We start from the raw sequence: 57,671 nt of genomic DNA, 5'->3' as shown, positions 1-57,671 counted from the left end.
ACATCAAGTACTCTTCCTTGAATAACACGAACAAGTTTTGTTTGTGCTGCAGGATGGAGTTGGTAGTGCAAACCACGAAGGACACCTCTTGAACTTTTACTTTCATTGTCCTGACAGAAGTCTATTTTATACCCTAAAAACTCTTCTAGTTTATCTGCGCGAAAAGTTTCTACAAAATAGCCGCGCTCATCTCCATGAACTTTTGGATCTATGATAATTACATTTTCTATTGCTGTTCTTGTGAATTGCATTATTTTACATCCTGATTAGCCCGGTTGATCAAATATTGACCATATTGATTCTTTTTAAGTGGTTGAGCCAGTTCTAAGAGCTTCTCTTTTGAGATGTAACCCATTTCGTAAGCTATCTCTTCTATACAAGCCACTTTAAGACCTTGACGATTTTCAATAGTTTGTATGAACATACTAGCTTCTAAGAGTGACTCATGAGTTCCTGTGTCCAACCACGCATAACCTCTACCCATAAGTTCAACTTTGAGTCTTTGCTCGTGTAAGTAGTCTTGATTGAGTGTTGTTATCTCTAACTCTCCTCTTTCACTTGGTTTTACATTTTTTGCTTTTTGTACGACATCATTAGGGTAAAAGTAAAGACCAACTACCGCATAATTACTTTTAGGCTTTGTTGGTTTTTCTTCGATGGAAATTACATTGCCCTCTTTATCAAATTCAGCAACACCGTAGCGCTCTGCATCTCTTACATAGTATCCATATACTGTAGCTTTATGCTCATCTTGTACATTTTTTACAGACTGTGCAAGAAGTTCTGTTAGTCCGTGACCATAAAAGATATTGTCACCTAAGACAAGACAAACATCATCATCACCTATAAACTCTTCTCCAAGTATAAAAGCTTGAGCCAATCCATCTGGAGAGGGTTGCACTACATATGAAAATTGCATCCCAATTTCACTTCCATCACCAAGAAGCTGTTCAAATCTTGGTAAGTCAGTGGAAGTTGAAATAATAAGCACCTCTTTTATGCCTGACAACATAAGCACAGAGAGTGGATAATAGATCATCGGTTTATCATAGATAGGCACAAGCTGTTTGCTTACACCTTTTGTGATGGGGTAGAGGCGTGTTCCGCTACCTCCGGCTAGTATTATGCCTTTCACAATGCTATTCCTTTCTTTTTAAAAATTTATTTATTCCCAAGATTCTTCTTTAAAATAATCTTCCCACTCTCAACACCTGGCTGGTCATACGTATTTATATACATAAATTTTCCAACTAAAGATGTGAGCAGTTCATACTCATACATCAAACTAGCAATAGAACTCTCACATACTCCATCTATGCTTATTACATCACATGGAATATCACCCACTGCGTTTATGGACTCTATTGTCGCATCTGCTTGAGATTTTATGAGTGAAGAGAACTCTAAATTGTTCAGGTAGTCAAGTTCTTCTAATCCATCGAGTGTTATCGCTGGAATTTTGAGGTCATTATCAAAGTTCTCTACTTTTATCACCGTTACAGTTTTATCTCGTCGTCCTTGAATAATGAGCTGTAAAAATGAGTGCTGGTCTATTGGCCCTATAATTCCCACAGGAGTAAGCCCTTGATGTGTGTTGTTTATGTCAATCTTTCCAAGGCTCTCACCCCAAAGTTGAATATACCACTTGTTAAAGCCTTCAAGTCTTGAAGAGTAGGAAAATACAACATTTATGTTAAAACTGTTCTTATACTCTACTAAAAATCTCGCTTTTTTCAGCAGTCTCTCGTTCGTTTCAAGCTTTTTACTCTCACTCCACATTCCACCAAAGAAGTCATTGTGCGTCTCTTGTGCACCTCGTAGTAGTTCATCAATATCTATGCCAACAATAGCTAAAGGAAGCAGCCCGACAGCTGAGAAAACAGAAAAACGACCACCCACATTCTTAGGAATCTCAAAACGCTTCATTCTATGTATTTTTGCATAGGCATTGAGTTTTGAATCATACTCTGTGATGACCACGGTATTTGAAGAATCACAGGTCACAAGCGAGTTGATATATTTAAAAATAGAGACCGTCTCGACCGTTGTTCCTGACTTTGAGATGACAATGAAGAGTGTATCTTCTAGATCAATATTCTCTAACTTCGATTTAATGTCAATAGGGTCAGTCGTCTCAAGAAAAAAGAGCTTTTTACTCAAATCTCGTGAGTGCTTGAGGTATTTATATATTGCATATGTCCCCAAACTACTCCCGCCAATTCCGATTACAACGACATTTGTCTGCTTCACCTCTTTAGCATACTCTTTAAACGCAGTGGTATCTTGAAAAGGAAGGTTATAGTAACCTATATCCTCTTTTTCTTTTACTATTTGTGTAAAAACATCTTTATCTGAAATCGTAGGGTTAAAATTGTGTTCATAGGTCATTGTAAGTTCTCAACTCTTTTTTCATAAAATTTAATATCTGCCATTTTATCATATTTTCGGGCACCTTTAAGTAAAAGCGCATACTTTTTAAGTAACTCCTGACGTACCCATTCACACTTCTCTTCTTCTTGGCAGTTTTTCAAAAGTTTTTCTAATGCCTGCGTGCGAAATCTATCCATACCCCAGTGTTTAAAGCTCAACTGCCCAGAATGTCCTGCATATTTTGTGATGAGTTTCTTATTTACAAGCCCGATTTTTTCGCTAAACGCAGTGCGAAGCCACAGGTCATAATCTTCACACACCTCCAACTCTTCATCAAAAGTGCCATATTTCTCAAAAAGAGATTTGTGTATAAGCACAGCAGAAGGAGCAATGATGCAGTGAGAGAGACACGCCTGAAATATCTCCCCACCTACTTTTGCATACTTTTTAGGAATTTTCACCTCTTTACCATCTCGAATCCAGCACTCATCAGTATAACTCATCAAAATATCGCTATTGTTTTTATGAAACTGCGTTTGCTCTTCAATCTTTTGAGGATGCCATGCATCATCTGAATCCAAAAATGCTATCCACTCATTTTTTGCTTTTTTGATGCCTGCATTTCTTGCAGCTGAAACGCCACGATTTTCTTGATAAATGTAAGTAATGGAGGGGAAATCTTTTGCAATTTGTGCACTGTTGTCAGTCGAGCCATCATCAACAACGATAATTTCATCGACTTGCTGCGTTTGAGCAAATACCGAAGCAAGTGCCCGCTTTAAAAATTCATAACGATTATAGGTCGGGATAACAACAGTTATCTCCAACTACCAGACCTTTATCTCATTGTAAAGGCTGTCACGCTCTACTGGAATAAAGCCGCTGTTACGAATAAGTGCCGTAAAATCTTCAAGCTGCACACCATTGGCACTTTTTGCACCAGCAGCGGAGTTGATAGACTCTTTTTCTATCGTTCCATCAAGGTCATTTGCACCGAACTCTTGAGCGACAAGGGCAAGGTTTACAGTAGAAGTTACCCAGTAAGCTTTTAAGTTTGGTACATTATCAAGCACAAGTCGTGAAATTGCCATTGTTTTTAAAATCTCATTTGCAGTGACAGGTTTGTCGATTTTGAGGTAGTTATTTTCTGTCTGATAGACAAGCGGTATGAAACAGTTAAACCCGCCTGTTTTATCTTGCAAATCACGGATACGCATCATATGGTCTATGCGATTCTCACGTGATTCGATGTGACCAAAGAGCATTGTAACATTTGATTTTTTTCCGCGTTCATGCCATTTTCTATGTATTTCAAACCACTGATCAGAAGTCACTTTTCCTTTACATATAAAGTCACGTACCTTCTCATCAAATATCTCAGCACCACCACCAGGCATAGAGTCTACACCATTTTCCACCATCAAGTCAAGTACCTCATCATAAGTGAGCCCATGATGACGCGAAAGAAAATCAACCTCAGCAGCGGTCAGCGCTTTTATATGCAGATGAGGGTATGCATCTTTTATCTTCTTAAATATTCCAAGATACCACTCAATGGGTACATTAGGATTGTGCGCAGAGACGATGTGTATCTCTTTTGCACCGTGAGAGTCCACCTCTTTTACAATTTCTAAAATCTCTTCATGACTCATCGTGTAGGGATTTGGATTTTTCCTATTTGCCGAGTAAGCACAAAATTTACATACATCCGCACAAATATTCGTAGGATTAATGTGACGATTGATGTTAAAGTAGGTCTTTTTACCGTGAAGTTCTTGACGCTTTGCATCAGCTAAAGTGCCAAGTTCAAATATATCTTTTTCATAAAGTTTTAGCGCATCTTCAAAATTTATTCTATTTTTCATTTTTTACCTTATAGTCCGGGAGCTTTCCACATTGAAGTCGTGATATTATCATCAACCAACTTTAATTGTGCTTCATAAGCCTTTTGCCACTTAATTTTTAATCTGTCATATATCTTTTTATTCTCCATATTTGGCTTGTATGTTTTCTCCCACACCACAAGCTCTTTGGCTGCGTTTACGAGATTATCATAAACGCCACACCCTACTCCAGCAGCCATTGCAGCACCAAGTGCCGTTGCTTCACGTACTTTTGGAATTTTCACACTGTATCCGCTTACATCACTAAGTATCTGTGACCACAAAGCACCTTTACTCGCTCCACCGGCGAATACTATACTCTCTATCTTTACATTGCTAAAGGCTTCTATTTTTTCTAAGTTAAGGCTTGAGACTATTGCTGCGTTTTCTTCTAAACTGCGAAACATTGAAGCACGGTTACACTCTGCTGCGTTTAGAGAGAGGTTTAAAAAGCTAGGTGCCGCGTGGTACCATTTTGAGTAACGCATCACATCTGAAAATATCGGAAGTATTTCGTACGAACCCACAGGAACTTTTGCTGCTTTTTCTTCCAGTATCTCATAGACATCACAGCTGCGTTTGGCAGCTTCTTCTTTTTCAAGTTCACAAAAAGCATCACGAAACCAGCGCATCACAAGTCCGCTAAAAAAGGTAATACCCTCAGCCTGAGAGAGTCCTGCAATGACATGAGGATTGACCCTCACGCTCATATCTTTGGGTGGCTGTGTTTGGGAGGGAATATTTACCACCTGCTGCCAAAAAGAGCCGCCAAGTACAGCCACCTGCCCTGCTTCAACTACACCAAGTCCTGCAGAACCAAGCTGTACATCACCGCCACCCATTACAACAAGTGTTTCTGATGAGAGTCCACTCTCTTGTGCAGATTTTTGGCTTACCTTTGCCATAGGTGTGCCTACCTCTAACACTTCAGGAAAAATATCATCTTTGAGTCCGACTTCTCTTGCCATCTCACTTACCCATCTGCGTTTAGAGAGAGAAAACACGCCTGTCGTTCCGCCATTACTCGGGTCACTCGCTATCACGCCACACAGTTTAGCAAGTATCCAGTCACCTATCATAGATATTCTTGCTACTTTTTCATAAATGTCTGGTCGGTTATTTTTTAACCATAGCAGTCGCGGCAGTGCACCAAGTGCAAAGGTCTGTCCTGAGAGTGCATAAAATTCCTCTTCCAAACCATCAAAATGCTCTTTTAAATACTTCACTTCCTCTGAAGCTCTTGCATCTACATTTGCAACTGCCCACAGCTCTTTGCCCTCACGGTCATAAAGGACGATTCCCTCACGCATACTCGTAGCGCTGAGTGCCAAAATATCTGCTGCGTTTACATTTGCTGCGTTTATGGCTGAGTGAATTGCATCACACACAAGCAGCCAATTTTGCTCATAATCAAAACGCATAGAGTTTGCAACACCCTCTTCTTCAAGATGTGTCCACTCATTTTGTCCTACGGCAATTTGATTGCCCTTTGTATCGAAAATCACAGCACGCACGCTGCCAGTGCCTGCATCTATTGCCAGTAGGTACTCTTTTTTTCCCATTACTTTTTCAATTTCGCCTGCTCTAGCTCCCAGTACTCCATTGCAAAACTCTCTTTCTCACTTATACTTTTATAACCACCAAGTTTATCTGCACGAAGTACCGCCAACATTGTATGCTCAACAATGTCATAAATCACCTTCGCCTCCTCACGAGAACGCCCAAAACAAACCACTGCAAGATTTTTAATAATCATATAGTTGGGTGCAGGATTGAGCATCACCTCATCAGTTGCATACTTATTAAAGTACTCTTTATACTCTGCTACATATCTATCAAGTCCACCTATGAGATCTGTATCTTCCATAATAAGCGGTACTCTTTTTGTTCTAATGATATGCTCCGGTGTCAAAACACCGCGAGAGGCGAACTCTCTTAAATTTTCATGAGAAGCATAAAAAGCTGCTAAAGGCGTCTGATTTATTGCAATGTGCACATCATGTCCCTTATACTCACTCAAAGTCTTGACAACACGCCCGATGTCACAATCACTGTGCACATATTTATGCACTATTTCCACTGTTGCATTCTCATCCAAAAACTGCTCCGCTTTTGTTACTGCATCTATCATTTTTGTGTAAGACTCTTTTGCATCATTTGCAAAGGTAAAAATACCGTGATTATGCAAAATTATGCCCTCGATCTCATCCCAGTTCTTCTCTTTCGTAAGTTCATACACTCTGTGCGCCAAATCAAAGCCCGGCATCACATAATCTACTATTAAAAAGTTAGGATAAAGCTTTGCAATATTTCCTTTGCCACTTACTGCGTTGGAGATGGTAACAATAGCATCAGCATGTGTATGATCCACAAATTTGTAAGGAATAATAGCGTGAAGTATTGCTTCTACTGAAGGATTTGGCGCAGATGTTCTCATCATCGCCTCTTTTTGTCCTTGCACCATTTCAGTATCACGCAGAGACTCTTGCTTTGCCATCTCTAAAAGCGCATCCAAACGCACAGGAGCAAAGCCCTCAGCCTTGATGTCGGCAAGATTCCATCCGCTCCCCTTCACATGTAAAATATCAATACCATCTATATCCCCTTTTACAGATGTATTGCCTCCCCCATGAAGCACCAACTCATCATTTGCCCCCAAAAGATTTGATGTATAGACTCTCAAGTCCAAATTACTCTTACATTTCCCCGCTTCTTTATTACTCCATAAATTATCCATTACTCCCCCAATACTTCTAGTTCATCTGTATATTTCTCTTCACAGTATGGCTCATAAAATGATTTATACACAGCGTAATGTGCAGAGTTTTTATGCCCATTGAGTGCCGCTTCATCTTCCCAAGTCTCTACTGCCATAAATCTTCTTCTCTCATTTTCATACTGAAAAATCTCATAAAAAAGACACCCACGTTCTGCCTTACTTGGTGCTACCATTGCACTAAGCAACTCTTTCATTTTTTCTTCATGCCCCTCTTTTGCTATAAAGGTTACACTCTTTGTTATTGTCATTATAAATCCATCTTATAAAATCATTTTAATAGTTCGAGCCTGCGATTATATCAAATTTATGTTACTACTGTATAATAAACAAAAAAATAAGATAAAAACTATGAATTTATTACTAGAGATAGAAAATATTATAGAAAAAAATGGCTCTGATTTTGAACTCTCAAAACTTTTTAAACAGTATATAAAAGAGTACAAAGACTCCCTTCCTCAACTTTTTGAAAAAAATCAAGGCAAAGATTTTTTAGTGCGTCATACAAAAAAACTCGACTCTATCATCAGTTTAATGTACAAAACAGTCTTGCGTAGAACTTTTGGTAACTTTTTACCTATGCGTAGTTCTATTCCCATAGCCATTGTTGCGCTTGGCAGCTATGGACGTGAACAGTTGAGTGTTCATAGTGACATTGACCTGCTCATCGTTTATGAAGAGGTAGATGGCTATAACACGCAACTAATCATAGAAAAGCTCTTCTATCTTGCGCTTGATGCGGGTATGAAACTAGGACATCGTGTTCATGAAGTAAGCGATTTATTTAAGGCAAGCACAGAAGATATAACCATCAAAACATCCCTTATGGAATCACGCTTGATTACGGGTTCTCCTTTTGTTTGGCACGCTACACAAAATATACTCAACAAAATAAGACTTCACAATCAAAAAAAGTTTTTAATAGCTAAAATTGAAGAGGCACAGGTAAGACGTAAAAAGTATCCTAGCTCTATGCAGCCAAACATTAAAGAGAGTGTCGGAGGACTTCGAGATTCTCACCTCATTTTTTGGGTGGCAAAAACTATTTATGGAATTGACAGCACAAAAGAGCTCAGTGGTACTGTTTTTTCAGATGAAGAGTATAAAGAGTATCGTATGGCACTAGAACTACTCTACAGAGTCAGAAGTGCTCTGCATCTCATCACAGGAAAACAAGAGGACAGACTCCTACTACAATACATTCCGGAAGTCAGTACTCTTTTAGGATTTAAAGAGCAGACAAAACTTGCTACAAAAGTATTAGAAGCACAGTGGCAAATAAATAACTTTGTGCAAATATTTGTCAAAAAAATGGTACGCCCTTACATATATGATGCTCAACACATCGCTGCGTTTAGAAAGAGTAGAATACAAAAAGGCTTTTATGAGTACAATGCAAGACTCTATGCTTCTTTTCATCTTCCTATACAAAACATCAACTCCTTACTAAAACTTCTTATTAAAATAGAAGATAAAAAGTACAAATTTGATGCTGGTTTTTTATACCAATTTTCCCGTGCAAAAATATCACATCCTCTTCAGGCAGACACATATATACTTATAAAACAACTCTTTACAAAACGCAATATTGCACCCTTTTTAAAACTATTTTATGATGCAGGGGTACTTGCTGAACTATTTCCAAATTTCAAAAAAGTGATGCACCTTCCACAATTTGATGGTTACCACCACTATCCTGTAGATGTACACTCTATCAAGTGTGTTGAAGCACTAGAAAATATAAAAGAGAAACAACTCCAAACACTCTTTGATGAACTAAACGCAGATGAAAAACTGCTCATCAAAATCGTTGTTTTTTTCCATGACACTGGAAAAGGAAGGAAACAAGACCATAGTGAAGTAGGTGCAAAACTACTACTACAGTTTATTAAACACATTAAACTTAGTGAAGAACTCACTAAGCGTGCTATAACCTTAGTAAAACACCATATTTTAATGAGCAATGTCGCCTTTAAAGAAAATATACATAATGAAAAAACACTCTATAAATTTATGTCTAAAATAGAAGATGCAAAAAATCTACAACTCCTCTATTTACTCACATATGCTGACATCAGTGGTGTTGGTGGCGATGTTTACAACTCTTTTAACTCCAAACTTCTTTTTGACCTTTATACAAATGCACTAGAAATTGCACAGAACAAAAATAGAATAACGGATGCGAGAAAAAGGGTTATTATTGAGTCTCGTGTTAAAAATGCACAAGAGTTCAAAGAGCTTCCATCTCTCCTGCAAAAGAAGCTACTCTCAATAGAGTCAAACCTCTTCTTCTTTAAACACACACCTCAAGATATTATACACATCGCTAAGCTGGCAAGAGAGACAAAAGAGTACAGTTTTAGTCTCAAAAATGAAGGCTCTTTAAGCATAGAAATTTTACGAAAAATTCCGCTTAACATTGGCTATTTACTAGCAACCCTTGCGCATTTACAAGTCGCTTCTATGGAAATTTTCACCCTTTTTGACGGGGTAAAATATTTCAAAATTGAATTTATTCAAAATGTTGATAAGAATGTTTTAGTGGAAGTTCAAGACATTATAGACAATGCTTTTGATATGCAAAAAGATGTACCACTAAAATCAGTAAACATTAAAAAAGAGGAGATTACACTTGATTGCGAACACTCCCTTACACATGCTGAACTCAACATTAACACCTCTAATCAGACAGGGCTACTAGCCTATATTATGCATCAGCTCGAAGAGTTACAAATTAATGTTATTACTGCAAAAATTCATTCCAGTAAATATAAGGTACGCGATAGTTTTTTAATAGAAAAACAAAACAAAATATGCAATAATGTCGAAAACATTTACAAATCATTATATAACAGTAAAAAATAAGGAAATTATATGTGCGGCATCGTAGGATATTTAGGACAAAAAAATACAAAAGAGATTTTACTTGAAGGCTTAAAAGAGCTTGAATATAGAGGCTATGATTCAGCGGGAATCGCAGTGCTTAGTGATGGAGAATTTTCCAGTTTTAAAGCTGTTGGAAAGCTTGTAAATCTTGAAGAAAAAACAAAAGATTTTGTAACAGATGCATTTGCTGCAGGAATTGGGCATACACGTTGGGCAACACATGGCAAGCCAACAGAATTAAATGCACATCCTCATGTTGGAGCAAACTCTGCTGTCGTTCATAATGGAATTATTGAAAATTATGCCCCACTCAAAAAAGAGCTACAAAATGAAGGTGTCACCTTTTTAAGCCAAACAGATACCGAAGTAATAGTACATCAATTTGAAAAAAATCAAAAAAACAGCGTAAATAGTTTTGAAGCTTTTAAAAAGACCATTAGCGAATTAGAGGGTGCCTATGCTATTTTACTTGTAACAAAAAGCGAAGATGACACTATCTTTTTTGCAAAAAATGGTTCACCTATGCTTATGGGAATAAACGCAGAAAATGAAAAATACTTTGCATCTTCAGACACTCCACTCATTGGGCAGTGTTCAGATGTAAACTACTTTGAAGATGGTGATTATGGCTATGTGAATGCAAATGAAATTGCTATCTTTGATAAAAAAGGCAACAAAAAAGAGCCACACTTTACAAAACTTGCAACCAATAAACTCTCTGCACAAAAAGACGGCTACCGCTTCTTTATGGAAAAAGAGATTTATGAACAAAGTAGTGTAATATCAGATACGCTTCTTGGACGATTAAGTGAAGATGCAATAGTTCTTGATGAAATTGACACCTCTCTTTTTGATGGCATTAATGAAATTAAACTTTGTGCCTGTGGTACATCTTACCACTCTGCACTTTGTGCTTCATATATGTTTGAGAGACATGCAAAAATAAAAACATCAGTAGAAGTGGCATCTGAACTGCGTTATCGTGAGCCTGTGCTCACACAAGATACACTTTTTGTTGCAATTTCACAAAGTGGAGAGACTGCAGATACACTAGAAACACTTAAAATGGCAAAAGCCGCAGGTCTCAAGACATTGGTTATTTGTAATGTTGATAACTCTTCAATGGTTAGAATTGCAGATGCAAGCATTTTAACCCGTGCGGGTGTTGAAAAGGGTGTTGCTTCTACAAAAGCATTTGCAACGCAAGTTGTCGTTTTTTGGATGCTTTCACTTTATGTTGCTAGACGCAACAATAGTATGCAAACAGAGGAAATAGCAGAACAAATCAGTGTCTTACGAGAAATTCCAAAAAGTGTTATTGTTGAAGATAGTATGCATGAACGCATCAAACGTCTCTCAAAAAGATACCTGCATGGTCACGGATTTTTCTTTATTGGACGTGATCTGTTCTATCCATTAGCGCTTGAGGGTGCCTTAAAACTTAAAGAGATTTCATATCTGCACGCAGAGGGGTATCCCAGTGGAGAGATGAAACATGGTCCTATTGCACTTGCAGACCCTGAACTTTTTACTATAGCCCTACTTCCAAAGCATCTTTTATATGAAAAATCAAAGAGTAATGCAGAGGAGTTAAGTGCAAGAGACTCTACTATTTGTGCCATCTCTCCAATAGAGTTTGACAAAGCAGATGACTTTATAAAAACAAAAGAACAGGGACATTATATGTTAGAATTTTTTGAAATGATGGTTGTTGTACAGCTTCTTTCATTAGAAATTTCTATACGTCTTGGAAATGATGTAGATATGCCGAGAAATCTTGCAAAAAGTGTTACTGTAGAGTAAAGTGTAAAAGTTACACCTCAAGAAAGAGGTGTAAGAAGACCAATGGAGGAGATATGGCTAACTACAGCCACATCCACCGCCACTGCTTTGTGCAGACCCAGCAGAACTTCCGCCAGTAGAACATGCACTTACACCTGGAGGTGTTGTTGGTTGAACAGATTGATTATCTACTCCACCATTTGCATTAATCTCTTCAATAGTTGCCCAAATAGATTCAGCAGCTTGCATATAGCGTTTTGCTGATTCACTTGTTGGTGCTACAAAAGTGATAGGTTTTCCATCATCTCCACCTGTTCTAATAGCAGGTTCAATTGGCACTTCAGCAATTACTTTAGTATCGAACTCTTTCGCCATAGGCTCAGAAGTTCCTTTTCCAAAGATGTCATACTCAACACCAGTATCTGGAGCAATAAACCCACTCATATTCTCAACAATACCAGCAATAGGAATGTTAAGTTTTTTGAACATATCAAGTGAACGACGAGAGTCATCAAGTGAAACGCCCTGAGGGGTAGTTACAGTAAGACCAGCAGTAACAGGTACTGACTGAGCAAGTGTAAGTTGTGCATCACCAGTTCCCGGTGGCATATCAATAACTAATACATCTAACTCTGACCATAAAATATCACGCAAGAATTGCTCGATTGCTTTCATAATCATAGCACCACGCCAAATTAAAGATTGTCCTTGTTCCATAAGTGAACCCATAGACATAATCTCAATACCATATGCTTTAATTGGAAGTACTTTATTTCCATTTACTTCAGGTTTCACATCTGCTATACCCATCATACGAGGAATATTTGGACCATAAATATCTGCATCTAAAAGACCGACTTTTTTACCTTGCTGTGCAAGTGCAATAGCAATATTTACAGAAGTAGTTGATTTACCAACTCCACCTTTTCCAGAACTAACCATTAAAAAGTTTTTTACTTGTGGAGCGATGTTTTTACCATGAGAAGAGCTCTCTCTTGGCATTACAGGTGCTTTTACATTTACAGTAATATTCTCTGCACCCTCTCTCATCAATTCAGCCGTAGCTTCATCTTTAATTTGTTGTGCCACTTCTGGTGCACTTGATGTAATGTCAACAGTTACGCTAACATCATCACCGTTTACAACTATATCTTTAACAAAACCAAAAGTTACAATATCCTTAGTAAAACCTGGATACATAACTTTTGAAAGTGCTGATTTTACATTTTCTTCAGTCATTTAAAGTATTTCCTTTTTTTAAAATTTTTCATTTTCGAAGTGTATCATATCTAAATAAGACAAATATTGTCTTATTTAAAATCAATTTCTTTTAAAAGAAGATTTAAGCTAAAAGTGCCGCTTCTTCTGCTGCCTCTTTGGCTTTGACATCTTCAGCAATTCTTGCAATTGCTTCTGGATTGTCCATTATCTCTTGTGTAATTTTATAAGAACAAAATTTTGGTCCACACATTGAACAAAATTCTGCCTCTTTAAATACATCTTGAGGAAGTGTCTCATCATGGTACTCTCTAGCTCTTTCACTATCAAGTGCCAATTCAAACTGCTTTTCCCAGTCAAACGCATAACGCGCATCACTCATCTCATCATCTACATCACGTGCACCTTTACGTCCACGGGCAATATCAGCCGCGTGTGCTGCGATTTTATAGGCAATAATCCCTTCACGAACATCATCTGCGTTTGGAAGACCCAAATGCTCTTTTGGTGTTACATAACAGAGCATACTAGCACCATGCCAACCACCAACAGCTGCACCAATAGCAGAAGATATATGATCATATCCAGCTGCAATATCAGTTACAAGTGGCCCTAAAATATAAAAAGGTGCTTCATGGCAAAGTTCACGCTGTATTTTCATATTACGCTCAATCTGATTTAAAGGCACATGTCCTGGACCTTCAATCATTACCTGAACATTTTTCTCCCATGCGCGGAGTGTTAGCTCACCGAGAACTTTAAGTTCACCAAGTTGCGCATCATCAGAAGCATCAGCAAGACAACCTGGACGGAGTGAATCACCAAGTGAAAGACTTACATCATATTTTGCACAAATATCTAAAATATCATCAAACGCAGAGTAAAAAGGATTTTCTCTGTGGTAATGCATCATCCATGCAGCCATCAATGAACCACCACGAGAGACAATTCCCATTTTACGCTTTGCAACTTTTGGCATTGTCTCAAGTAAGAAACCTGCATGAATAGTAAAGTAAGAAACACCCTGTTTTGCTTGTCGCTCAAGAACTTCAAGCATAACTTCAATAGTTAAATCTTCTATTTTATTATTTACATCATGTAAAATTTGATAAATTGGCACCGTACCAATTGGAATTTTTGAAGCATTAATAACGGCTCTTCTAATCTCATCCAAATCACCACCTGTACTTAAGTCCATCGCAGTATCTGCTTTATAGTGTTGAGAGACTTCCATTTTCTCAACTTCACCCATAACATCAGAAGCAATTGCAGAAGAACCAATATTTGCATTGATTTTACATTTACTTGCAATTCCTATCGCCATTGGCTCTAACGAAGTATGATTTACATTCGCTGGTATTATTAATCTACCGCGAGCTATTTCACTACGAACTAGTTCAGGAGATAAATCTTCTATTTTTGCGACATATTCCATCTCTTGTGTAATTATGCCCTCTTTAGCGTAATACATCTGTGTTCTTACAGCATCATTTTCACGCTCTTGTACCCATGAAGATCTCATAGTTTCTCCTCAATTTTTTATATTTATATAGTGGAAATATAATCAAATAAAGTTAATCTAATATAAAGAGTACTAATTGATAAGATTCTTTATGTAATATTTGAAATTCAAAGTGACTAATTTACACAATCAAGATAAAAAAAAGCTTTGTAAGTGTATAATTTCGTAACACTTTTTAAGTAGAGGAGCCTTATTGTCAGATTTAACTCTTGTTTTATTAGCAGCGGGAAGCTCTAATCGTTTTGATATGGGTGTTAAGAAACAATGGTTACGCATAGATTATAAACCATTGTGGCAATTTGTAGCAGATAACTTCAATCAAACGCAGCGATTTTCACAAATTATTATAGTTTCATCATCAGATGATATTGCTTTTATGCAAAACTATACAGACTACACTCTCGTAGAGGGTGGTAATACAAGACAGCAGTCTCTTAAGAACGCACTGAAATATGTAAAGAGTTCATATGTGCTTGTAAGTGATGTAGCAAGAGCGTGTATAAGTGAAACACTCATCCAACGTATCATAGAAGAAAAATCAGATTATGACTGCGTTGTTCCTTATCTCAAAGTGACTGATACCATAGTTTATGAAAACGCCACTATAGATAGAGAAAAAGTGAAACGCATACAGACTCCACAACTCTCAAAAACAACAGTTCTAAAATCTGCACTTGAGAGATCTGAAGAATTTACAGATGAAAGTAGTGCCATTGTTGCAAATGGTGGCAGTCGTGGGTATGTTTTAGGAGATGAAGATGCTCATAAAATCACCTTTGTTCATGACTTAAACGAACTGCCATGCCTTCAAGCTCCATCAAATGACACCTTTAGTGGTAATGGATTTGATGTTCACGCTTTTGATGATAAGGGTGAGATGTACCTTGGCGGTCTTAAAATTGATGTAGATTATGGATTTAAAGCACATAGTGATGGTGATGTTGCACTTCATGCACTTATAGATGCGCTTTTAGGTGCTGCAGGAATGGGCGATATTGGTATGCTTTTTCCTGATAATGATGCCAACTATAAAGGCATTGATTCAAAAGAGCTGCTTACTCAAGTAGTAGATAAACTTTACAATTATGGTTTTGTTATTGTAAACGCAGACATTACGATTGCTGCACAAAAACCACGATTAGCCTTATATAAAGATAGTATGAGAAAAATTATTGCAGATATTCTTCGTATTGACAAAGCAAGAGTGAATGTCAAAGCAACAACAACGGAAAAGCTTGGGTTTATTGGGCGAGAAGAGGGTGTTGGTGTGATTGCTAATGCCAATTTAAAATATTTTAACTGGAAGAAAATAGGATAAAATGAAGATATTAATTATAGAAAACGAAGTATATTTAGCGCAAAGTATTGCAACAAAACTTGGCGAACTCGGTCATAACTGTGAAATGTGTACATCGACAAAAGATGCCATAAGAGGACAAAACTACGATGTGGTACTGCTCTCAACAAATATTAATGGACAAGATTTCAATCCTGTTATAGAGACTTTCAAGCACTCTATTGTTATTTTAATGGTTTCATATATTAGTAATGACACAGTTTCAAAACCTCTTGCAGCAGGTGCAAAAGATTATATTCTCAAACCATTTATGATAGAAGAACTTATAAGAAAAATAGACCATTACCAAGATTATGAAAAACTCAAAAAGAGAAATGAAGCGTATGAAAAATACCTTGAACACAATTTCTCAACTGTTGAGCATAAGCAATCCATTGAAAATATTGAACTACCCCTTTTCATTTCATCAAGTTTTCAAAAATATAGTGATGCTTTTGCCTATGAATATGCAAAATCACAAGATCTACCTATTCACTTTATCTCTCTTAGTAACTCAAAAGCATTAGCAGAGATTGATAATCTTCCACAAAATTCTATTGCCTATATTATTGACTATCAGACTCTCAAAAAAGCTGACAAACAAAAATTCTGTACTCTGTTAGAAGGCAAAAAAGCCATTATTTCAAGTAGCGATAAAATCGAAGATGTTGCGTTTAAGGTCATAGAGATTGAAAGCGAAAAAAATGTTTTTGATAAAGGCGAAATTCTTCCTATTGAAGATTATGTAAAATTTATTGTTCTTAATTATCAAGACAAATATCCCGATACAGAGCTTTCCAAAAAACTAGGCATCAGCCGTAAAAGTTTATGGGAAAAAAGAAAGAAATATGACATCATCAAGAAAAAATAAAACCCTTTTTGTTGATAAAGAGGCAGCTTCTGTCTTAGAACTTGTAAAAGAAGGTTTGCTCTCTCCTGTAACAAAACTCATGAGTGAAGCAGAGTCACTTGAAGTCTTACAAACGGGACTTATAAATGGGCAATCATTCCCCTTTCCTTTTATACTCGCGCCTTCTGGTAAAAAAAATGAAGAGGTCATTGCATCTCTTAAAAAAGAAGAAGAGGTAACTATTATATGTGATGGTGAGATATTTGCAACACTCATTGTAAACGACACCTTTCAAATTGATCCAAAAGAGAGAGTAAAACATATATATGGGACAGATGATTTAACGCATCCTGGGGTTATGGCTACTATTAAAAGAATTGGAAGATGGGCTATCAGTGGTGAATACACAATTTTTCATAAAACAAAAAATCAGAACAAACTAAAAATTGAAGCTGCTAAAAAACTTATAGATGCCAAACATACAAGCTCTCTAATGATGGGGGCAAATCCGCTACATCGTGCGCATGAAAGACTTATTCGCCAGAGTCTTGAAGATACAGACCTCCTTGTAATTTTTCTACTCAAACCTTATAATAGTGCAAACTTACAATATGAAGTGAGAAAAGAGGCTTTAGAGTATTTTATAAATAACTTTTTACCAAAAAACAGAGTCATTATTATTCCACTTGAAAATAGCTATATTTTTGCTGGTTATAATGAAATTATTATTGATGCCATTGTTGCAAAAAATTATGGTTGTGACAGACTTACTATTGGACGAAATCATGCAGGTTTAGGAATGTTTTATGACTGTAATTCAAATAAGTCCATCATTGACAAAGTTACAGGAATTAATATTGATATAAAAGTAGCAAGTGAATATGTCTACTGTGATGAGTGTAAAACACTTGTCAGTAAAAATACTTGCCCACATGGACAACACCATCAGATCTCTTACCATGCAGACTCAATTCTTGAGCTTTTAGAAGCAGGACTTTTGCCTCCTGCTGTTTTAATGAGAAAAGAGATTTCAGCATTTTTACTCTCAAAACTTTTTCCTAACAGATTTAAAAATGTCGAAAAACTCTACTATGACACCTTTCCAGTAAAAGGTCTACTAGAAGAGCATACAGAAAAAGATTTTTACTTAGAGCTTATGAAACTCTACCAAACAACTTCACTTACATAAGGAAACAGATATATGAACTGGTTTTTTTTAACCTTAGGTTATAGCGGTCTATCACCAAAGGCACCTGGTACAATGGGTACACTTGTTTCACTCCCTATAGGTATGGCAATTTTAATCTACTTCGATACAACAACACTTTTTTTAGCGGCTCTGCTTATCTCTGTCATTGCCATAAAAGTTATAAACCAGTATGAACAAGAGACAGGCAATCATGATGACCAAAGAATTGTAATTGATGAACTTGCGGGAATGTGGTTTGCTCTTAGCATTGCCCCAGCAATCTCTGTTGCATCAAATCAAGTTCTCACGCTAAGCAATGGTTTTTTAATAGAGTCACTCTTATCATTTGTACTTTTTAGATATTTTGATATTACAAAACCATCTATAATTGGGCGAATAGACAGAGAAGCTCCGGGCGGTGTTGGTGTAATGGGTGATGACATCATAGCAGGTTTTGCAGCTGGTATCTCTTCAGCTGCACTCTGGCAAGGGTGGATATACCTTAGTCAAAATCTTTTCTAAGAAAGTTCTTTTTGAGAACTTTGCGTTTCATTATAAATAGAAAGTGATGGAAACGCAAACTCAAGAGAATTTTTCTCAAATATATCCATAATCTTTTCCATAACATCCTGTTTTGTTTTAAGCCAATCTTCCCAATCTACAGATTTAGAAAAACAGTAAACTAAAATATTTATACTTGAAGAATCGAACTCATCGAGATAGACCAAAAGTGTCTTTTTAATTCCCTGCAGATCCTCTTTAGAGACTAGTTTAGCAGAACGACGAAAATCTTTATATTCATATTTTGTATTTTTACTTGCAATATCAGGATGTAGTACAAGCATCTCTCTTATCTCATTGACTGCGTTTACAATATTCTCTTTTTTAGAATCATACTTCACGCCAAGGGACATTTTAATGCGTCGTCCAAGTTTTCTTTTGTTCCAGTTCTTAATATCTTTTGCAGCAAAAGTTCCATTTGGAATTGCGATAAGTGCATTATCAAATGTACGCAAAGTTGTTACACGAATACCTATTTCAACGACAACACCTTCTTTTCCATCTATCTCTATCCAATCTCCTTGAGAAAAAACCTCACTAAAAAGTACCGCAAGTGTTCCAAAGAAATTAGATATAGTATCTTTTGCAGCAAAGGCAACTGCAAAACCACCTATTCCCAGACCTGAAAGAACTGCAGTTAAATCAACTCCTCCTAAATAAAGCACAATCAGTACACCTATAAGTATAATAATAAAATTAATAATTTTAAGACCAACATTAATAAGTTCACTTTTTACACCTGTTTGCCTTGCATCCATACTGCTTACCTTAATCGAAGCAAGCGCATTTATAAAGATGTAAATAATAGCTGTAAAGTAGATACCATAGATTATATTAAATACTATTGCAACTGTTTCACTGTTACTAAAATCATTTAATACATATATAATGATATTAATATTAATGATAATAAGCAAAGACTCTATAGCTTTTTTTGGTTTAGAAAGAAGAATATCTGAATATTTAGCCAATATATCAATTTTAGAAAAACTTTTTTGTATCAATGTATAAATAATTTTTCTAAATATATAAATAAGCAGAGTCATAAAGAGTATAATTAAAATTTTCATAATACTTAAACCATACATATTTAATACAGAATCAATTTTTTGCACTAATCCAAATGACTGCAGATAGATTGCAAGAGTTATAATATGATATTTGGAATATTTATTGAGCCTATACATTCTATTTTCAAACTTATAAATATAAGCTATAAAATCAGTATTTATTTCCTGAAGAGCATAAAAATCACGAATATTTTGCTGGAGTTGACTAATAATTTTAGAAGAACTATTATCAAGTTTTAAATATGGAGTATAGTCTTTACTATAGAGCCTTGATACATACTTTTGTTCTGCAACAACAAGAGTATTTAGCTTTTGTTCATAAGCTTGCATATTTGGTAAATCAAGAGCTAGTAAAATCTTTTTTACTAGCAGTTCTTGCTCTTGGACATATTTCAAAGATTTAATCCGCACCTCATCTCTTAACACTGCATAAGTATTCCCTGCGCGTTTATTTATAGCAATTATTTTTTGTAAAGCAAATATTTTAGATCCAAAATCCCCTAGTTTCTCTATATAAACTGCTTTATTCACCATTAAATCATCAAGCTGTGCTTCATACATATGCTCTTGCTTTTGCACAAGTTTATATATCTCTTTTTGCGTTAAATTCGCATCATCCATTTTTAATGTCAATGCTATTTGTTGATCAATAAAAGGATCATATCTAACCGCCGCGTTTAGCATAAAAGGCACTAAGAGCGTTAAAACAAAAAGAAATAGCTTATTCATTACTTTTATATGCCCTCCGCTATCATAGCATCTGCAACTTTTTTAAATCCAGCAATATTAGCCCCATGCACATAATTGCCTTCCACTCCGTAATCTTTAGCAGTTAAAGAGACACGCTTACATATCATTTGCATCGTCTCTTTAAGTTTTTCATCTACTTTTGCATAACTCCATTTTGTCATGGAAGCATTTTGACTCATTTCAAATTCGCTCACAGCGACGCCACCTGCATTTGCCGCCTTTGCCGGTGCAAAACAGATTTTATGTGTTTGCAACAGATCTATAGCATCTGGAGTTGAAGGCATATTTGCACCCTCTGTGACACTCACACATCCATTTGTTATAAGAGCCTTTGCATCAACCTCAGTAAGCTCATTTTGAGTGGCACATGGAAACGCAGCATAACATGGTATATCCCAAACAGCATGACCACCTTCTGGATATTCAGCTACCGGTATATATTTGCCCTCATTATGTACTTTGCAATACTCTTCAAGTGAAGCACGACGTTTTAGTTTTATATCTTTTAAAAGTGCCAAATCAACACCTCTAGCATCATAAACAGTCCCTCTTGAATCTGAACAACTCACAACAACAGCACCAATATCTTGCAGTTTTTCTATGGCATGAAGTGCTACATTTCCAGCTCCACTTACAGTACAAATTTTACCTTCAAGTGCTTCTTTATTTTCCATCTCTAGCATTGTTTGTGTAAAATAAACAGCACCATAACCTGTTGCCTCTGGACGCATTAAAGAACCACCAAAAAAGTATGGTTTGCCTGTTAATGTTCCTTCATAAGAAGAGGTGATTTTTTTATACTCTCCAAAAAGGTAACCTATTTCACGACCCCCAACACCAATATCACCAGCTGGTACATCTATTCGTGGTCCTATATACTTATGTAACTCCGTCATAAACGCAGCACAAAATTTCATAATCTCAAAATCACTTTTACCCTTAGGGTCAAAATCACTCCCACCTTTTGCCCCACCAATAGGCAAACCTGTAAGTGAATTTTTAAGAATTTGTTCAAAACCTAGAAATTTTAAAACACCCTCAGTTACAGTAGGGTGAAAACGCAATCCCCCTTTGTATGGTCCTAGAGCATTGTTAAACTGCACACGGAAGCCACTATTTACCTGAATTTTATTATTATCATCCAACCAAGTAACTTTAAACTTTATTATTCTATCTGGAATAACCAATCTCTCTAAAATTGCATATTTTGCATACTTTTCATCAGATTCCAAAAGAGGAGCAATAGAATATATCACCTCCTCCATTGCTTGATAAAATAGAGCATCTTCAGCACAATTATGATTTTCAAATTTTTTAATCTCTTTTTCTGCGAGTGTCATAAGTAACCTTTATGTTATTAAGTACAAAATTGTACCATATCAACTACTCCCAATCTTGAAATTTTGAGTGGGAGTGTTTATCTTTTTTATATCTTTTGGCATTTTTACTCTTTTCAAGCTGATTTGCACTGTATAAAATATCTTCTTTGATCGACTCTATATCTGTTTGTGAGTTTTTATAAGCAATCATTTTATTTACATGTGCTTGTAAATCCTGCAGCTCTCCCTTATAAATTTGACTCTCTTCAACTCTCTTGAGCAGTTTTAAGGCGTTTTCAATCTTTTTGTCATACTTCTCTTTTGTGAGGGCATCACTATTTGTAAGATAAGAAAGCAGACTTTTTTGAAAGCGTTGCAATGCTCTGACATAACGTAATCTATTTGAATTTTCAACTACTTTTTTTGATGCGGCCATAAGTTCCCTGTTATTTTTGATATAATTATACACTTTAATATCCAAAAACTAAGGAAAACAGTTGAAAAAAATAATTTTAAGTCTTATGCTTTTAAGTGCATCACTTTTTGCACAACTCACAAGCCAGTATCTCACAAAGGATTTTCTAAGCAAAAACATTCCCATCGTTGATGTAAGAACGCCAGGAGAGTGGAGGGAAACGGGGCTATTAAAAGGTGCTATTCCTATTATGTTTTTTAATGCAAAAGGCAAGTATGATGCAAAAAAATTTTTAATACAGTTAAATAAAAAAGTAGATACTACTAAACCTTTTGCACTTATTTGTCATACAGGCAGCAGAACTTCCATAATAGCACCATGGCTCTCAAAAGAGTTTAAATACAATGTTATAAATCTCAAAGGTGGGATGGAATATGCAACAAAAGGTCTGCATATAAAGACTGTTCCATACAGACCATAAATGCCGACTTGGCTTAAATTTCTTTTTTACCTCTCACTGCGAATTATCGTTACATTCGCAGTTTTAGGTCTTGTTATTTTCTTACTTTGGTGGCTTCTTTATTCCATATTTTATTAAGTGACTAGCACTTAAAGCAAAGATTTAACAACATTTGAAACGCCCTGATGCAAATTGTAATTTGCAATAGGAAAATCTAAATTTTCATACTCTAAATTCACACTATATTTAGAAAGATACTCACCCAATAATTTCAAATCAATCGGCTCATACCGCTGGCACTCTTCTTTAGTTAGTGATGTTCTTACAAGTTCTTTTGCTTCATTAGATTTTGCAATAGTAAACGCAAGGCTCTTCAAACTTAAGAAATCACTCCAATCCAAGAATAGTTCAGGTGTTAAAACCTCTACTTTTAAACCTTCAGGAGTAAAAAGTAAATTTTGTTCACGCAAAGGAACCAAGACAGAGAGTATAGCTGCCGAGAATGGCACAACTTTATCACTCCAAAATGGAGACTCATTTCTCTTTTTCAACTCTTCATCTAATTTTTCTAAGATTTTCTCACTATTTGTATTTTCAAACAATTTATATGTCTCTTTTTCCATTTTTATCCCCATTCTATAATAAATTATAATTACAAGATTAAGTTTAACTTATTTTTAATCTTATCAATAGTAGTATTTTATAGAAATTAATATTAAGGATAGGTATGAACAAAATTATTACATTATCTGTTTTAGCTTTTTTGACTACGTCGGTCTACGCAAAATCAGATGTAAATTCAACTGTAAGTTCGATGCAAACTCAAATTGACAAACTTACAAAAAAAATTGACAAAATGGAGAAAAAACAAAAACAGACTGCAAGAGGCTTAATTGAAGTAAAAAAACATGATGGAAACGATAACATTAAGTGGGATGTAAACTTTAGAACAGCTTATAACTATTTAGATTATAAACTAAAAAATGGGAAAAGTGTCACAAACTCTTCACTTTTAACTAACCGTTTATGGCTTGGTATGGTTGCAGCACCAACAGATAGATTGACTTTTAGAGGACAATTAGCAGCGTATAGTACATGGGGTGCCAATAACCTGCCAACAAACGATCGTTTTCAAAATGTGAATTGGAGAGCAAGTTCAAAAGCTGATGATGATATTATAAAAATCAGACAAGCGTACTTTGTTTATAGACTAACTGATGGTACTCATCCTATCAGTTTTAGCGCAGGTAGACGACCAGCTACAGACGGATTTTTGGCTAATCACAGAGAAGGTCTAGCAAATCCAGGTTCACCTTTAGCACATATTACAAATATGGAAGTAGACGGTGCTATGGTTCGCATTGGAAATGCTTTTGGACTCGAAGGTTCTTACTTAAAACTTGTTTTAGGTAGATCATATACAAATATCAACCAACCATCTTTTATGGGAACACCTTACACAGCAGTAGGTGCAAAAGATGAAAATGTTGACTTTTTTGTTGTACCTATGAGTATTTACAATGATGGTCAAGTTAATCTAATGGCTCAATATGCTGCTATATTTAATTTTATGGGATCAAAACAGAGTCTAGTAAGTTCAGAAAATCCAGCAGGAGCTACAACTGGTGCAGGACTGAAACACATGGCGGCAATATCAATGCAAATTGATGGACTTGATGAAGATATTGATTTTTTAGATAGTAGTACACTCTTTGTTTCTATTGCAGCTACGAGAACAGATCCTAAAGATGGTTATAAAATGCAAGGTACTAAAAACAGTGAAAATGGATATAGTTTCTGGAGTGGTTTTATTTTTCCAGATTTAATTACTGATAATGGTCAAATAGGTATAGAATATAACTATGGTTCAAAATATTGGGCACCGGAAACATGGGCTGAAGATACGATGAGTGGTTCTAAAATTGCTACAAGAGGTAATGCATATGAAGCTTATTGGAATTTACCATTTGAAAATGGTCACTTCTCTACACAGATAAGATATACATATATGGATTATAAATACAAATCTAATATAGAACAATTTTGGGCTGATCCAACTCTGGCAGACAATGATGTAAAAAGTACTCAAGAGTTAAGAATTTCTTGTAGCTATAAATACTAATATTTACTAACAAGAGCTTTATGCTCTTGTTCCTTATTTCTCCTTCTCACAAATTTTTGTTTTTTTCTCTTTTTTCATATCTATTTTTCCCATAATTGCAACTTATTAGAATTATTACGTAAATAAAAGTTATTTATAAGTCAATCTGTATTACCATACCTTAATCTAATGATTTTTATAAGTTTTTCTTAGACTTATACTCCATTTTAGAAAATTACAAAGAGGAAGTGCTTATGAGTGTAGAAGTTTCGAGAAGAAAATTTCTTCAAGGAAGTGTGGCTTTAAGTGTTGCTGGTGCGTCAGCGATTAGTGCTACAAATCTTTTCTCTAGTGAGAATGCTAGTGAACATAAATCAACAAATAGCAGGATACCTAGTACAATTACAACGAAGACAAGTACAGCGAAGGCAGAGCATGTGCCTTTTTTATGTGGTATATGTGTAAATAAATGTGCAGGTTTAGCTAGAGTTGAAGATGGAATAATTACAAAATTAGATCCTAATCCATATTTTCCAAAAAATAGGAATATGCTTTGCCCAAGAGGTAATGCTGGTATTCAGACGCTTTATGATCCAGATCGTTTAAAATATCCAATGGTAAGAATTGGCGAAAGAGGCGATGGAAAATATAAACGTGTTAGTTGGGATGAAGCTTATGAAGCCATTTTAAACGGTACTGATAAATTTAAAGGTATCAAACAAATTCTGGATGAAGAGAAAGACAACCGTGCAACAATTGGTTACTGTAATGGTGAAGGTCTTTCAAAAGAGGGTTTTGAAGTTTTAGTTGGTGAAAAGATTGGTTCTCCTAACTATGTTGATGAAGTTAGTATTTGTCTTGAAACTACACTTGGTGGATATGTAAATACTATAGGTACTTACGGTGAAGCAGACTTAACTAATGCTGACTATCTTATTATCGCGGGTGCTAACAGAGCAGAAGCTATCATTACTCCTGATACTATGGATATGTTTAAACGTTCTAAAGGAAGAGGTCTTAAAACAATTGTTTTAGATCCAAGATTTACAAATACTGCAGTAAAAGCAGACAGATGGTACGCAATAAATCCGGGAACAGACTTGGCATTTGTTCTTGCTTTAACTTATGTTACTATTAAAGAAGAGTTATATGACAAAGCTTTTGTTGCAAAACATGTAGAAGGATTTGACGAATATAAACAACATATTCTTTCTCATAACTATACACCAGAATGGGCAGCAAAACTTACAAATATTTCTGCAAAAGAGATTACAAAAACAGCTCGTGAATTTATGGCTGCACGAAGTCCTATCTATTATCAAGGTCGCCGAAGTGTATTTTCTAAAAATGACTTCCAACTTCGTCGTGCTATGGCAATATTCCAAGGTTTAAGTGGAAACTTAGATAAAAAAGGTGGTATAGTTTACGGTCAAAAACTTCAACTTCCTAAAGAAGATGTAAATGCACCTATTTATGGACAGGCTCAAGCTAGATTTGACAAAGATGGCATCGCTATTCCATCACTAAAAACTGGTTCATGGATTGTCTTTAGAAACATGGTACTTGAAGGTAAGAATCCTTATCCATTAAGAGCTATGTTTATGAGAAAACATAATCCTATGGCAGGTGTTCCAAATACCAAAAAGACAGAAGCATTTTTGAAAAAAATGGATTTGAATGTTATGATAGACATCCTACCAAGTGACACTACAATGTATGCTGATGTTATTTTACCAGAAGCATCTTACCTTGAAAGAACTTCTCCAGTAGCTAGTTATGGGGGAATGGAACCTGCAATTGTTCAAAGAAAAGCAGCTATTAAGCCTCTTTATGAGACAAAAACTCCTGAAGTTATCTACAAAGAGTTAGCTGAAAAATTATCTAAACCTCTTTGGGAAAATACTCTAAAATATGATGAAGATGTTCAAGATGACACGGAAGGTATGAGCAAGGCAGAGATTGAGCAATATTACAAAGAAAATGGTTTTGATTTAGCTGAGCCTTGGGAAAAACCTGTTCATGAACAAAATGAAGAGAGAATTACAAAAGCATATGGTAAAAAAGCATGGGAAATCTTAGATGAAAAAGGTGTTTACTATCCGCACATGGAAGAGTACCATACACAACTCAATCCAAATGAATTTGAGTATTACCCTGAAAATAAAAAACACTACTCAACACAAGGTGATAAATTAAAAGTTAAATGTAATTTATCAAACTTAACAAAAAAAGGTGTAGATGCCATGCCAGCATGGCATGATGATATGGAATTTAGTGTTCCAGCAGGTCAATTTAGACTTGTAACTGGTCGTCATGCACAATTTACTCAAAGTGGTACAACGAATAATGCAATGTTAAGAGATTTAATCCCTACAAACTATATTTGGATCAACAATCAAGTATGTGAAAAAATGGGAATTAAATTTGCAGATAAAGTTGAAGTAAAAAGTCCTATTGGAAAAGTAACCATTATGGCATACCCTACAAATAAAATTGCTCCAAATCAAATCTTCATGCTTCATGGTTTTGGTGGAAGCAGTGAAAAAATGGAATTGGCATATGGAAATGGTGCAAATGATGCTCTTCTTATTGAAGATAAGATTGAGCCTGTATATGGTGCAGCGGTAATGCATGACACAAATGTAGAAATTAGGAAGGTGTAATTATGGCAAGATATGGAATGGCACTTGATTACAAAAATTGTATCAACTGTAAAGCATGTGAAGTAGCGTGTAAAGAGGAAAATGGTGTAGAACTTGGTGCAGAAAAACATAGAATTTGGGTAGGTGGCAATAACCCAGAGGGAGCATGGCCACTTTTAGATATGGCATCTGCATCTTTTCTACCAAGCCAATGTCAGCAATGTGATGATGCACCTTGTCAAGAAGTTTGTCCAACACATGCAACTTACTATGATGAAAATGGAGTTGTAAGAGTAGATGCTGATAAATGTATTTTATGTTCATACTGTATGAATGCTTGTCCTTATGATGCAAGATATGTAGATGAAAGAACAATGACCGTAGATAAGTGTACTTTTTGTTCAGACACAAGACTTGCTCGTGGTGAGACAACAACAGCTTGTCAAAATACTTGTCCTACAAAAGTAAGAACATTTGGTGATTTAGATGACCCTGAGAGTGAAATTAGTGAACTTCTTCGTACAAGAGATCATTTCAGTCTTAAAGCGCATCTTGGAACAAAACCAAAACTTTTTTATCTAACATAAGGAGGATAAAGTGAATTTTATTAAAAAAATTATACCTATGAAGGATTTCACTCTAAAGAGTCTTATGACTTTTGAGAAAACTCCTTTAAATATTTTAATGTTTATTTTAACAATTGGATTACTTGGAGCTTTTGGCTGGGGTGTTATTGAGTACCTAATCCATTCTCATCACGCTTATAATGTTACAAGAGAACATCCATGGGGTCTTTTAATTGCTATGTATATTTTCTTTGTTGTTAGCTCAACTGGTCTTTGTATCGTTGGTTCTTTAGGTGATGTTTTTGGCTTTAAAGATTATATGGCAATGAGTAAAAGAGCTATTCTTGGTTCTATTGTAACTATTTTAGCTGGTTTTGCTGTAATTGCATTTGAAATTGGTCATCCAGTCAGAATGCTTATTTATAATGTTTTAAGTCCAGGTCTTACATCAGCTATCTGGTGGATGGGTACACTTTATGGAATTTATCTTACATTTATGATTATAGAATTTATTTTCTTAATGCGTAACGATATGAAAAATGCTAGAATTTTTGGTCTAACTGGTCTATTAGTAGGTCTCGCAGCACACTCAAATCTTGGTGGTGTTTTTGGATTTTTAAATGCTAGAACTATTTCAAATGGTGTTTTTTATCCAACATATTTTATCTTGACTGCATTTATTACAGGTATATACTTAACATATTTAATGTATGGATTTAGATATAAAATGAATTTTCCAGAAGAGATTAAAAAAGGGCTTATAGGTCTTGCTAAGATTCAAACACTTCTTTTGGCTATTTTAATGTTCTTTGAAACATGGAAAATGATGACAGGTATTTATGGTGGTATGCCAGGTCGTGCAGATGTAGTTGAACATATTTTACATAGTGGTGGCTTCGTATATGGTGAAGTTCTTTGTGGTATGTTAATTCCTTTTGTAGTAATGCTAACAACAAAATGGAAATCAATTAATCTATATGTATATGCTTCATTTATAGGTATGATTGGTATCTTCTTTATGCGCTATGATTTAGTTCATGATACACAAGTAAAACCTCTTCAAATGATGAAACTTACAGAGTATCAACTTCCTCCAAAATGGATTGAATACTTCCCAAGTGCAGCAGAATTTGCAATTGGATTTGGTGCAATTGGAATCTTCTTTATGCTCTACTATTTCGGTCAAAAAATGTTTGACTTAGATGGTGGCGATCACTAATCATTATATTTATTAGAAGTCTCATTTTTTGAGACTTCTAAAATGTGCTATAATACTCATATGAATATTATAGAAACTTCTCGAAGAAAATTTTTACAAGGTAGCGTATCTCTTTGTATTTACGCTACTTCTGCTCTCTCTTCTCCTTGGCAAACAACAAAAACATCCAATAAAAAAACAACAGACACTCCCTACCTTTGTAATATGTGCAGAAATAAATGTGCAGGATATGCAAGAGTTGAAAATGGTCTTATTACAAAACTCAATCCAAACCACAACTTTCCAAAAAGTCGCAATATGCTCTGTCCAAAAGGTAATGCTGGTATTCAAGCAATCTATGATGAAGATAGACTCAAATATCCACTCATTAGAATTGGAAATCGAGGTGATGGACAATATAAGAGAGCCACTTGGGATGAAGCATATGAATACATCAAAGAGAAGTTAGTCAAAATTATAGATGAGCAAAAAGACAACCGTTCTACTATCGCATACTGTAATGGAGAGGGCTTTAACAAAGATGAGTACATTAAATTTTTTGGCTCAAAACTAGGAAGTGCAAACTTTTTAGATGAAGGAAGCATCTGCCTAAATACAAAACTTGGAGCGACACAACTCACCATTGGTGATGTAGGTGAAATGGATGTTGCAGGGAGTGACTATATGATTATCAGTGGTGCGAACAGATACGAATCACTCATCACCCCTGATAGTGTTGATATGATTCACTCCAAACAAAAACTTGTTGTGCTTGACCCTCGTTGCACTGTAACTGCTATAAAAGCAGATGAGTATTTGCCACTCTACCCCGGAACTGATTTGGCGTTTTGTTTGAGTATGATGTATATTGCGTTTAAAGAAGAACTTTATGATAAAAAATATGTAAATGAACAGTTTGATGATTTTGAAAAACTAAAAGCACATATACTCTCTCAAAAATATACTCCAGAATGGGCTGAGAGTAAAACACACATTCCTTCTCAAAAAATAGAAAAAATAACACGAGAATTTTTTGCAGCATCGAACCCTCTTTACTACTTAGGTCGCCGAAGTGTCTGGAGTCAAAACGATTTTCAGCTTCGCCGCGCAATGGTGCTTATAAATGCACTTGCAGGGAGTGTAAACAGAAAAGGTGGCATCATTTTTGGACAGCCAATTAAACTCAATGATGAAGAGATAAATGAGCCACTCTATAACAATGCCGAGGGACGATTTGATTTAGATGGCATAGTCTATGGTTCACAAAAAGGTGGAAGTTGGTTAAACTTCAGAGAAAAAGTAGTTAGTAAAACAGCACCCTACCCTGTAAAGGCAATGTTCATCAGAAAACATAACCTTATGCAAAATATGCCAAATATTGCAAAAACAAAAAAGATGCTTGAGATGATGGATTTAGTAGTTGTACTCGACACCATGCCAAGCGATACCGCGATGATGGCGGATGTAATTCTCCCTGAGTGTACCTACTTAGAACGTGAAGATATGGTTGTAAGCTTTAACAGACTTGAACCCTCTTTAGCCCTGCGAAATCAGGTGATAGAGTCACTCTATGAGAGTAGAAGTATGCAGGACATTTTAAAAGGATTAGGAAAAAAACTTTCAGTTCCTTTGTTTCATGTAAGTGCCAAATATGATGAAGATCTACAAGATAGCATAAAAGAGGATGGTCTGCACAAAGCATTTGTAGAGGGTGGCTATGATATGGCAGAACTCTACGGCTACAATACAACACAAAGGAACAAAAGGCTCATCACAAAACAGTTTGGCAAAGAAGTCTATAATTCACTCAAAGAAAAAGGTGTTTGGTACCCTTATATGGACGAACAAAAAGAACTTTTTAATGATTTTTATGAGTATTACCCTCCAGAGAAAAGATTTTATACTATAGATAAAAAATACAGAGTTAATGCCTACCTTAAAAAATTAGAAAAAGCAGGATTTGATGCGATGCCAACTTGGCATAAGTATTATGATTTCAATTTACACGAAGATGAATTTCGTGTCATAACAGGACGATATGTCACAACAACTCAAAGTGCCACGGCAAACAATGTTATGCTTAAAGATTTTGAGAAAGAAAATTATTTGTGGATAAACAATAATAATGCAAAAAGACTGGGTATAAAAACAGGAGATAGCGTTGTTGTTATGAGTAGTGTCTCTAGCATCGTCATCAAAGCTAATCCAACAAATAAAATAGCACCTAATGTGCTTTGGATTCCGCATGGATTTGGTATAGATTCGCAAGAGATGACAAATGCTTATGCAAAAGGTGCAAGTGATAATATGATAATTGAAGATAAATTTGAAAAGATCTATGGCTGTGCAACAATGCATGAAACAAATGTAACATTAAGGAAATTGTAATGGCAAACTATGGGATGGCGTTTGACTATAAACTCTGCATAAACTGCCACGCTTGCGAAGTGGCTTGCAAAGAGGAAAATGGTATAGATTTAGGTGCAAAAAATCATCGCCTTTGGATTCAAGAGGAGACAAAAGTTTCTGGAGATTTTTGGAATCTCGATAGAGATAAAGTAGAGTTTATGCAGATGCAGTGCCAAGAGTGTCAAGATGCTCCATGTATGGCAGCATGCCCCAATGGAGCAATTTATAGAGATAACAATGGAATTGTCAGACTCCATAAAGATTTGTGTGATTTAACAAGAGCTTGTATGAGTGCATGCCCTTACAATGCACGCTATGTAGATGAAAAAAACCATGTAACAGATAAGTGTATATTTTGCGCAGATACTCGTTTAGCCAGAGGTGAAACAACAACAGCCTGTCAAATAACCTGCCCTGCGAAACTAAGATATTTTGGTAATTTAGATGACCCAGAGAGTGAAATAAGTAAAGTGCTCTCATCGAGAAAACACTTTACTTTAAAACCAGAGAAAAAGACAAAACCTAAACTCTTTTATCTTGAATAAGCTCTAAAAAATAGTAGGCTGAATTGAGGAGTTATCAACGCCCTCACCCTCATTTACTTCTTGAAGGTAATCCCAAAGTTTAGTAGCTATTGCCTGATATCGTTTAGCAGTTTCACAATTAGGCGCTATAACAGTTATAGGTTGTCCACTATCTCCCCCCTCGCGAATTGCAGGTTCTATTGGCACTTCACCAAGCAGCTGCGTTTGATATGCATCTATAAGTGGCTGCGTTGTTCCTTTGCCAAATATATCATGTTCAGTATTACAAGTTGGACATATAAAGCCACTCATGTTTTCAACTACACCCGCTATAGGAATGTGTAGTTGTGTGAACATATCCATACTTCTTATGGTATCATCAAGTGAGACTTTTTGCGGTGTTGTAACACATACACCTGCTGTTACAGGCAGACTCTGAGCAAGAGCGAGTTGGGCATCTCCTGTTCCTGGAGGCATATCAAAAAGTAAAACATCTAACTCTCCCCACTTAATATCTTCAAGCATCTGCTCAATCGCCTGAGTAACCATAGCACCTTTCCAAATAAGTGAAGCTCCACGCTCTACAAGCGAACCAATAGACATCACTTTTATACCATGTGCAGGAATTGGCTTAATAGTCTTACCTAAAAAAACTGGTTGCACATCAGCAATTCCCATCATACGAGGAATATTAGGACCATAAATATCTGCATCCATAAGACCTACTCTTTTACCTTGTTGTGCCAATGCAAGCGCAAGATTAACAGTAGTTGTAGATTTTCCAACACCACCTTTTCCACTACTCACCATTACAAAGTTTTGAATATTTGGCAAAACATTTTTACCATCAGAACTTGTTTGTCTAGGCATTTTAGGTTGTGCTATATTTACTACAATATCTGAACTAAATGTTGACAAGCGTTTTGCAATTTCTTCTGTTAACTGCTCTGCAATTTCATCAGACGCTGATGGTATATCCAAACTAACAACTATCTCTTTTTCTTCTATTTTAATATCTGTTACAAAATCAAATTCCATAATATTTTTAGAAAAGCCTGGATATATGACTTTACTTAATATTTCTTCTATCTGTTGGCGCATTTACTATCTCCTAAAAAGCTTTTAATAAATTTTTTGGTGATATTATAACAAATTGTTACACTATAAGATTAATTATATAAATTACTTTTATAATATATATTACTTTTATATAAAAAAATATATAATGACTCAAATACTTAAGGAGAAAAAATTATGAATAAAATCGCAAAAATTGCATTAGGTGCAACTTTAATACTAGCTTTAGGTGCAACTGCTGCAAGTGCTGATGCTGCAAAAGGTCAAAAACTATTTTCTAAAAAGCTTAAAAGAGCTTGTGGTGCAAATGGTGGTGTAATCGCAGGGAAACATACACAAGATGAGTGGACAGCTATTGAAAATGCTGGAAAACTAAAAGCTGAAATTAAAAAGATTTGTCCAAAAGTTAAAGACAAAGCACTTAAACCAAGATATATGAAAGATTACTATGATTTCTTTCATGACTTTGCAAGCGACAGCGGTAACGTTCCTTCTTGCTAATTTTCTACAAGACTACTCACTAGAGTAGTCTTAATAACTTATAAAACCCTAAGGATTTATGTTGCAACTAAATAAGAGTTTTATAACCAACTTCACTGCGTTTATATTAGTTTTACTATCATACACTTTTACCAAATACCATGAGCCTCTTTTATATACTGGACTTTTTGCACTTTCAGGAGCACTTACAAACCAACTAGCCATCTATATGCTTTTTGAAAAAATACCATTTTTATATGGTTCTGGCGTTATTGTAAATCGTTTTGAAGCCTTTAAAGAAGCTATTAAAAATCTTATAATGCAAGAGTTTTTTACACAGGAACAACTTGAAAAATTTTTTCAAAATGAAGAGCAAAAGATAAACTTAGCTCCAATTATAGAAGAGACCGACTTTACACCTGCGTTTGATGCACTTTCTAAAACTGTAATGGAGTCTTCTCTTGGTGGAATGCTGGGAATGTTTGGAGGAGAGAGTGCCTTAGAGAGCCTAAAAGAACCATTTTCATCCAAAATGAAATCAGCTGTCATTAAAATAGTAAACTCTAAAGCCTTTAATGCCACACTCGCGCAACATATGCAAAATTCAACCCTTAATAATGATTTACTAAATTCCATTGAAAAAATCATTGATGAAAGATTAAACGAACTTACACCACTTATGGTCAAAGAGATTGTCCAAAAACTCATAAAAGAACATCTTGATTGGCTTGTTGTCTGGGGAGGAGTCTTTGGAGGACTTATCGGTCTTGTAAGTTCATTTTTACTATAGAAGAATTATTTTACTTCTATAGTTACATCATCTCCAACTATTAGAACATCGCCAGAAACTATCTTTGCCCGTTTACGAGTCTCTGTTTCTCCGTTGCGTTTAACATAGCCATCTGCAACTATCATTTTAGCCTGTCCACCTGTATTTACTAAATCTAACACTTTTAAAAGTTTATAAAGTTCTATATACTCTTCTTCTAAATCAAATACCATTACATTCTCCATATTTTTCTGTAATCATACCCAATTTATCTTCTTTTTTAAGTTTTTTAATTGCTGCTTCGCGTTTAGAGGCACTACTTCGATCTTGACACTCTTCACTATAGACTAATCTAACAGGTCTTCTTAGACGAGTGTACTTTGCACCTTTTTTAGATTCATTATGCTCTTGCACTCTTCTTTGTAAATCTGTTGTAATACCAGTATAGAGTGTATTATCACTACATTTCACCATATAAACAAAATACATACAAACCTCTTGTAAATAGACTTCTTGTATAACTATATCACATATTAGTGTAATTTAGTAACAATAATATTACAAAGTTCTTACAAGCATTGTAAATAATAAAAAGTTATAATATAATCACTATATATTTTTATCACAATTTAGGACATACAATGCAAAAACAACGAGTAATAATAGTAGAAGATGACGAAATTACCTCATTAAACTTAAATATGTCTCTACAAAAACATGGATATAGTGTCGTTGCAGTATGTGATAATCCAGAACAGGCAAAAAATAAAATTCAAACGCACAATCCTGATGTTCTTATTGTAGATATTTCACTCCAAGAGAGTACTGACGGGATTGAACTTGCAAAAGAGATCAAAGCCAAATATAACATTCCATTTATCTATCTTACATCTTATAGTGATGAAGCCACAATAGCGCAGGCAAAACAGACGGAACCTTATGGTTACATAGTAAAACCATTTGACCCAAACTCGCTTCATGCCACTATTCAAATGGCTCTTTTTAAATTTGATGTTGAGAATCAAAAAGAAGAAAACATTCATACTTTAAAAGTTGATAAAACAAATCTGGAAAAGCTACTTTATTCAAAAAAAGAGAGCAATAGACCTATTGTTCCTTTTGGAGAAGATTATCATCTCGACATTAGCATTTGTGAAACTTTTTACAAAAATAAAAAGATAAAACTTACAAAAAAAGAGAATGCCTTTTTACGCCTACTTGTGGCACAACTTGGCGTGGTAGTCACCTTTGATCAGGCAATGAACTATGTTTGGGATGAGAATGGAGCAACAGAAAATAGTGTAAGAACACTCGTTTGGAGACTCAGAAACAAACTTGAAACAGCATCATCAAAAATGCTTCTGGCATAGGTTACTACATAGAGGAGTAGTTTTAGATTATCTTAATTTGATCTAGCTTCTCTTTTATGATTTTATAACTCCCCATAAAATCATAACTTTCATCTTCTTCTTTTGCTTTTACTTCCATCTTTCCAGCAATATTTTGTAATAACTCAAGTCTAAAATTCCCACTAGAGCCTTTTATACTATGACAAAGTAAGGCAATTTTTTTATACTGCTTCAACTCAATCGCATCACATAAATCAGGAAGTGTCGTCCGCATCTTTTTAAGAAAGAGCGTTAAAAGCATCACCAGTTCATCATTACTAAGCATTAACTCTTTGCAAAGTTTTTGTGTATCTAGTCCAGATATGACACTATTTTGTAACCTATCATCATCTTTTGCATCGTTATCAATACTAAAGGAGTCGAGTTTTACATAAGACATAAAGAGACGCTCAAGCTCTTTAAGTATGACAGGTTTACCCAAAAAAGCATCGAATCCACTTAGTAACCCTCGCTCTTTTGCTCCTTTTATAACATTTGCAGTAAGTGCGGAAATTGGCGTATGTCGCAAACCATGTAACTCTTCATACTCTATTATTTTACTGACCGATTCTATTCCATCCATTACAGGCATCTGTTCATCCATCAAAATCAAATCATATTTATTTGTTTTATAGAGTTCAAACGCAGCGAGTCCATTATTTGCTACATCAAAAGTCAAACCATACTTTGTCAAAATAATTTTAATCAATTCCTGATTTGCTTCATTATCCTCAGCAATAAGAATATGACCTTTGAACTTATTTGTAATTTTTTTATCATAGTCAGCATCATCACGAGGATTTATCAACTCATCAAAAGCTTTATGAATCTTAGAGCAGTACAGAGGAAAACAGATAGAATTGATGCTTTTATATTTGTCATAGTCATCATATTCTCTACTCATCAACGCTATACTATGCTTTTTAGATGCTAACACTTTCTGCACAAACGCAGCATTATGCTCTTCGTGTACAAAAATAAAAATGTCGCACTTACTTTCTAATGTATCAATAACCTCGAGTTGCATTCCAAAAACTTCAGCATATTTAATAAATGATTTATGCTTTACACTAAGTTGCATATCTTTAGCATAAATCGCCATTTTCAACTCTTGATATGTTTTTATATCTTCAACAATATTACATTCATTACTTATCACTTCTATAGGAATTTCAACATAAAATGTACTCCCCTCACCTACTATAGAAGTTGCACCAACATTGCCACCCATAAGTTTTGCAAGCTGATTAGAGATTGAAAGCCCTAAACCCGTTCCATTTTTATTGTACTCAACATGCTCCTGAGCTTGAGCAAAAGCTTCAAAAATATGTGTCAGTTCCGCTGCACTAATACCTATACCGCTATCTGTAACATTTATTTTAAGATACCCATCATTACACTCTGCTTCAACAACTATAACACCACTCTCTGGAGTAAACTTAATAGCATTACTTAAAAAATTGGAAAGAATTTGCTTAATTCTCAAAATATCACCAAAAAGTTCTTTTGCAATATTAGGATTTATAAAAGAGATAATGGTTATATCTTTAGAATTTGCACTTGCAACAAAAAGCTCCATTGTATGGCTTAACTCTTCATGCAAAGAAAAAACCTTAGGTTCTATTGTAAATTCACCACTTCTAAGTTTTGAAAAGTCTAAAATATCATTAATAATACTCAGTAAATTTTCACCACTGTTTAAAATTATATTAAGATAATTTCTATGCTTTTTAGATATATCTTCATTTATAAGTAGATTGACAAAGCCTAAAATAGCATTTAAAGGCGTTCTAATTTCATGTGACATATTTGAAAGGAAGTACTCTTTTGCCTGGGAAGCAAGCATGGCTTCTTGTATGGCATCAATGAGTTTTTGAAAAATTGCATCCGTATAAAATTTTAAAATTCCACGGAAATTTTTATCAAAAATATAAGAAATCTCTTCAAAAATCTGTTTTGAATTAAGATTACTATCATAAGAGAAATCAAGCATAGAGCGTCTAAAATGACTACAGAGTTCAAAAAGTTCATCTGCGCTTATTTCACGATACTTCAAATAGACTAAAAGTTCCTTCATAACAGGACAGTTTCCTATAATGGTTTTTCCAGAAATAACGCCCATAAAATAGTCAAATACACCATTTGCATAATTTTTAATAAAATACTCTTCATCAATATTATGCTCTTGTAAAATGCTCTTTGGAGAGTGATACTCAACCCATTGATGCACAATTATGAATTTATTTGCTAAAAACACATCTTGTGATGCAAATAAAATAGGAGTTTTATTCTGCATTATACTTTACCAAATAAAATAGTATGAAAGCAGCATAATAATACAAAGTCTCAAAAGAGAGACAGTTACAGTACCTATAATATTTCCAAGTTGACAACTATCACATGAAACATACTTTTTTCCCTCATACTGTGCATAAAAGAAATAGACAATATCTAAGCCTACCACACCCAATGCGCTATAAACTTGTAAGTTCCATAGGATTGCATTATTGTGCATAAAAAATGAACTTACAAATAACAGAGCAATAAACACTGTAAGAAGGTTGGAGACGAGGAGGATTTTATCTCTTTTAAATGTACGGGGACAGTAGCCACCCTGTGTTTGATTTTCTAAAGAAGCGCTACTCTTTTGAGATATACCTTTTTCAAAGCGTTCTTTCTCTGCTTTTGACATTTTATGTATAAAGGTTGCACCAAAAGTATAGTCAATCTTTCTTTGGAGTAAAATTGCCAAATCACCACTTGCTTTAAGTGTTTGATCTTCGCCATTTTTATCTTGATAAACAATACTAACACTCTCAAAACGCTTAATTTTTGCACTTTTATTTGGATAGTAAGCAGTAGTCTCTTCACTCTCAACGCTACCACTATGTCCAATAAGACGGGGATTTATTATCTCTATAAAAGTATCGTTATTTTTAATGAGTATAACATTAAAATAATTACCTATCTGATAAGCAGCCAATCCATCTAAATGATTTTCATTCATAGTATCTTTAAGATCTTCTATCAAGGAAAATAGTTCTGTATCAAACACTCTTACATCGGTAGCATACTCTACGCTTAAAGGTGTGGGATATTGGATAATAGTACGAACCATAAGAGACCTTTTTGTAAGGAAATTGCGGTGTTGCGAAAGTAAAACTTTCGCAACATAAAATAATTAACTAGTGACTTTTTCCAACTACAATAATCATCTTTACATTAATAATGACAAATCTAATAAATTGCCAAATTACACAAGTTCTCATTGAACGAGCAAACTTACCTGGTATCATTGTTAAACTAAATTGTTCTTTTTCAAAATTTAATTCTTCTTCTTTCATAGTATATCTCCCTTTTTATTTTTATTCTGGAATTAGAGTCCAGCCTGGATTTAGTTTAGCTTTATAGATAAACAAGAAATGTAAAATATGTTTAATCCAGTGTCCAGCAAGACCGATTTCACCAAAAGTGTAATCTGTATCACGACCAGTTCCTGGGTATTTTTCAAAGTCAGGTACAACAGGATAAACAGTCATAGCTGCAGCAGTACCAGTAAATACACCTTTACCTGCAGAAGCAACACAAGCAGCACCCATTTCAGCCATAGAAGCTTCATGTAAATGAGCATTTTCACCTTTTGTCATCAAGTCACATACAGAGTGTGCAACCGCTTTACCAATAATACCAGAAGGCATACCAGTTCTTGGAGGAGTCGGGTTAATAGGAGTTCCATTTGGAGACTTCATTGGTTTAGAAATAAGATGTGGTGGTGCAAAAGCAATACCAGCTGCAAACATATTTGAGTATGTAGGATTTTGGTATGTTCTTGGCCAGTCACTAGCTTTCCACTCTGCATAAGGCTTAGCAGTATAATCAGCATCAACTTTCATAAATCCGTTTGGAGCGAAAACTGTACCTGTAATATCTTCACCAGCTTTGTCGTAAGCTTTTAAGCCAACACCTGCAAATGGTGGAATAAGCATAGCAAAGTCAAACTCTTCTTCGCCTTTGCTACCATCAAGAAGTTCATACTCTACTTTACCATTTTCTACTTTAGAAGTATGTGCACCAATTAACCAATCAATACTACGCTCAGCATAGAGTGATTCAGCAAAAAGTTTAGAAGACACTACATATCCGCCAACTTTCATATGAAGTCCACCCATACCAAAATCACCTAAAAATGACTCATTTGAGATCCATTTAATATCTGCCATATCACGAACACCAGATTTTCTTAGCTCATTTTCAATATTAAAGATATACTCAAACGCAGCACCCTGACATGTACACATACCATGACCAGTACCAATTAAGAATTTTTGACGAGTTCCACCTTTCATTTTTTCAATAGCTTCTGCAAGTTTATGAGAAGCGTGAACGGCATGGTCTGCAGTACAAACAGAGACTGTATTGTCACCCATCTGACCATTACCATCACCAAGACCTGGTGTAGCATCAAAGTTCAGTTTTGGACCAGTAGCATTTACTAGATAATCATACTCAACTACTTCAGTTTCTCCAGCTTTACCCTCTTCTGTGTATTCAATTGTAACAAAAGGTTTTTCACTAGAGTCACTCCCTTCTGGATTAATTGAAACTGCTTTTGCTTGATGAAATGTAATACCCGCTTTCGCGTATACAGGAGCTAAGTCAAAAGTAACTTCCTCTTTTGTCATTTGACCGACACCAACCCAAATATTAGACGGAATCCAATTCCATTTACTATTTGGTGTAACTACCACAACTTCATGTTGCGAACCTAACCATTTTGCAGCGAATGTAGCTGTTGTATGACCAGCAACACCACCACCTAATACAACTAATCTTGCCATATAATTTTCCTTCTCGATTTAAATTATAAATAATTCTATCAAAATTCTACACTATTAACCAATTATATTTTAAAATATATTTTATAAGTCAGGTTTATATCAGCTTATAATAGGGACTTATCTTAGGGAAAAATCATTTTTTTAACTATTTTTTAAAATTTTATTAATAATCTCGTATGTATTATTTGATAAATTATGTGTAGAAACTACACGTTTCAATTCTCTATTTATAAGTTCTTTATTTGTATCTAACAACTTATCATAAATTTTAAACGCTCCAGCAAGCCCAGAAGCCATCTGTGGGTTGATTTTATCTATCTCAATAATCTTATTTGCTAAAAATTTATATCCACTTCCATCCTCTTTATGAAAGTGTTTATGATTACGAGAAAATGAGCCAATAAGTGAACGCACAAGATTTGGAACTTTCTCATCATATACTTTATCGAGTTGCATTCTCTCTACTCTCTCTAAAAGTTCTTCTTTATCTGCTGAAGCTATGATTGCAAAGTATTTATTCATAACCAGTGTTTCATCTTTATATTTCTCATAAAAATCTTTTAACGCTTCATCTGCAAACAGAGCATGAATATTTTCTAATACATCAAGAGCCACAACGCGATCAGTCATGGTTACAGACTCTTCATACTGTTTTTTTGCCATCTCTGCCACTTCATCATCTTTAGAGGCAGAAATAATTTTAAGCACTCTATTTTTAATAGCCCTTTGTGCAATATCTTTTGCTTCAAGTCTATCTGAGAGAGGAAAATGATTTGCACTGTATATTGCTAAAAGTTTCTCTTTATATGTATGCACAATTTTATTTAAAAGTCTCTCTTTAACATCATATATAAGTTTAAAATCAATTTTCTCCTGCATCTGCATAAGCGCACTTATAGAGGGTAACTCAAGCAGATGTGCTTTATATAACAAATCTACATCTAAATCCAATAGATGACCATAAGCTACTAGAAATTTATCATCTATATCCTCACCTTTTAACATTTTATTCATAGTTTGCAGGGCAAAATTTTGTGTTGCTTCATACTGCACAAAACTATTTGTATCGTGTTGCATTAAAAAGGCGTAGTTGGTCTGCTCTTGTTCTATTATAAAAGGAGCAGAAAAATCTCTATTTATAGAGAGAACTGGCTTAGATGTAAAGCCTTCAAATAAAAACTCTTCACTCTCTTTGGATACTTTAAGCGTTTTTTGCACTATCTCCTCACCATTAACATCTAAAAGCCCCATTTTTAATGGAAAATAGTACGGTTCCTGTTTATCACCATTAACTGCGTTTGGAATTACCTGTCTTAAACGCAGCCTGTAAACACCATCACTAAACGCCTCTTCTACTTTGAGTTTTGGTGTACCACTTTGATGATACCATCGTTTAAACTGCTCTAAGTCCTCTGCACTAGCACTACTCATAGCCCATAAAAAGTCATCTGTAGTTACCGCTTGTGCATCAAAAGTTTCAAAGTATAAATCCATAGCTTTACGGTAATTTTCTTTACCTATAAGCGTATAAATCATACGAATAACCTCAGCACCTTTTTCATAAACTGTTGCTGTATAAAAGTTATTCATAGAGATGTACGATTTTGGTTGGATTGGATGACGAGTAGGAGAGCTGTCTTCTACAAATTGCCTCTCACGGAGTGCTTTTACATCTTCTATGCGTTGCACTGCACTTGAGTTCATATCAGCAGAGAAACATTGATCACGAAAAACAGTAAGTCCCTCTTTAAGAGTAAGCTGAAACCAATCACGGCAAGTAATACGATTTCCAGTCCAATTATGAAAATACTCATGAGCAATGACTGACTCTATACCCATAAAGTTTGCATCAGTTGCTGTATCCATATCTGCTAAAACATAGGCAGAATTAAAAATATTGAGCCCTTTATTTTCCATAGCTCCCATATTAAAACTATCGACTGCTACAATATTGTAAATTTCTAAATCATACTCGCGACCATAACTCTCTTCATCCCACTTCATTGCCTCTTTAAGTGAACGCATTGCATGAAAACATTTTGATTCATTACCCAAATCACAATAGATATTGAGTGCAATCTCTCGTCCACTCATCGTAGTAAAAGTATCATCAATGCTTCCTAAATTCCCTGCAACAAGAGCAAAAAGGTAAGATGGTTTTGCAAAAGGATCATGCCAAGTTACACCATGTCTGCCATCAAAACTATCATGACACTCTACTTTGTTACCATTACTTAAAAGTACAGGGTACTTCTCTTTGTCTGCAATAACAGTAGTCGTAAAAACACTCATTACATCAGGACGGTCAAGATAAGGAGTAATACTTCTAAAGCCCTCAGGCTCATTTTGTGTACAAAAAATATCTCCAGATTTATAAAGACCCTCTAGTTCAGTATTATTTTGTGGGTAAATCTTATTTTCTATTTTTATCTCAAAACTCTCTGAAACATTTAAAATAGTAAGTGAATCATCATCAACTACATATCTATTTTCTGTAAGTTTCATTCCATTTAAACGCAGCCCTAAAAGTTCAAGGTTTGCCGTGTCAAGTTTCAGTTCACTTACACTTGCATCAAGTTTAGAAATCTGCATTACATTGGTAACAAGCGTTTCCTCTTCAAAGAGCTCAAATGTAAGATGGACACTCTCTATTTTAAACGCAGGTTTTTTATAATCTTTCAAAAATTTCTCTACTACTTGTTTATTCATCTATTTTTTCCTTATATTTTTTCAAAAACTTCTCGGCATCTGAGTAAGACAATGCTTCTGCATACAAAAAGCCTTGTATAATATGACAGCCATTTTGTACCAAAAAGTGTTCTTGCTCTTTTGTCTCAACACCCTCAGCTATTAAAGTAAATCCAAGATTTTCACCCAGCGCAATAACAGCTTTTACAATGGCACAATCCTCATCATCTTGTGGTATATCAAGGATAAATGACTGGTCAATTTTTAATTTATCAATGGGAAAGCGTTTGAGGTAAGCAAGAGATGAATACCCCGTTCCAAAATCATCTACCGATATTCTAATCCCAAGAGCATGAATCTCTTGCAACTTACTTATTGCCTCTTGCGGATTACGCATAATGTCATTTTCTGTAATTTCAACTTCCAAGTATTGCGTTTTTAACTCATTCATCGCTAATTGCTGTGTCAAAAATTCTAAATATCCCTTGTTAGAAAGCTCTTGAGCCGCGAGATTTATGGAGATTCTCCCCTCACACAGTCCCTCTTTTTGCCAAAGAGCAAATTGCTTTGTAGCCTCTTTTATCATTTTTTTATCTATTTCAACTATAAGACCAGTCTCTTGAGCAAGATCCATAAAAACATCGGGTAAAATCACTCCCTCTTTTGGATCATTCCATCTCATTAAAGCTTCAAAGCCCATCACCTTATTGGCAACAACATCAACCTGTGGTTGATAATATACTTCAAATTCATCATTCTCTATTGCCTGACGTAATCTCGTTTGCATTAAAATTTTAGAATAGGCTTCTTTACTCATTTGAGGAGAATAAAACTGAAAATTATTACGCCCCTCTTCTTTTGCTTTGTACATAGCCGCATCTGCATTTTTTAACAAATCTGTCGCATTAAGAGCATCTTGTGGAGCCAGAGTTATACCTACGCTTAATGATATATAAATAGTATGCTCTTGAATAATAATTGGTTCTTTAGATATTGCCAACATCTTTTGAGCAATAAAAATAGATTCTGGAATGTGTTTTATACGCTCAACAAGCAAGGTAAATTCATCGCCGCCTAAACGCGCTAAAGTATCCTCTTTTCTTACATTTTTAAGCAATCTACTTGCAACAACTTTAAGAACCTCATCACCCGCCTGATGTCCCAAAGAGTCATTTATCTCTTTAAATCTATCTAAATCAATAAAATAAAGAGCTACCAAATGCCCACTGCGTTTAGACTTTTCAATGGCAACATGAAGTCTGTCTTGAAACAAAGCTCTGTTTGGAAGATTTGTCAAAGCATCATAATATGCCTGATGTTTTAGCTCTTTTGTTCTTTGTTCTACCTTTTGTTCCAACTCTGCATTGAGTCTTTGCAAAGCAACTGTTTTTTCATCAACTTTCTGTTCAAGGACACTGTTTGCTCGTCTAAGAATCACAGATCGATAAAATAGAGCAAACAGTACCAAAATTAAAACTCCTACTATGTCATAAAAGAGTCTATAATCCTCACGCGATTCAAGAACAACAGAAGACCATTGGTTTTGAATCTGGTTCAATTTTACAGGATTAGCACTATTAATTGCAGACTGCAATATATTACGAAGCATTTTTTCATTTTTTTGTGTAGCAATAGCCAAGTTATAGCCTATAGGTAGCTTTGCATCTATTTTAATATTTTCAAGATTATGTTCTTGAATATAGTATGAAATTACTTTTGCAGTATTGATAAAACCAAACACTTTCCCTTCATTTACCAGTCTAAGTCCATCCCCAACCGTTGCAACTTTCACTATATTCATATTTCCATAAAGATTCTTTAAATCATCAAGAACTGCAGAGTGACGAATGACGGCGTACTTTTTCCTTAGTTTATCTCTAAAATTTTCTACAAAGCTTTTATCCGTTGTAGTAGCAACAACATAAGGCGCATAATAATAAGGAGCAGTAAAGGAGAGAAACTTTTTTCGCTCTTTGGTAATCCCCGCCATTGGCAATAAGTCACACTTCTTTGCTCTAATGGCAGCTATACTCTCTGCCCAATTCTCTGTTTTGTAGAGCTGCGTTTGAACAGGAATATTTTTCATAAACAGTTTGAAATAATCAGACCCCATTCCTCTATATTTTCCATCTTTATCTATCCACTCATAAGGTTTCCATTTAGGATCAACGCAAATAGTGATTTTTTTCTTTTTTAGTAAATATTTTTGTTGCGCATATGTTAAAAAAGAACTTTTCAATGAGCGTTGATAAATATAATTTTGCAAATCATTTTTATTAACAGACAAGCCTTTTCTATTAAGGTACTCCTGATAAATAAAAGTCAAATTTTCACCATTAATCTCTCCAATAGCATAAAGATTTTGCAACATTAATGACTTTGTAGTTTTTCCCTCATATATTAAAGCATCAAGTGATTTTCGTTTTGAGTATTTTGTATAAATGACTTTAGCACTCTTTTGAATATGTGCAAGCGCATACTCCCACCCTTTTTTTGTAGCATCTAAAAAGGCATTAACCTCTTTTTTATGTTTACTCACATACCCGTTAAAAGAAAAAAGGTTATTTGCGGTTGTCACAAAACCATACTCTATAGGGTCTATAGTATTAAAAGCCACTCCCCTTTTTTTGAGCTCATAAATTTGATCAGTTTTAAATACAGACATAGCATCTACGCGCTTTTGTATAAAATCTTGAAGATTAAAAGTAGGATGCACAAATTTAGCAATCGTAGGATTAATATCGTAGTAGCGTAAAAGCGCATCAAGAGAGGTTTCATAAATTTCATTGCCTCCCATCATAATGGTTTTAGCCCGCAACTGTGAAATATCTTTAATAGAGGGCTGCGTCACTAAAACAAGTGGAGAGTGCTGAAAGTAAGTTGCAAGCAGTTTTACATCCATTAGTTTGTTATTTTTATCAAAAAGCAGCGCACCGTTTTGTAAAAAATATTGGACTTTATGCTCTTTAATTTTTTGACGAATATCACCACCATTATATTCAAGTAGCTTTACATCCAAACCTGCATCTTTATAGTAACCCAGCTCTTTTGCCATTATAAAGCCAGCAAATTGAAAAGAATACTTCCATTGAAGCTGCAGTGTTACTTTTTTTAAAGGTGTCGCATTTTTTGTAGTTTGCGCAAAAAGCCCACTATAAAAAGTAAAGAGTAAAAAAATTACCAAAAAACCGCGCTTCATCACTTAAACCTTTAGTCTCTTTTTGTAGTTTTTCTCTTCTTTTTCATCACTTTAAGAGATTTTGCAGTCACTCTTTTTGCTTCTGCTTTTTTTTGAAACTTTTTTGCCTCTTTTTTATGTTCAGATTTTAGCTTCACTTCATCTATATCTTTACGGCGAATATTTGGATCTGGCTCAAAACCTTCAACAACTTCTTGAGGTATCTTCTCCCCTATAAGTTTTTCAACATCGCGTATTTCATATTTTTCATAAATATCAATAAGACTAATAGCTTCACCTTCACGCCCTGCACGCCCAGTACGTCCAACACGATGCACATAATCTTCAGGAATTGAAGGGAGTTCATAGTTAATAACATAAGGAAGCTCTTCAATATCAAGCCCACGAGATGCAATGTCGGTTGCAACAAGCACACGAAAGAGACCATCTTTAAATTGATTGAGTGTTTTAAGACGATTTGCTTTGGTTTTATCACCATGAATAACACCACACTTAAGACCATCTTTTTTCAGCTCCTCTGCAAGGGAATCTGCACTCGCTTTTGTACGGGTAAAAACCAAAACCTGAGGAAAGTTTCTTGATCCAATGATGTACGCTAAAAGTTCTGCCTTTCTATCGGTATCTACCAAATATGCCACTTGATTTATTGTATCTACGGTCGTATTATGTTTTGCAGTCTCTATAAACGCAGGCTTTGTCAAAATCAGTTTTGAGAGTTTTCTTACCTTATCTGAAAAAGTTGCAGAAAAAAGAAGTGTCTGATGGCGTTTAGGTAAAAGCGGATGGATTTTTCTAATATCTTTTGTAAAACCCATATCTAACATTCTATCTGCCTCATCAAGCACGAAAACTTTAACATCCTGCAAAGATAAGCCATTTTCAAGATGTTCAAGCAGTCGCCCAGGTGTTGCGATGACTATATCTGTACCACGCTTAAGCTGCTCTCTCTGTTTTTGCAAATCTTTTCCACCCACTAAAATAGTAGTTTTTATATCCATATACTTAGAAAATTTCACAATATCATCATGAATTTGAATACTAAGTTCACGCGTAGGTGAGAGGATAATAGCACGCACACCACTACCCTCACTTGGTTTTCTAAGTTTTTGTAAAATCGGCAGTGCAAACGCAGCAGTTTTTCCTGTTCCTGTCTGTGCAGTTGCAAAGATGTCTTTTTTAGATAAGATCACAGGAATAGCCCGTTTTTGGACAAGTGTAGGTTCTTTATAACCCAAATCATTTACAGCATCAAGCAACGGCTTGAATATTCCTAATTTTTCAAAAGACATTTTATTCACCCTAAAATTAATATACTTTATTCTAACATATTTAGCATTTGTAAGCTCTTAGCTGATATAATTCGCAAAAATATAAAGAAGTAATAAATTATGCTTAGAAAAACACTTAAAAATACCTCAAAACATGAGAAACTCCGTGCCTTTATAAAAAAATCTAAAATTCCACCAGAATATCTCTCTCCAAGTAGAAAAATGATTTCTCGTGGTGTACTTATAGGACTCTTCATTGCATTCATACCTATGCCTATGCAGATGGCGGCAGTTTTACTCTTTGTTCCATTTGTAAAATTCAATGTTCCCATCGGACTAGCAATGTGTTGGCTAAGTAATCCCATTACGATGCCACCAATGTACTACATGGAGTATCTCACTGGTTCTTTTTTACTTCATATGAAACCACAACCAGTTGAGATGACGCTTTCATGGTTTTCAAACAACCTTGACAATATTTTTATACCACTCTATTTTGGAACAGCAATATACTCTATATTTGGCTCAATCTTAGGATATTTTTTAGTAAATTATTTGTGGAAACTCTCGGTAAAGAGAGATAAGAAAAAGCACTATACAAAAAGGTAAAGAATCAAAATTAGAATAAAGAGGGGCGTATAAAAGTAAGTGTATGAAAATCAAAAAAGTAATACACAAGCGTAACTATCCATAAAAGTATAATTACAATATGTACAATTAAAAAAGAAGACTTGCTTACTTTGTGCCTAAAAATGTACATACTAAGAGTTGCGCCTAAAAATCCGCCAAGAAGTGCAAAAGTATGGAGTTCATTCTCTGAGATTCTGCGTTTAGAAGATTTAGCAAGGAGTTTATCAATCCAGTAAACTATAAACGCAGCAACATTTATAAAAATAAAATAAGCAAGTATGACTTTTTGCACTATTTTTTACGACTCCGAATTAACAATATAACACCTGCTATAAGAAAAGGAATACTCAACAGTTGCCCTGTTGTTAAATCAATGCCCAAAGAGTAATCAGCCTGTCTTACTTTTACAAACTCTACTACAAAACGAACAGTGAAAATAAGCACTAAAAAGAGTCCAAGCATAAACCCTTTTTTTACCTTGTTTATATAATTTTTGTAAACATACAAAAGAATAAAAAAGATAATAAGATATGAAAATCCTTCATAAAGCTGTGCAGGATGACGAGGTAAATTATCTACTCTTGCAAAGATAATTGCCCAAGGAACATCTGTAGGTTTACCTAAAATTTCAGAGTTCATAAAGTTACCCATACGAACAAAAAATCCAAAAAGTGCAGTAGGAATAACAAACCTGTCTATAAGCCACATAAAATCGACTTTATACTTTTTACATCCATAGTAAAGCCCAATAAGAACACCAGCTCCACCACCATGAGAGGCAAGTCCACCCTCCCATACTGCAAAGATTTTCATAGGGTGTGCCATATAGTAATCAGGGTCATAAAAGAAACAGTGTGCCAATCTTGCACCTACGACAATTCCCACAACTGCATACAAAAAGAGTGGTTCAATGCTACTCTCATCTTTGCCCTCAATTCTATAAACTCTTTTCATAAACTCTAATCCAACAAGAATTGCCGTTGCAAAGAGAAGTCCATACCAGTAAATATGAAAAGGTCCAAATGAAAACAGAATAGGATTTGCATCCCAAACAAAATAGTGTTGCATTCTATTTTCTCAAAGCTTCAGCTATTAGCTCTATCGGGTTTTTAAATATTGTATCAACTTCTGCATAGTTCATAGAAGCATTGATCTGCATACGACACGCTGAACACTCGGCACTTACTATCTGGGCACCCGTCTCTTTTATCATCGCAGCTTTAGGCGCGCCTGCAGCTTTTGCAAACTCATACTTTTCACTCTGCATCGTCACACCACCAAATCCACAACATCTGTTTGGGTCACTCATTTCGACTATTTTATAATTTTGGCGAATAAGATTACGTGGCTCTTCATGGATTCCCTGCATCTTTTTTGCATGACAGGGGTCGTGATAAGTAACTATTTTAGGTATCTGCTCTTTTTGTGCCAAAATTGTTTCAAGTTCTGTATGGTGTTGGAGCCACTCTGTCGCCATAAAGACTTTTTTCATTACTTTTTTTGCTCTCTCTTTCCACTCTGGCTGGTCATGAAAGTAGTGTTCATAATCAATTTTCAGCATAGCAGAACAAGTTGCTTCTGGCACTAAAATAGCTTCAACATCATCTGCAAATTTTTCAAAATACTCGATGTTAAACTTTGCATTATAATCAACCGTATCAAAATCACCTGTAAAATAGGCAGGTGCAGAACAGCACTTCTGACTTTTTGCCAAAAAGGCATCTATCTCAAGTGCCTCTAATATCTCTAAAAGCGAATCTCCAATATTTCTAAAGTTGTAATTTCCTAAACAGCCAATAAATATAGCAACCTTGCGTTTACCACCATTGTTGATATTTTCAGGATGTGCATTTAAAAAAGAGGTTCTTTTCAAACTCGGCAAGAGTCTGTCCACTTTTAACATAGGAAAGTTAAAACGCGAGTGCATAGAGTCAATGTCAGCTTTTATCTTAAATCCACAAGTTTGAAAAACCCAACCCATCTTAAACGCAAGGTCATTGAGCCAACGGTGACGAAGCAGTAGAAAAAATGCTTTTTTATACCATGCTATGCCATATTTTTGGGCAATGTCATTACGCACTTGCTCTATTATCATATCTGTCGGGAGTGATTTTGGACAAACTTCAACACAGTTCGTACATAAAAAACAACTCTCAAATATATCTTTTGCACTCTTATCAAGCTCTAAATTCCCACGTTTATACTCACCCAAAAGGTCAATAAACCCACGAGGAGAGGTAACCTCATCTGCATTTATATTATGAATAGTACAAACAGGAATACACTTTCCGCACTTTACACAATCATCAGCGATTTCATCAAAACTGAACATATCTTCTGGCTTTTTACTCATTGCTTACACCGTTTTAGAAAATGTTTTATTGCTGCTTGCATGTTGTTTCATATAAGCATCAAAAGGCATAGCAATATTTCGAATAAGTAGTGTTCCAGTTTCAGAACACTCTATTTTTTTATTGCTAAGTGTTATAAGCCCGTCATCTACAAAAGGTTTCAGCGCTTCTATTGCATCAGCAAAATACTCTTGGAAATTTACATTGTAAAGTTTTTCAAATCGTTTAATGTCTAGTTTGAAGTTACTCATCAACTCCATAATGACATATTGACGAATCATATCATCTTCATTTAAAGAAACACCTCTCTCAAATGGAAGTTTCTGTGCATCAATAGCAGCTTCATATGATGGCATATCCTTAAAGTTTTGGGCATAATAATCTACACCTTCACCAATGGAAGTAAGACCAACACCTATAAGATCTGCGCCGCCCTTAGTCGTATAGCCTTGAAAGTTTCTGTGCAGTTCGCCTTTTTCTATGGCTTTAAAAAGCTCATCTTCAGGTTTTGCGAAGTGATCCATCCCTATCATTTTATAGCCGTTCTTAGTTAAAAAATCAATGGTGTACTGCATAATTTGCAGCTTCTCATCTGGACGAGGCAGCGTTGTCTCATCTATCTTACGCATTGTCTTTTTAAGCCACGGCACATGCGCATAGTTAAAGACTGCAAATCTATCAGGGTTAAGTGTAAGTGCAAGAGCGAGTGTCTCTTTAAAAGTCTCTAAAGTTTGAAATGGCAATCCATAAATCAAATCTACATTTACTGAGTGCATATTATATTTTCTCGCCAAGTCCATTGCATCTTTTGTAACATTATATGGTTGCACACGATGCACTGCAATTTGTACTTTTTCATTAAAATCTTGAATACCAAAACTTACACGGTTAAAGCCATGAGAAGCCATCACTTTCATTTGATCTTCATTAATATGACGAGGATCTATCTCACATGAAATTTCGGCATCTTTTACAAAGTTAGGAAAATAAGATTTTATTTCACTAATGATCTCATCAAGCTGCGCTGCTGAAAAGAATGTCGGAGTACCTCCGCCAAAATGCATTTGAATTACCTTGCGTTTCATATCAAGATGTTGTGAAAGAATTTTAAGTTCGCGTTTAAGATAGTCTATATAACGAACCATTTTATCTTCTTTAGAAGTAAAAACAACATTACATCCGCAAAAATAGCAGGCATTTTTACAAAATGGAAGATGAAAATAGAGACTCAAAGGACGTTTACTATCTTGAGATTCCAACTTATTTATATACTCGTCATACTTAAAATCATCTTTAAATTCTAAAGCTGTAGGGTAAGAAGTGTAACGGGGACCAGGTTTTGAGTACTTTGTAAATTTTGCAAAATCTAACATTTTCATCCATTTGTATTGATTTAAAAACTTGTTTAATAACTGCGATTATCTCTAAAAAATACTAATAAAGTGATTAAGGGCTTATAAAATATGTTAAAATAGCAAATAATTTTATTAAGGATTTTTATGCAAACAAATGAAAAAATAACATTTCAACATATACTTTATTTACTTAAGTCTTCTCTTTATGTTCAGCTCATTATGCTTCTCTTTATGTCTCTTTTTCGGCTATTTTTCTACTTCTCATTTGCTCCTGATACAGTAAAAAATGTACCATTTTCAGAAATTTTGGGTGCATTTTGGCTTGGAAGCAGACTTGATCTATCCATTCTTGGATACACCTTTATACCTATTGTACTTATGGCAATTCTCTTTACATTTTTACAAAGAAGAGTCTCTTATAAAGTTACAAAGCCCTTATTTATTTGGTATCTATTTATCATAGATGTTGTCGCTTCTCTTATTCTCGCTGTTGATTATGGATATTATGCTTTTTTTAATGAGCATATTTCCATCTTTATATTTGGTTTTTTTAACGATGATACAACTGCCCTTTTAAAAATATTTTGGAAAAATTATCCGACCATTAAAATTTTTATAGTAGCAATACTCTATATATCTACATTAGCCTTTATAATTAAAAAAATATTCTCCCTGCCTATGTCAAAAAAAGAGAAAACCTTTAAAATATCTACACAATTTTCAATCCTTTTTACTATTGCATTAGTGACTCTTTTAGCTATTCGGGGCTCTGTTGGTATGTTCCCAATTTCTCATTGGATTAAAGATGTATCAAGCAATCACTTTGTCAATCAGGTCAGAAAAAACTCTGTTTACTCATTAATAGATGCCGTAAACTACTATAAAAAAAGTTTAAAATCACAAAGAAATCTTGTAAAAGAGATGGGATTTGAAAACAATATAAGTGCTGCATTTCAAATAGTTACAAACAAAAAAATAATCAATCTACAAGATCCAGAAAAAAATCTACTGAAAACAACACCTTACAATAAACAGATACAAAAACTTAAGCCAAATGTCGTTGTTATTCAAGTTGAAAGTTTTGGAACACCAATTTTAAAGTATGAAAGTGACCATTTTGACATTATGAGACATCTTAAAAAACATTTTGAAGAAGATACTCTATTCACAAATTTTATCTCGGCTGCCAATGGTACTATTGTCTCTATGGAACCCTTACTATTAAATCTAGTAGCACGCCCAAATACCATTCCTTATGGACAAAGTATCTTTAAAAATATGCAATTTCCTACAGCAGCTGCTCGTGTCTATGAAAAAAATGGATATGAGACACGCTATCTTTATGGAGGAGATCTATCATGGAGAAATGTTGGTGGCTTTTTTCCTCATCAAGGATTCGAACATGTAGAAGGAAAAGTAAAAATAGCCCAAACACTTCATCTAAATAAAGCAAAAGATTTTCATGACTGGGGAGTTTATGATCAATTTCTCTACAAATATATTATCAAGAGATTAAAAGATGCCAAAAAACCACAATTTATCTATGCTATGACAACAAATAACCATCCACCATTTGAACTCTATGCAGATTATAAATCAAAAAAACTCACTATTGACGCAAACCTTTCAAAACATCTTAAAGGAGATCACAAAGGCATTCTCAAGCGACTCTATGACTATCAATACGCATTAGATATGGCTGGAAAATTTCTTGATGCGATTAAATCTTCACCACTAGCAAAAAATACTGTTGTTGTTATTACAGCAGACAACAATACTTTTGAGGGGCATATGAAATATGATCATTTCTATCAAGAGTCCAAACAGATACCGTTTTATATATATCTTCCTTCAAGTATAAAACCTAAAAAGCCCATAGATACATCAGTAGCTGGGTCACATAAAGATCTATTTCCAACGCTATACAATCTTACACTATCCAATAGTTCGTATATGGCTGTAGGAAATAATCTTTTAGATAAAAGTATATTGCATTGTGGCATTAATGAAGCAGGAGTTATTGTTACATCTGATGGAGCATTTGAATCTGGAGTTCCAAAAAATGAGATAGAGAAAAAATGTGATGCATATAGAAAAGCTAGCATAGCTGTAACTGACTTTCTCGTAAAAAATTGGTATAAAAGATTAAAGCATTAAATGCTTTAGAATCTTTACTGCCACCTCTTGAACAGATATATCTTTAATTTCTAAAGATATATCACGATCTTTGAGCGTTCCATATAATGTAGGTGCTGTTGTTTTAAACAGAGCGATTGTAGGTACGCCACTAGCACTTGCTAAATGCATAGGTCCTGTATCTCCACAGATAAAGGCATCCAAATTAGCCATAAATGCAGCGAGTTTTCGTAAATCTTTTTGAGAATATGCTACAACTTCATTGGAGAGTTTAACAGGAACATCTGGAGAGAGAATATCTATAAAGATAATTCTCTTATCTATTTTTTGTAATGACTGCACTAATTCTTGCCAATATTCATCATCAATAAGCTTATCAAAACGGGCATTTCTAAAAATCGCAAAAACTTTGCCATTACTCTTTTTACCTAATAGTTTAAAAAGTTCTTCACGACCCCGCTCCAACTCTTTTTCAGATAAAGCAATAGAGAGCTTTAAATTATAATCTGGAGATATATCAAAAATTTTCATAAGTTCCAAAGGTTTAAGTGCTTCATGATTAATCTCTAAGTCCTCTCTCTTTACACATCTATTGACTGGTGTAAAAGTGGTATCATTACAAAAAGCAACTTTATATGTAGATTTTGCTAAAAGCGTTGCCAAACGATCACTTGAAGAGTTTCCATTAAGATTCAAAACAACATCATATTTTTTAGCTCTTAATTGCCTAACATATTTGAAAAGTGCTACAGGATGTTTTAATAAAGCACGGGGAAAATCATAAATATTTTCAACATTTTTAAATCCAGTAAAAAGATTTTTTGTAAAAGGTGCACCAATTAAGACATCAATTTTTGCATTCGGAAAATTTGTTTGTAATTGTTGAATAAGAGGTGTTGTAAAAAGCATATTTCCTATACGATAGTTTATACGAATTACAAGGATACTCTTAATTTCAAAAGAATCAATAATTTCATTTGAAAGTTTTGGAGAAAAATAACGAAGTGAATTTCCAACTACTACTTTTAACTCTCTTCTAAATTTAACATGTAATGGTGCAGACACATAAACTCCTAAAATAAAAGAGAATTATATCTTTTTTAATCTTACTTTTGATAAAATGAAAAACTTTTATAAAAATGGAACAAAATGCAAAAGAAAATCTTAGTAACAGGTGGAGCCGGATTTGTAGGAAGTCACCTTTGTGAAAATTTATTAAAAAAAGGTCATAAAGTTTATAGCCTTGATAACTATTTTACTGGTAGTACACGCAATCATATAGAAGGTGTAATTTACATTAAAGGTGAAACAAAAGAGATTAAAAAACTTATTGATTTTGAGCCAAATATGATTTATCATCTTGGTGAGTATTCTCGTGTTGAGCAATCGTTCGAAGATATTGAGCTAGTTTATAGGCTTAATAAAATTGGTACATTTGAAGTTCTTGAATTTGCTAGAAAGGTTGGATGTAAAATTTTATATGCAGGTAGCAGTACAAAATTTGGTGATGGAGGCTTAGGTAGAGATGCCAGTCCTTATGCTTGGACTAAAGCAACAAATACTGAACTTGTAAAAAACTTTGAAAGATGGTTTAATGTTCCATATGCCATTACTTACTTCTATAATGTTTATGGCTCCCGAGAGATAGAAACAGGAAAATATGCAACGCTCATAGCACTCTTCAAAGAAAAAATGAGAAAAGGAGAACCACTTACAGTTGTAAGTCCAGGAACTCAAAAAAGAAATTTTACTCATATTGATGATATTATAAGTGCATTGATAAAAGTTGGAGAGTATGGTTATGGTGATGAATTTGGTATAGGACATGAAGAAGCCTATTCTATCCTTGAAGTTGCAGAGATGTTTTTAGGTATGAAAAAAGAAGAAGCCATAAAAAATGGTAAACTCATTATGCTACCAGAGAGAAAAGGAAATAGAATGGTAGCTGATGTCATGACAGAAAAGACAAAATCACTTGGATGGGAACCAAAAATGAAACTAAAAGAGTATATTAATAAACTTAGAGTTAATAATTGGGAGTAAGAATGAAAATAGCAGGAACTGGGTATGTAGGGCTTTCAAATGATTTACTTGATGTAAAAGAAAAAATTTATACTAGAGATATTTTTAATAGCAATGAATAATATAAATCAGGAAAAAAAGCCCACAGCAGTTATATGTTTATCTCATCATACTGGTGGAATGGAGTTAGCTGCTACAAAATTAGCAAAAATATTAGGCACATATATTGATGTAACTTACATAATAAAACAGGATACTTTTATACATAATGAATGTCTAAATAATCCTGATTATTCGTCAATTGAATTTGAAACAATAAATTTTTCAACAACAATGATGAGTCCAGGTATTATATCAGGAGTTAGAAAAATTTTACAACAAAAACATATTAAGAATGTAATATTTGTTGGTGCTTCTGAAATGAAATCATTATATTTTGCTTTTTTAGGCTTAGATATAAATTTAATTGTTAGGCATGGAACAATTAAATCTCACCCAAAAAAAGATTGGTTTCATAAATTAGTATATTCTAAAGTTGTATGGCATGTAGCTATTTCTAAATATATGTTAGGAAATATTGAATATATTATTCCATTTGGAAAAAATACAAAAGTAAAAGTCATCGTTCCCTCTTTAGCTAATAAACTTTGCATGAAAGAGAGAACTCCATCTCAACAAATAAGAATATTACATGCAGGAAGAGTAACATCAGGTAAAGGTATTGATAAAGCTATTCTCGCTTGCAAGATACTATATGATAATGAAATAGACTTTATATTTAATAATTATGGTCCTCACGATCAAAAATACAAAGAACAATTAGAGAGTCTCCTAAATTCTATATCATATAAAAATCATATACACATTAATGGATTTACAAATAATATTTATGAAAAATATAGAGAACATGATATTTTTCTCTTTCCAACTCCAGATGAGGGATATGGTAATGTTATGATGGAGTCAATTTCCCATGGTATTATAGTACTAGCTTTTGATAATACGGCCATAAGTAATTTTGGAGAAATGGGTTTTCATATTCATCTTGTTAAAGATCAAGATTTAAGTGCTCTTAAAGAAAGACTTCTATACATTGTTAAAAATATTACAGAAGAAAAAAAATTAGCTGAAAAAAATATTTTAATTGCTAAAAAAGTCTTCTCCCCTAAGCGTGAAGCCGAAGAATATATCTCTTTATTAATGTAATTTATATTTTAAAATTGATACACATACAAAGACAAGAATTGCCGTTATTACTATTTCTTTATTTACACGCTTATCATTAATATCTGCGGATATCGTCCTTCGTTTCTTATCAATCATTGTAATGCTAAGCATCACAATCCATAATGGCATAAAAAATCTTAAATTAAATTGTGTAGTTAAAATACCAAATGTTACTGCCAATGTAGAAAAGATCATTATAAAGCGTAGCTCTTTGTCTGGTTGATTGTACTTAAATATCTGATAATATATATTTAAAAAAAACAATAATCCCACAATACCGAGAGAGACAAATACGCTCAAAAATTGATTATGTTCATGAGGCATTGCATGAATACCAGAATACTTTTTAGGTACATTCCGTTCAATTTCATCCATTGAATCTCCTGTACCTACTCCAAAGAGTGGATGTTTCTTAA

At 34.6% G+C, this 57,671-nt stretch carries 50 protein-coding genes (1 of these 50 running past the window's edge); 20 read left to right on the top strand and 30 right to left on the bottom strand.

The window, feature by feature from the left end:
* The 8 genes in view from rfbC to MV589_RS01855 are tightly spaced (at most 26 nt apart) and all read right to left on the bottom strand, a layout consistent with a single transcriptional unit that may run on beyond the window.
* Positions 1–251: the start of a dTDP-4-dehydrorhamnose 3,5-epimerase gene (gene rfbC, locus MV589_RS01890; protein WP_297431499.1), read on the bottom strand. The gene continues 325 nt to the left of window position 1, outside the view; the window shows 251 of its 576 coding nt (coding positions 1–251); its start codon is at positions 249–251; its stop codon lies beyond the left edge, outside the window.
* Complete coding sequence (gene rfbA / locus MV589_RS01885; protein WP_297431498.1) at positions 251–1,135, bottom strand: glucose-1-phosphate thymidylyltransferase RfbA; 885 nt, start codon at positions 1,133–1,135, stop codon at positions 251–253. The genes rfbC and rfbA overlap by 1 nt, the downstream gene beginning before the upstream one ends.
* Before the next feature lie 26 nt (positions 1,136–1,161).
* Entirely contained in the window at positions 1,162–2,388 is a 1,227-nt protein-coding gene (locus tag MV589_RS01880; protein WP_297431496.1) for a glucose-6-phosphate isomerase, read from the bottom strand.
* Positions 2,385–3,197 (bottom strand): glycosyltransferase family 2 protein, encoded by an 813-nt coding sequence (locus tag MV589_RS01875; protein WP_297431494.1) that lies wholly within the window; start codon positions 3,195–3,197, stop codon positions 2,385–2,387. Before MV589_RS01875 ends, MV589_RS01880 begins: the two co-directional genes overlap by 4 nt.
* Positions 3,198–4,235: an aminofutalosine synthase MqnE gene (mqnE, locus tag MV589_RS01870; RefSeq protein WP_297431493.1), complete on the bottom strand. Its 1,038-nt coding sequence runs from the start codon at positions 4,233–4,235 to the stop codon at positions 3,198–3,200.
* Positions 4,236–4,243: 8 nt separating this feature from the next.
* Positions 4,244–5,815 carry an autoinducer-2 kinase gene (lsrK, locus tag MV589_RS01865; RefSeq protein WP_297431492.1) on the bottom strand — a complete coding sequence of 524 codons (1,572 nt, stop codon included), beginning with the start codon at positions 5,813–5,815 and terminating at the stop codon, positions 4,244–4,246.
* Entirely contained in the window at positions 5,815–6,990 is a 1,176-nt protein-coding gene (locus MV589_RS01860) for a class II aldolase/adducin family protein (RefSeq protein ID WP_297431490.1), read from the bottom strand. The genes lsrK and MV589_RS01860 overlap by 1 nt, the downstream gene beginning before the upstream one ends.
* Positions 6,990–7,280, bottom strand: coding sequence for a putative quinol monooxygenase (locus MV589_RS01855; RefSeq protein WP_297431488.1), 291 nt, complete (start codon positions 7,278–7,280; stop codon positions 6,990–6,992). Before MV589_RS01855 ends, MV589_RS01860 begins: the two co-directional genes overlap by 1 nt.
* A 100-nt stretch (positions 7,281–7,380) precedes the next feature.
* Here MV589_RS01855 and MV589_RS01850 point away from each other — a divergent pair, with 100 nt between their 5' ends.
* Together MV589_RS01850 and glmS are read left to right on the top strand one after the other, a co-directional pair.
* On the top strand, positions 7,381–9,894 hold the full coding sequence (locus MV589_RS01850; RefSeq protein ID WP_297431486.1) for a [protein-PII] uridylyltransferase family protein: 2,514 nt from the start codon (positions 7,381–7,383) through the stop codon (positions 9,892–9,894).
* Positions 9,895–9,903: 9 nt separating this feature from the next.
* A complete protein-coding gene (gene glmS, locus MV589_RS01845; RefSeq protein WP_297431484.1) occupies positions 9,904–11,718 on the top strand; it encodes a glutamine--fructose-6-phosphate transaminase (isomerizing) in 1,815 nt (604 codons plus the stop codon).
* A gap of 57 nt (positions 11,719–11,775) precedes the next feature.
* Here the strand turns inward: glmS and MV589_RS01840 are convergent, their stop codons facing one another.
* Both MV589_RS01840 and thiC read right to left on the bottom strand, forming a co-directional pair.
* Entirely contained in the window at positions 11,776–12,936 is a 1,161-nt protein-coding gene (locus MV589_RS01840; RefSeq protein ID WP_297431482.1) for an Mrp/NBP35 family ATP-binding protein, read from the bottom strand.
* Between the two features lie 103 nt (positions 12,937–13,039).
* Complete coding sequence (gene thiC / locus MV589_RS01835; protein ID WP_297431480.1) at positions 13,040–14,437, bottom strand: phosphomethylpyrimidine synthase ThiC; 1,398 nt, start codon at positions 14,435–14,437, stop codon at positions 13,040–13,042.
* Between the two features lie 193 nt (positions 14,438–14,630).
* On the opposite strand from thiC, the gene MV589_RS01830 reads away from it, so the two are divergent.
* From MV589_RS01830 to MV589_RS01815, 4 genes are read left to right on the top strand one after another with little or no spacing between them, the layout of a single operon-like run.
* On the top strand, positions 14,631–15,755 hold the full coding sequence (locus MV589_RS01830) for a bifunctional 2-C-methyl-D-erythritol 4-phosphate cytidylyltransferase/2-C-methyl-D-erythritol 2,4-cyclodiphosphate synthase (RefSeq protein ID WP_297431478.1): 1,125 nt from the start codon (positions 14,631–14,633) through the stop codon (positions 15,753–15,755).
* Between the two features lies 1 nt (position 15,756).
* Complete coding sequence (locus MV589_RS01825) at positions 15,757–16,644, top strand: response regulator (protein ID WP_297431476.1); 888 nt, start codon at positions 15,757–15,759, stop codon at positions 16,642–16,644.
* Positions 16,622–17,812 carry a sulfate adenylyltransferase gene (locus MV589_RS01820; RefSeq protein WP_297431474.1) on the top strand — a complete coding sequence of 397 codons (1,191 nt, stop codon included), beginning with the start codon at positions 16,622–16,624 and terminating at the stop codon, positions 17,810–17,812. The genes MV589_RS01825 and MV589_RS01820 overlap by 23 nt, the downstream gene beginning before the upstream one ends.
* A 12-nt stretch (positions 17,813–17,824) precedes the next feature.
* Complete coding sequence (locus MV589_RS01815) at positions 17,825–18,334, top strand: phosphatidylglycerophosphatase A family protein (protein WP_297431472.1); 510 nt, start codon at positions 17,825–17,827, stop codon at positions 18,332–18,334.
* On the opposite strand, the gene MV589_RS01810 is transcribed toward MV589_RS01815, so the two are convergent.
* From MV589_RS01810 to MV589_RS01800, 3 genes are read right to left on the bottom strand one after another with little or no spacing between them, the layout of a single operon-like run.
* The gene (locus MV589_RS01810) at positions 18,331–20,172 is read right to left on the bottom strand and encodes a mechanosensitive ion channel family protein (RefSeq protein ID WP_297431471.1); all 1,842 of its coding nucleotides are present in this window, start codon (positions 20,170–20,172) and stop codon (positions 18,331–18,333) included. The two genes, MV589_RS01815 and MV589_RS01810, sit on opposite strands and share 4 nt — an antisense overlap.
* A gap of 5 nt (positions 20,173–20,177) precedes the next feature.
* Positions 20,178–21,533, bottom strand: a complete 1,356-nt coding sequence (gene gdhA, locus MV589_RS01805) for an NADP-specific glutamate dehydrogenase (RefSeq protein ID WP_297431469.1) — start codon at positions 21,531–21,533, stop codon at positions 20,178–20,180.
* Between the two features lie 43 nt (positions 21,534–21,576).
* Positions 21,577–21,948, bottom strand: coding sequence for a hypothetical protein (locus tag MV589_RS01800; RefSeq protein ID WP_297431468.1), 372 nt, complete (start codon positions 21,946–21,948; stop codon positions 21,577–21,579).
* Positions 21,949–22,009: 61 nt separating this feature from the next.
* On the opposite strand from MV589_RS01800, the gene MV589_RS01795 reads away from it, so the two are divergent.
* The gene (locus MV589_RS01795; RefSeq protein WP_297431466.1) at positions 22,010–22,408 is read left to right on the top strand and encodes a rhodanese-like domain-containing protein; all 399 of its coding nucleotides are present in this window, start codon (positions 22,010–22,012) and stop codon (positions 22,406–22,408) included.
* Between the two features lie 128 nt (positions 22,409–22,536).
* On the opposite strand, the gene MV589_RS01790 is transcribed toward MV589_RS01795, so the two are convergent.
* Positions 22,537–23,010, bottom strand: a complete 474-nt coding sequence (locus MV589_RS01790) for a hypothetical protein (RefSeq protein WP_297431464.1) — start codon at positions 23,008–23,010, stop codon at positions 22,537–22,539.
* A gap of 104 nt (positions 23,011–23,114) precedes the next feature.
* Between MV589_RS01790 and MV589_RS01785 the strand changes: the two genes are divergently transcribed.
* The 6 genes from MV589_RS01785 (at position 23,115) to MV589_RS01760 (ending at position 31,848) form a co-directional block, all read left to right on the top strand.
* Positions 23,115–24,509 carry a DUF3373 family protein gene (locus MV589_RS01785; protein WP_297431462.1) on the top strand — a complete coding sequence of 465 codons (1,395 nt, stop codon included), beginning with the start codon at positions 23,115–23,117 and terminating at the stop codon, positions 24,507–24,509.
* A 233-nt stretch (positions 24,510–24,742) separates the two neighbouring features.
* Positions 24,743–27,151, top strand: a complete 2,409-nt coding sequence (locus MV589_RS01780) for a molybdopterin-containing oxidoreductase family protein (RefSeq protein ID WP_297431460.1) — start codon at positions 24,743–24,745, stop codon at positions 27,149–27,151.
* 2 nt (positions 27,152–27,153) lie between these two features.
* Entirely contained in the window at positions 27,154–27,717 is a 564-nt protein-coding gene (locus tag MV589_RS01775) for a 4Fe-4S dicluster domain-containing protein (RefSeq protein ID WP_297431458.1), read from the top strand.
* Positions 27,718–27,781: 64 nt separating this feature from the next.
* Entirely contained in the window at positions 27,782–28,915 is a 1,134-nt protein-coding gene (nrfD, locus tag MV589_RS01770) for an NrfD/PsrC family molybdoenzyme membrane anchor subunit (protein ID WP_297431457.1), read from the top strand.
* Positions 28,916–28,975: 60 nt separating this feature from the next.
* Entirely contained in the window at positions 28,976–31,282 is a 2,307-nt protein-coding gene (locus MV589_RS01765) for a molybdopterin-dependent oxidoreductase (RefSeq protein ID WP_297431455.1), read from the top strand.
* A complete protein-coding gene (locus tag MV589_RS01760; RefSeq protein WP_297431453.1) occupies positions 31,282–31,848 on the top strand; it encodes a 4Fe-4S dicluster domain-containing protein in 567 nt (188 codons plus the stop codon). The genes MV589_RS01765 and MV589_RS01760 overlap by 1 nt, the downstream gene beginning before the upstream one ends.
* Positions 31,849–31,851: 3 nt before the next feature.
* Here MV589_RS01760 and MV589_RS01755 read toward each other — a convergent pair whose 3' ends face one another.
* Positions 31,852–32,928 carry an Mrp/NBP35 family ATP-binding protein gene (locus tag MV589_RS01755; protein WP_297431451.1) on the bottom strand — a complete coding sequence of 359 codons (1,077 nt, stop codon included), beginning with the start codon at positions 32,926–32,928 and terminating at the stop codon, positions 31,852–31,854.
* A gap of 153 nt (positions 32,929–33,081) precedes the next feature.
* On the opposite strand from MV589_RS01755, the gene MV589_RS01750 reads away from it, so the two are divergent.
* Both MV589_RS01750 and MV589_RS01745 read left to right on the top strand, forming a co-directional pair.
* On the top strand, positions 33,082–33,405 hold the full coding sequence (locus MV589_RS01750; RefSeq protein WP_297431449.1) for a cytochrome C: 324 nt from the start codon (positions 33,082–33,084) through the stop codon (positions 33,403–33,405).
* Positions 33,406–33,466: 61 nt separating this feature from the next.
* A complete protein-coding gene (locus MV589_RS01745) occupies positions 33,467–34,174 on the top strand; it encodes a DUF445 domain-containing protein (RefSeq protein WP_297431538.1) in 708 nt (235 codons plus the stop codon).
* Between the two features lie 5 nt (positions 34,175–34,179).
* Here MV589_RS01745 and MV589_RS01740 read toward each other — a convergent pair whose 3' ends face one another.
* Both MV589_RS01740 and MV589_RS01735 read right to left on the bottom strand, forming a co-directional pair.
* Positions 34,180–34,386: an RNA-binding S4 domain-containing protein gene (locus tag MV589_RS01740; RefSeq protein ID WP_297431447.1), complete on the bottom strand. Its 207-nt coding sequence runs from the start codon at positions 34,384–34,386 to the stop codon at positions 34,180–34,182.
* On the bottom strand, positions 34,376–34,642 hold the full coding sequence (locus MV589_RS01735) for a GIY-YIG nuclease family protein (protein ID WP_297431445.1): 267 nt from the start codon (positions 34,640–34,642) through the stop codon (positions 34,376–34,378). Before MV589_RS01735 ends, MV589_RS01740 begins: the two co-directional genes overlap by 11 nt.
* 152 nt (positions 34,643–34,794) lie before the next feature.
* On the opposite strand from MV589_RS01735, the gene MV589_RS01730 reads away from it, so the two are divergent.
* Entirely contained in the window at positions 34,795–35,523 is a 729-nt protein-coding gene (locus MV589_RS01730) for a response regulator (RefSeq protein ID WP_297431443.1), read from the top strand.
* Positions 35,524–35,545: 22 nt separating this feature from the next.
* On the opposite strand, the gene MV589_RS01725 is transcribed toward MV589_RS01730, so the two are convergent.
* From MV589_RS01725 to MV589_RS01695, 7 genes are all read right to left on the bottom strand, one after another.
* A complete protein-coding gene (locus tag MV589_RS01725) occupies positions 35,546–37,837 on the bottom strand; it encodes a hybrid sensor histidine kinase/response regulator (protein ID WP_297431441.1) in 2,292 nt (763 codons plus the stop codon).
* A 6-nt stretch (positions 37,838–37,843) separates the two neighbouring features.
* Complete coding sequence (locus MV589_RS01720; protein WP_297431439.1) at positions 37,844–38,659, bottom strand: peptide deformylase; 816 nt, start codon at positions 38,657–38,659, stop codon at positions 37,844–37,846.
* Between the two features lie 67 nt (positions 38,660–38,726).
* On the bottom strand, positions 38,727–38,885 hold the full coding sequence (locus MV589_RS01715) for a hypothetical protein (RefSeq protein ID WP_297431438.1): 159 nt from the start codon (positions 38,883–38,885) through the stop codon (positions 38,727–38,729).
* 21 nt (positions 38,886–38,906) lie between these two features.
* A complete protein-coding gene (locus MV589_RS01710; RefSeq protein WP_297431437.1) occupies positions 38,907–40,379 on the bottom strand; it encodes an NAD(P)/FAD-dependent oxidoreductase in 1,473 nt (490 codons plus the stop codon).
* A gap of 141 nt (positions 40,380–40,520) precedes the next feature.
* Entirely contained in the window at positions 40,521–43,088 is a 2,568-nt protein-coding gene (gene pepN, locus MV589_RS01705; protein WP_297431435.1) for an aminopeptidase N, read from the bottom strand.
* Positions 43,081–46,266 carry an EAL domain-containing protein gene (locus MV589_RS01700; protein WP_297431433.1) on the bottom strand — a complete coding sequence of 1,062 codons (3,186 nt, stop codon included), beginning with the start codon at positions 46,264–46,266 and terminating at the stop codon, positions 43,081–43,083. The genes pepN and MV589_RS01700 overlap by 8 nt, the downstream gene beginning before the upstream one ends.
* A gap of 11 nt (positions 46,267–46,277) precedes the next feature.
* Entirely contained in the window at positions 46,278–47,555 is a 1,278-nt protein-coding gene (locus MV589_RS01695) for a DEAD/DEAH box helicase (RefSeq protein ID WP_297431430.1), read from the bottom strand.
* 99 nt (positions 47,556–47,654) lie between these two features.
* Here MV589_RS01695 and MV589_RS01690 point away from each other — a divergent pair, with 99 nt between their 5' ends.
* The gene (locus MV589_RS01690) at positions 47,655–48,143 is read left to right on the top strand and encodes a DUF2062 domain-containing protein (RefSeq protein ID WP_297431428.1); all 489 of its coding nucleotides are present in this window, start codon (positions 47,655–47,657) and stop codon (positions 48,141–48,143) included.
* A gap of 10 nt (positions 48,144–48,153) precedes the next feature.
* Here the strand turns inward: MV589_RS01690 and MV589_RS01685 are convergent, their stop codons facing one another.
* Genes MV589_RS01685 through hemN form a run of 4 tightly spaced genes read right to left on the bottom strand, consistent with a single transcriptional unit; the run spans position 48,154 to position 51,888 of the window.
* Complete coding sequence (locus tag MV589_RS01685; RefSeq protein WP_297431426.1) at positions 48,154–48,456, bottom strand: DUF1294 domain-containing protein; 303 nt, start codon at positions 48,454–48,456, stop codon at positions 48,154–48,156.
* Positions 48,456–49,232, bottom strand: coding sequence for a prolipoprotein diacylglyceryl transferase (gene lgt, locus MV589_RS01680; RefSeq protein WP_297431424.1), 777 nt, complete (start codon positions 49,230–49,232; stop codon positions 48,456–48,458). The genes MV589_RS01685 and lgt overlap by 1 nt, the downstream gene beginning before the upstream one ends.
* Before the next feature lies 1 nt (position 49,233).
* Positions 49,234–50,517, bottom strand: coding sequence for a (Fe-S)-binding protein (locus tag MV589_RS01675; protein WP_297431422.1), 1,284 nt, complete (start codon positions 50,515–50,517; stop codon positions 49,234–49,236).
* A 3-nt stretch (positions 50,518–50,520) separates the two neighbouring features.
* Complete coding sequence (gene hemN / locus MV589_RS01670) at positions 50,521–51,888, bottom strand: oxygen-independent coproporphyrinogen III oxidase (RefSeq protein WP_297431421.1); 1,368 nt, start codon at positions 51,886–51,888, stop codon at positions 50,521–50,523.
* A 126-nt stretch (positions 51,889–52,014) separates the two neighbouring features.
* On the opposite strand from hemN, the gene MV589_RS01665 reads away from it, so the two are divergent.
* Entirely contained in the window at positions 52,015–54,027 is a 2,013-nt protein-coding gene (locus MV589_RS01665; RefSeq protein ID WP_297431418.1) for an LTA synthase family protein, read from the top strand.
* On the opposite strand, the gene MV589_RS01660 is transcribed toward MV589_RS01665, so the two are convergent.
* Positions 54,016–55,071, bottom strand: coding sequence for a glycosyltransferase family 9 protein (locus MV589_RS01660; protein ID WP_297431416.1), 1,056 nt, complete (start codon positions 55,069–55,071; stop codon positions 54,016–54,018). The two genes, MV589_RS01665 and MV589_RS01660, sit on opposite strands and share 12 nt — an antisense overlap.
* Before the next feature lie 84 nt (positions 55,072–55,155).
* Here MV589_RS01660 and MV589_RS01655 point away from each other — a divergent pair, with 84 nt between their 5' ends.
* Both MV589_RS01655 and MV589_RS01650 read left to right on the top strand, forming a co-directional pair.
* Positions 55,156–56,049: an NAD-dependent epimerase/dehydratase family protein gene (locus MV589_RS01655; protein WP_297431414.1), complete on the top strand. Its 894-nt coding sequence runs from the start codon at positions 55,156–55,158 to the stop codon at positions 56,047–56,049.
* 93 nt (positions 56,050–56,142) lie between these two features.
* Positions 56,143–57,234, top strand: coding sequence for a glycosyltransferase (locus tag MV589_RS01650; RefSeq protein WP_297431412.1), 1,092 nt, complete (start codon positions 56,143–56,145; stop codon positions 57,232–57,234).
* Here MV589_RS01650 and MV589_RS01645 read toward each other — a convergent pair.
* Positions 57,226–57,671 (bottom strand): O-antigen ligase family protein (locus tag MV589_RS01645; RefSeq protein WP_297431411.1); only part of this gene is annotated, 446 nt, incomplete at its 5' end. The genes MV589_RS01650 and MV589_RS01645 overlap by 9 nt on opposite strands.

The organism is Sulfurimonas sp. (assembly GCF_026991475.1).
Classification (GTDB): Bacteria; Campylobacterota; Campylobacteria; order Campylobacterales; family Sulfurimonadaceae; genus Sulfurimonas.
This window is presented reverse-complemented; position numbering and strand designations above follow the sequence as displayed.

Bases quoted from the DNA above. Each gene is read 5' to 3' on its own strand.
- MV589_RS01880 (WP_297431496.1), bottom strand. From the start codon at position 2,388: ATGACCTATGAACACAATTTTAACCCTACGATTTCAGATAAAGATGTT.
- mqnE (WP_297431493.1), bottom strand. From the start codon at position 4,235: ATGAAAAATAGAATAAATTTTGAAGATGCGCTAAAACTTTATGAAAAA.
- lsrK (WP_297431492.1), bottom strand. From the start codon at position 5,815: ATGGGAAAAAAAGAGTACCTACTGGCAATAGATGCAGGCACTGGCAGC.
- MV589_RS01860 (WP_297431490.1), bottom strand. From the start codon at position 6,990: ATGGATAATTTATGGAGTAATAAAGAAGCGGGGAAATGTAAGAGTAAT.
- MV589_RS01855 (WP_297431488.1), bottom strand. From the start codon at position 7,280: ATGACAATAACAAAGAGTGTAACCTTTATAGCAAAAGAGGGGCATGAA.
- MV589_RS01850 (WP_297431486.1), top strand. From the start codon at position 7,381: ATGAATTTATTACTAGAGATAGAAAATATTATAGAAAAAAATGGCTCT.
- glmS (WP_297431484.1), top strand. From the start codon at position 9,904: ATGTGCGGCATCGTAGGATATTTAGGACAAAAAAATACAAAAGAGATT.
- MV589_RS01840 (WP_297431482.1), bottom strand. From the start codon at position 12,936: ATGACTGAAGAAAATGTAAAATCAGCACTTTCAAAAGTTATGTATCCA.
- thiC (WP_297431480.1), bottom strand. From the start codon at position 14,437: ATGAGATCTTCATGGGTACAAGAGCGTGAAAATGATGCTGTAAGAACA.
- MV589_RS01825 (WP_297431476.1), top strand. From the start codon at position 15,757: ATGAAGATATTAATTATAGAAAACGAAGTATATTTAGCGCAAAGTATT.
- MV589_RS01820 (WP_297431474.1), top strand. From the start codon at position 16,622: ATGACATCATCAAGAAAAAATAAAACCCTTTTTGTTGATAAAGAGGCA.
- MV589_RS01815 (WP_297431472.1), top strand. From the start codon at position 17,825: ATGAACTGGTTTTTTTTAACCTTAGGTTATAGCGGTCTATCACCAAAG.
- MV589_RS01810 (WP_297431471.1), bottom strand. From the start codon at position 20,172: ATGAATAAGCTATTTCTTTTTGTTTTAACGCTCTTAGTGCCTTTTATG.
- gdhA (WP_297431469.1), bottom strand. From the start codon at position 21,533: ATGACACTCGCAGAAAAAGAGATTAAAAAATTTGAAAATCATAATTGT.
- MV589_RS01800 (WP_297431468.1), bottom strand. From the start codon at position 21,948: ATGGCCGCATCAAAAAAAGTAGTTGAAAATTCAAATAGATTACGTTAT.
- MV589_RS01790 (WP_297431464.1), bottom strand. From the start codon at position 23,010: ATGGAAAAAGAGACATATAAATTGTTTGAAAATACAAATAGTGAGAAA.
- MV589_RS01785 (WP_297431462.1), top strand. From the start codon at position 23,115: ATGAACAAAATTATTACATTATCTGTTTTAGCTTTTTTGACTACGTCG.
- MV589_RS01780 (WP_297431460.1), top strand. From the start codon at position 24,743: ATGAGTGTAGAAGTTTCGAGAAGAAAATTTCTTCAAGGAAGTGTGGCT.
- MV589_RS01775 (WP_297431458.1), top strand. From the start codon at position 27,154: ATGGCAAGATATGGAATGGCACTTGATTACAAAAATTGTATCAACTGT.
- nrfD (WP_297431457.1), top strand. From the start codon at position 27,782: ATGACTTTTGAGAAAACTCCTTTAAATATTTTAATGTTTATTTTAACA.
- MV589_RS01765 (WP_297431455.1), top strand. From the start codon at position 28,976: ATGAATATTATAGAAACTTCTCGAAGAAAATTTTTACAAGGTAGCGTA.
- MV589_RS01760 (WP_297431453.1), top strand. From the start codon at position 31,282: ATGGCAAACTATGGGATGGCGTTTGACTATAAACTCTGCATAAACTGC.
- MV589_RS01755 (WP_297431451.1), bottom strand. From the start codon at position 32,928: ATGCGCCAACAGATAGAAGAAATATTAAGTAAAGTCATATATCCAGGC.
- MV589_RS01750 (WP_297431449.1), top strand. From the start codon at position 33,082: ATGAATAAAATCGCAAAAATTGCATTAGGTGCAACTTTAATACTAGCT.
- MV589_RS01740 (WP_297431447.1), bottom strand. From the start codon at position 34,386: ATGGTATTTGATTTAGAAGAAGAGTATATAGAACTTTATAAACTTTTA.
- MV589_RS01735 (WP_297431445.1), bottom strand. From the start codon at position 34,642: ATGTATTTTGTTTATATGGTGAAATGTAGTGATAATACACTCTATACT.
- MV589_RS01730 (WP_297431443.1), top strand. From the start codon at position 34,795: ATGCAAAAACAACGAGTAATAATAGTAGAAGATGACGAAATTACCTCA.
- MV589_RS01725 (WP_297431441.1), bottom strand. From the start codon at position 37,837: ATGCAGAATAAAACTCCTATTTTATTTGCATCACAAGATGTGTTTTTA.
- MV589_RS01720 (WP_297431439.1), bottom strand. From the start codon at position 38,659: ATGGTTCGTACTATTATCCAATATCCCACACCTTTAAGCGTAGAGTAT.
- MV589_RS01715 (WP_297431438.1), bottom strand. From the start codon at position 38,885: ATGAAAGAAGAAGAATTAAATTTTGAAAAAGAACAATTTAGTTTAACA.
- MV589_RS01710 (WP_297431437.1), bottom strand. From the start codon at position 40,379: ATGGCAAGATTAGTTGTATTAGGTGGTGGTGTTGCTGGTCATACAACA.
- pepN (WP_297431435.1), bottom strand. From the start codon at position 43,088: ATGAATAAACAAGTAGTAGAGAAATTTTTGAAAGATTATAAAAAACCT.
- MV589_RS01700 (WP_297431433.1), bottom strand. From the start codon at position 46,266: ATGAAGCGCGGTTTTTTGGTAATTTTTTTACTCTTTACTTTTTATAGT.
- MV589_RS01695 (WP_297431430.1), bottom strand. From the start codon at position 47,555: ATGTCTTTTGAAAAATTAGGAATATTCAAGCCGTTGCTTGATGCTGTA.
- MV589_RS01690 (WP_297431428.1), top strand. From the start codon at position 47,655: ATGCTTAGAAAAACACTTAAAAATACCTCAAAACATGAGAAACTCCGT.
- lgt (WP_297431424.1), bottom strand. From the start codon at position 49,232: ATGCAACACTATTTTGTTTGGGATGCAAATCCTATTCTGTTTTCATTT.
- MV589_RS01675 (WP_297431422.1), bottom strand. From the start codon at position 50,517: ATGAGTAAAAAGCCAGAAGATATGTTCAGTTTTGATGAAATCGCTGAT.
- hemN (WP_297431421.1), bottom strand. From the start codon at position 51,888: ATGTTAGATTTTGCAAAATTTACAAAGTACTCAAAACCTGGTCCCCGT.
- MV589_RS01665 (WP_297431418.1), top strand. From the start codon at position 52,015: ATGCAAACAAATGAAAAAATAACATTTCAACATATACTTTATTTACTT.
- MV589_RS01655 (WP_297431414.1), top strand. From the start codon at position 55,156: ATGCAAAAGAAAATCTTAGTAACAGGTGGAGCCGGATTTGTAGGAAGT.
- MV589_RS01650 (WP_297431412.1), top strand. From the start codon at position 56,143: ATGAATAATATAAATCAGGAAAAAAAGCCCACAGCAGTTATATGTTTA.